A 55,749-nucleotide genomic window follows, 5' to 3' on the forward strand; every position below is an offset into this window, starting at 1 on the left:
CAGGAAGGCAAGCACAGCCAGCGTGACCACGCTGATGAACAGGATAACCGAGAAGTTGGCCAGCGGCGCATCCGCCATGTAAAGCAACGTCCACAGGCCGGTACCGACGAAGGCAGCGCCGATCAGCAGCGTCCAGCGGCGGATCCGGGCAATCGCTGCGGTGGCCACAAGCACGATGGCGAGGTAGCCGAACAGCGCCCAGATGTTCGGCGCCGTCGACGAGATCAGCGCCGGCGTCACCATCGCGCCGACAAGGCCGAGACCCGCGAGAGCCTGGCCATGAGCGAGGGCTGCGGCAATCGTCGCCACGCCGATGATGCCGAGCAGCACGAAGGCCGGCCCGGCGCCGATGAAGCCATAGATGGCATGCGCTGCGTAGATCGTACCGAACAGGGCGAATGCACCCGTGGCCGTCAGCACAGCGGGGATGTAGGCATTTGCACCGCCCTCGATCGGCACGCGATAGCCCGTGCGGCGAATGAACTCGCCGCCGCCGACAAGGGCCAGGCCGAGGAGTGCTGCCATCGACAGCCGCGCGCCGGGTCCGAACAGGCCGGATTCAATGGAATAGCGGATCAGGAAGACGGCGCCAAAGGCCAGCGCCAAGCCGCCGACCCACACCGCCCAGCGGGTGCCAAGCGCTGTTTCGATGTCGGCTTTTTGCCGCGCCGGCGGTGCAGCAGGTGCAGCCTCGCCAGAAGCAGGCTTCCCGCCCCACGGGCCGGCCACCTCGGCTTCCGCAGCAACAGCGGCTGCAATCGGCAGTTCTTCCGTCTTCCCGGGCGTTGCCTCCGCTGCGGCCATCTCGGTCGCAGGCATGGCCGCGGGCGTTTCCGCGGCTGCCTCGGTTGGCAATGCCTCCGGCGCAACCGGTTCGCTGATGCTATCTGAAATCACCGCCTCGGCGGCTTTGGCGACAGGTTTGGCCGCCGGCGCCGCGCCCGACAGCACCAGGCCGCGCAGCGCCGCCAGTTCCCGCTCGAGCAGGTTGAGACGCGTCTGCTGCTTCGAGACGAAGACGAACAGTGCGACGACAGCGATGACGCCGAGAAAACTTTCGAACATGGCCACTCCCCCTCAGACTTGGCCGCTCAGCGCGCCGCCAGATTGGCGACGGGAAAGATCGAGCATGTTTCGGTTCCGAAGGCGAGCAGCTTGCCGTTGGCGTCTTTGAGGCTGGCCTCGGAGACGGCGAGCGTCCGCCCCTTGTGGATTACCTTGCTCTCGCAGATCACCTCGCCGGTCTTCGGCGTGATCGGCCGCGTCAGGTTCACCTTGAATTCGACCGTCGTATAGGCCTCGCCCTTGGCGAGCGTACTGTGCACGGCGCAGCCGAGCGCGGAATCGAGAATGGTCGCTGCCCAGCCGCCATGCACCGTGCCGAGCGGGTTGAGATGGCGCTCACTCGGCAGTCCGCGGAAGACGACACGCCCCTCCTCCACCTCGGTCAGAACGATGTTCATCAAACCGGCAATCGGCGGCGCCGGATAGAGCCCGTCGGCGACGCGCTGCAGCAGTTCCTGGCCCGAATAGAGATGCACGTCGTCGTGCGGGATCGTGCCCAGGCCGAGTTTCGCGACATGGCCCGGAAACAGCTCGAACTCGCTCATGCGGCGGTATCTCCATGCGAAATTGCGCGGGCGGCGTAATATTTGCGCAGCGCCGCAATCAACCCGCCGCGCGCCTCCGGCGGCTCAATGCCGCGCGGCTCATAGACGTGACGGGAAAAGAAGAAGCTCGACAGCCGGAAGGCATCCTCGATGGCTGCAAGGTCTGCGCCCTGCCGCGCGCCCTGCTGCAGGAAGACAGGCAGCAGGAACAGCTTGTCGCGCCAAGGCTCGCCCGCAATGCGCGACACCGCCCGGCCGGACTTGGGCGACACATAGGCCAGCTCCTCGCGGCTGCCGGTGGCGGCACACTCGCTGAGATCGAGGCCGAAGCCCAGTTCCTCCAACACCAGCAGTTCGAAGCGCACCACCAGTTCGCCGACGCAGTCGGCATCGCCGAGATTGTCGATGACGATGCCCAGCGTCTCGTAGAGGCCGCCATGCGGATCACGCTCGGGCAACAGCCTGAGATGGGCTGCGAGAGTCTGAAGCGCGTAGACGGCGACGGCGCTGTCGATCAGGCGGGCTGCGTTAAGCTCGATCGGCTCGGCCTGGAAGGTGCCGAGATGCTCGTCGAGCCGCGCGCGCCAGGTCAACTCGACGCGATTGCCGGGCTGCAGCAGCGGTTGCTGCTTGCGCGAGCGGCCGCCGCGCACCAGCCCGAGATGGCGGCCATGGGTCCGCGTCATCACCTCGAGCACGGCAGAGGTTTCACCATGCTTGCGGGTGCCGAGGATGATTCCTTCGTCGCGCCATTCCATGGCCGGACCATCAGCCGATTACGCGGCGAAATCAAGGACATTGGCGGCATCGCCGGGCAAGCCGAGGCGCCTTCACCTGTCCTTCAGAGGCGGGATCACGGCGAGCAGCAGCAGCGCCACCAGCACCAGCGCCGCAGCCACGATGGCGAGCGGCAACAGGCCGAGCGTGATGAAGGGCGCGACCATGGCCGTGCCCACCGCCGTGGTGCCGAGGATGGCCACGACGACCAGAGCAGCACCTCGGGCATCGTCGCCCTGCGAGGCCACCACCGCGCGGTGGAAGCCGGGCGGCCCACGAAAACCGAGGCCGAAATTGAACGGCACGAACAGGGCGGTCACGACAAGTGTGTTGGCTCCGCCGATCAGCGCGTATGCCAGCATCGCCACGCCGCCGAGGGCAGACAGAGCGGTTCCGAACCAGATCATACGCTCGGCGCCGAAGCGGCCGGTCAGCCGCCCGGTCCAGTTGGCGGCAACGATGAAGGTCGCGATGCCGGTCATCTGCATGATGATGAAATCCTTGAGCCCGGCGCCGAGTGCCGCCACGAACACGGTCGGCGCTGCAAAGACGATCACCAGCAGTGCGCCGAGCGTGAAGGCATGGCTTACCGCGTAGCGCAGGAAGGTCGCGTCGCGCAGCAGATGGGCGTAACCGCCCGCGCCCTTGCCCGTGGTCAGCGCCGGCAAATGGCGGCTCAATGCCGCAACCGCACCTGCCAGCAGCAGCGCCAGCGCGGCGATCACGTCGAACGAGACGGTCCAGCCGGCAAGCGACAGAAGCCACACGCCCACGACGGGTGCGAGTGCCGGCGTCAGCGACTCGATCGAACCGAGCAGGCCAAGCTTGCCCACTGCACGCTCATCGCCGAACAGTGCGCGGATCATGCCGGGGGCAAATACCGCCGCCGCCGAACCCGCCGCGCCCTGCAGGAAGCGCAGACCGATCAGCATGTCGAGCGACGTGCTCATGCCGGCGACTGCCGAGATCAGTCCGTAGGCGACGAGCGAAGCGACCAGCAGCCGACGCTGGTCGAAATGCGCACCCAATGTGCCGAAAGTGAGCAGTCCGGCTGCCGATCCGGTGACGAATGCTGCCAAAACGAATTGCGCCTGGGCGTAGCTGCCGCCCAGCACCTCGGGCAGGCTGGGTACGGCCGGCAGCACGAGGTCGGTGCCGGCGATGCCGAGCACGGTGCTTGTCACGATGAGAGCGAAGGCTATGCCTGCATGGCCGCCATGCTTGCCGGTGGTCATTGTCCTGCCAGTCTGTCGATTGAGGGCTTTTTTCGGGACGGCGTCAGTGCCCCATGGCAGGCCACGGGTCAAGCAAAGCCGGTTGGTCCAGTTTTGTCTCGCCCCCTGCTGGGGCCGGTTACGGGCACTCGCTGTCGCGGACGAAGCGCGCCTTGACCCAGCCCTTGGTGGTGCGGTCGCCGTCATAATGGGTGACCGGGCACCAGCGGCTTGCCCATGGCTGGGTCGTCGGCCGGCAGGCGGCGTCGAGATGGATGATGCCGTGGCGCTGCGGCACCAGCACGTCGACGATGCGGGCATTGGCTGAAGGTCCGGCGCGCATGTTGAGCGCGTCGTTCCTGGCGACGTTGACGACCACCAGGCAGCCAGGTCCCGAGGTCGCCATGGCGGGCGTTGCAACACCGAGCGTAAGCAGTGCGACCAGAAGTGCTCTCGGCATGTTCGTCCTCGCTTGCTGTCCCGGCATCAGAGCTTAGCCCGACGTGCCCCATGCGCCAAGGCGGCCGCCACCCAAGAGCGGCGGCCGCATCGCGTCAGGCGTAGCGTGGGCGCAGCATCCGCGTACCGGCCCAGTCGAGCGCCAGCATCACCAGCAGCGACAGGCCGACGAGCGGAAAGGCGATGCCGCCTGTAGCGAGGATGGCGATCAGCCCGCGAAACACCCTTGGGTCCTCGGGCAGCGGCGGCACGCCGAGTGAACCGACCGGACGTCGCTTCCACCACATCACCCCGGCTGACACGGCAAGCAGCACGATGCCGAGGCAGGCGGCCAGCAGCACCAGCTGGTTGGCCAGCCCGAACTCCTGGCCCATATGCACCGATATGCCCCACTCCATCCATTTGCCGCCCAGGCCGTAGTCGGCGAAACCCATGTCGATCAGCGGCTCGCCGCTGTACTGGTCGAGATGGATCACTCGTTGCTGGCTTGCGTCATCAGGATAAACCGAGCCGGTGTAGACGCCCGTCGGCTTGCTCGGGATTGCAACCGCATAACCGCGATGCAGACCCACCCGATCAAAAGTCTCGACCGCCTTGTTCAGCCCGATCGGCGTGCCCGCGGCTTCGGACGATTCCGGCAGCTTCGCCTGCTCCAGCGACCACGACGTTTTCGAGACATGGTCGAGATGCTCGCCCGACATCGGCACGTCGACGCGCACGCCAGAGGGATAGCCGAAATTGCTGCCATTGGCCCATTCGTTGACCTTCTCGCCCCAGACGCCCGACCAGGGCATGCCGGTGATGGCCAGGAAGACGATGAAAAAGCCGACGAACAGGCCGGTCACCGCATGCAGGTCGCGCCAGAACATGCGGTTTTTCGGCTTGCCGCGCACGCTGACGACGCCGCCCTTCTTGCCGCGCGGCCACCACAGATAGATGCCGGTGCCGACCAACAGGATCGACCAGCCGCCGGCAAGCTCGATCAGAAGCCGCGCGCCGTCGCCGAAATATTTCAGGCTGTGCAGGTAACGGATCGTCCACATGATGGTGCCGCGGTCGGGCAAGGCGCCCAGCACAGAGCCGCTGTAAGGATTTACAAAGACGGCCAGCTTGCCGAAATCAGGCGTCGTCAAGGTGATCTCGGCTGAGCTCTCGGGCGTTGCCGGGTCGAGGTACTTCACCGCCGCGCCGGGATAATTGGCCAAGGCCGCATCCACCATGGCTTCCGGCGACACCTTGCTCTGCTCGATTGCGACGCGCTTGAGGTCGGAATAGACAAAATTGTCGATCTCGTCCTTGAACAGATAGAGCGCGCCTGACACGGCGAGTGTGATCATGAAGGGCAGCACCATCAGCCCGGCATAGAAATGCCAGCGCCAGACGGCTCGGTAGAGGTTGGACGCGGAGCGCACGACGGCATTCTCCCGTCCGAGGGTCGTATCGGACATTGTTGTCTCCATATCAGTGGAAGCGCGAGCCGGATGGCCTGCAGATTTCGACGTCAGACGGAGAAAAGCGGAGGCGCCCTCGCCTCGGCGATGAGACCGCGTTGGCCTTGAGGTGCAGGCTGCCGTTGCTCGGCAACGACTGTGCCATCAGCCTCGGGCCGCTCAAGAATGAAGGCAAGCTGCTCGCCCGGCAGGCCGGGCGTAGCCGCGACGGCAAGCTGGCAAAGCGTGCCGCAGGGGCATTCGGCAGGGCTGCGGGCGGGCTGATCGCCGCCAGCCGGGCCCATGCCCTCCATGGTGCAGATGACGCCGAGCGGATCGGCGGCGGAGGCTGCCATGGCGCCTGATGCAAAGCCCGAGAGCAGCGCCTGGAACAACAGCATGAAGGCGATGATGCCGGCGATGGCGCCAGCCGACAGCCTGTCCCGCAATAGGAGCCGCATCCCCTTCATGCCAGCGGAATGGCACGATTCCGAGCCAACGTCACTGCGGCAGAATCGATGGCGAACCAACTCTAGCTCTCACGCTCGACGCTTCGCCCGCTGCATTCGCTCCTGTAAGCGCGCTTCAGTCACTGCTTGAAGCGGGCCGCCTCCTCCGATCCGCGCGTGGCATCGCCCGCGCTGTAGGAATGCGCCCCCGCGCCGGCGAGCTTGCCACCGTCGACGATCAGATATTCCTCGCGGATCGGCCGGCCGGCAAACCAGCACTCGAGGATTTCGCGGGTGCCGGCGGCATAGCGTGCCTGGGCCGACAGCGACGATCCCGAAATATGCGGCGTCATGCCGTGATGCGGCATCGTCCGCCACGGATGGTCCCTGGGCGCGGGCTGCGGAAACCAGACGTCGCCGGCATACCCTGCCAGCTGGCCGCTCTCGAGTGCTGCCGCGACAGCGTCGCGGTTGCAGATCTTGCCGCGCGCCGTGTTCACCAGATAGGCGCCGCGCTTCATCCTGGCGATCAACGCCGCATCGAACAGGTTCTCGGTTTCGGGGTGCAGCGGCGCGTTGATGGTGACGACATCGCAGACCGGCACCATGTCGGCCGCCGTCTTGTGGAAGGTCAAGCCGAGTTCCTTTTCGACGGCCTCGGGCAGCCGGTGGCGGTCGGTGTAGTGCAGCCTGACGTCGAATGGCTTGAGTCGCCGCAGCACGGCACTGCCGATCCGGCCGGCACCCACCGTCCCCACCTGCATGCCCTCGACATCATAGGACCGGGCAACGCAGTCGGCGATGTTCCAGCCCCCGTCAACAACCCACTGATAGGACGGGATGTAATTGCGCACGAGGCCCAGGATCATCATCACCACGTGCTCGGATACGCTGATCGAGTTGCAGTAGGTGACCTCGGCCACCGTGATGCCGTGCTCCATCGCCGCCTGCAGGTCGACATGGTCGGAGCCGATGCCAGCGGTGATGGCGAGCTTCAGGCTGGAAGCCTTGGCGATCCGCTGCGCGGTCAGGTAGGCCGGCCAGAACGGCTGCGAAATGACGATCTCGGCGTCGACGAGCTCGCGCTCGAACACGCTGTCGAGGCCGTCCTTGTCGGAGGTTACGACCAATCTGTGCCCAGCGCCTTCGACAAAGCTTCGCAGGCCGAGTTCGCCCGACACGCTGCCGAGCAGCACGCCCGGCTCGAAGTCGATGGCATCAGGTGTGGGCAATGTCTGGCCACCGGGATAGCGCTCAAGTTTCGGCAGGCCGTCCCGCGCATAGTGCTTGGGGTAGCCATCCACCGGATCGTCGTAAAGGACGCAAACGACCTTGGCCATTTCGTATCTCCCTTCGTCTGGCTGACGAGGAAGACGCTTTCAAAGGTAACGCTGCCCGAAACCTTGGCGCGGACGGCGGGGTCAACTGGCCTTCGGGATTTTTGGTGGCCAGCCGGCCTGCCGCCTGGCGCTTCCTCGTTCGAGATGTTGCGCGTTTCACGAGGTAAGATGGCGGAGCGGGCCGCGGTTTCAAGACCGCGAGCCCGGCCCGGGCGTTACTTGTCGCCGGGCTTTCTCTTGCCGCTCAGCAGCGCATAGACAGCCATGGAATTGCCATGGCCGAGGCTGAACTCGTCACGCAGCCATTCGACGATCTGTCCGGCCTTGACCGTGGGCTTGAGCTTGCCGCCGTCGGAAAAGCCCTTGGCGTCGGCGAGTGCCAGCAGTTCCTCCGGTCCCTTGCCGGTCTTGGTCTTGATGGTGTCGAGATAGGCCTGGAAAGACATTCTTTTTCTCCTCGTTGAAGCTTGAATTGATCAGGCGCGCCGGCGGTTGGCCAGCACCCCGCCGGCGATGATCGCCGCCAGTCCCACGATCGACAGGATGGTCAGCACGTCGTTGAACAGGAAGGCCGCCAGCACTACGCCGAAGCCCGTGCCCCAGTAGCCGAGCTGGCTGAAGAACACCGGCCCGCCGATTTCCTGCAGACGGAAATTGAGCAGGTAAGACGAGGCCGAGGTGGCGACCATGCAGCCGATCCAGAACAGGATGTCGCGGTCAAGGAAGACCCAGCTCGACGGCGCTTCGAAAAACGGCGCCACCAGCGCAACCATCAGGCTGGAACTCAGCAGGATACCGCAAGAGAAGGCGAGCGCCGACGAACCCTTGGGCCAATAGGCCGAGCGGATGATGTTGCCGGCGGCGGCGCAGGCCGGGATGATGATGCCGAGCAGCACCCAGACGGTCTGCGAAAAGTCGATCTCGGCCATCTGCTGCTGCACCAGTGCAGCCATGCCCGCCAAACCTATGAGGATGCCGGCGAAACGCCTTAGATACATGCGCTCGATGCCGAGCCCGGCGGCGAAGCTCATCGTCAGCAGAGGCGACAGTGAATAGACGGTCGAGGTGTAGGCCGGCCCGACGCGGTCGACGATGTAGTAGCCGAGCACGGTCGGGATGGTGAAGCTGATGATGCCGAGCACCAGATAGAGCACAAGGTGGCTGCACTGGTGCGGGATGCCCTGCCCTGAAGCCGCCAACAGCGGCAGAAGGATCAGGCCGGCGCCGACATTGGCGACCAGCGCCAGCTGGAACGGCTGCATGCCGGCATTCAGCGCCGCCTTCGAAATCATGATGCGGGTGGCGAAGACGAGGCCGCACAACGCCAAAAGAACCAGCGGCGAGCGCGCCGCATATGCCACCGGCAGCCGAAGAACTTCCTGTTGCGTCATGGTCAACCTCCAGATATCTTACGATTAAGATAAATGATGGAATTATCTTAGTGTCAAGACATCTCGACGAAAATATCGGGGAGCTGGCTGGCGACGGCCTGCTGGACGGCATCGACGCGCGCCGGGCGCAGTGGGCAAGGGAGCTGCCCCATCTCGACACGCGCGGCATGGCGATCCTCGGCCGTGCCCGCTGGATCACGCTTGCCGCCCGGCCCAAGATCGAAGCGGTCTTCGCCTCCTACGGGCTCGACACCGGCGAGGCGGACGTCGTGTTCACACTGCTGCGCTCGGGCCCGCCCTATCGGCTGCGCCCGACCGAGCTCTACAAATCCATGATGATCTCGTCGGGAGGCGCCACCAACCGCATCGTCAAGCTGCTCAAGGCAGGCCTCGTCAGGCAGGTCAGTTCGGAGGGCGACGGCCGCAGCCTGCCCGTAGAACTAACGGAAGAAGGCCTCGCCCGCGCCCGCGAGGCCTTCGAGGCCGACATGGCGGTCGAGACGCTGATGCTGGAGGGCCTGACCTGGGACGAGCAGGCGCAATTGGCGGGGCTTCTGCGCAAGCTGGCACTATCGCTCGGCAGTTCGCCGTCGATGGAATGAAGCGCTAAGCCAGCCTCAGCCTGCCTCCACCTCGCGCGGCCAGTGGCGGTGCAGCGGATCGATGACGAAGCTATGGGCATGGCCGTGGCCATGGCGATGCCCGCCTTCGACCCAATGCGGATCGTCGTCGGCCAGATCGTGGTGATGATGGCCCAGGACGTCGGGATCGGCGACAGGCCAGACGACCAGCGCCGCAACAGTGGAAGCTGCCGCAACCGTGGCCATGACGGCAAAGGCGGCTGTCAGGCCGACGGTCGCACCCAGCCAACCGGCCAGGGGATATGTGATCAGCCAGCAGGCATGGGACAGCGCGAACTGCGCAGCAAACAAGGCGGGCCGATCCTCCGCCCGCGACGAGCGCCGGATCAGGCGGCCACCCGGCGTCTGGGCCAGCGAATAGCCGAGCCCGAGCGCGAACCACAGCGGCAGCAGCCCGTCATAGCCGCGGACCAGCGTGCCACACAGCAGCCCTGCCGCGACCAGTGCGATGCCCGCCAGCATGATCGTGCGGTCGGAAATGCGGTCGAGAAACCTCGGCAGCATCAGTGCCGCCACCATCGAGCCGCCGCCATAGGCCGCGAGCGCCATGGCGGTCGCCTGCTGGTCGAGGCCGAACTCGCCCTGGACAATGACGACGGTGTTGACGATCACCATCGCACCCGAGGCGGCCACCGCCATGCCGACGGCCAGAAGCCCCCGCAGACGCGGTGTCGCCAGATAGATGCGCAGCCCGCGCGTCGTCCGCTCGTAGATGCCGCCCTGCCCTGATGCCAGCCTGCTCGGCAACTTCACTGAAACAACAAGTGCCGCGGATGCGAGGAAGCCCACCACCGTGCCGGCAAACAGGCTATGGAAGCTCACCACCGTCAGCAGTGCCGCCGCCAGGATCGGGCTGACAAGGCTTTCGAGATCATAGGCGAGCCGCGTCAGCGACAGCGCGCGCGTATAGTCCTTCTCGTCGGGCAGCACGTCGGGAATGGTCGCCTGGAACGCCGGCGTGAAGCCGGCAGACGCCGATTGCAGCACGAAGATCAGCACATAGACCTGCCACACCTCCGATACGAACGGCAAAATCAGCACCACGCCCGCCCGAACGAGGTCGAGGCAGACCAGCATCAAGCGCCGCGGCAGCCTCTCGGCAAGTGCGGCGGCAACCGGCGCGATAACGACGAAGGCGGTCATCTTGATCGCAAGCGCCGTGCCAAGCACGACGCCAGCATCGGGCCCGGCCAGATCGTAGGCCAAAAGCCCCAGCGCCACCGTGGCGAGGCCAGTGCCGACCAGCGCGATCAACTGGGCGGCGAAAAGATGGCGATAGGTGCGGTTGGACAGGATCTGCAGCATTACAGGCGGCTTTCGGCGTCTGGCAAGGCAACTCGGCGGAAGCCGGGGCCATGCTCAGAGGTACTTGGTGATTTCCTTGAACTCGTCGATCGACTGCCGCTGCTCGCGCGGCAGCGGTCCGACCGCCTCCTCGAGGCAATGGTCGAGATGATCCTGGATCAGCGTGCGCTTGGCCTGGCCGACCGCCTTTTCGACGGCATGCAACTGCTGGGCGACATCCAGACAAGGCCGCCCGGCCTCGATCATGGCGATGACGCCGCGCAGATGCCCCTCGGCCCGCTTCAGCCGCTTGAGCGTCTCAGGATGGGTAGCGTGGGTATGCGTGTGATCGGACATGCATGATTGCTATCCCCCTGGAGGGGATAGAGTCAAACAGTTTTGTTGCTTCGGCAACCTCGGTCTCGGCCGGTTCGGCAACGAAAACAGCCGGCTACGCTGAATCTGGGCATCTGGCCATGCGCCCAGGCAAGCTGGCGCTATCGCTCGCCGGCTGCAAGGCGCCAGAGTGTCCGCCGGGAATCACCATGCTGGCAGCGATGCAGAGGGGAATTGCATGAACCGCGACGATCTTGCCGCAATGCTGGGCCGACAACCGGCTGCCATGGCTCTCTACGCTACCGGCAAGGGGCTCAAGCAACCCTGGGGCATTTCGTCAGGTATGGCCGACGGCGTTGCCGGCAGGCCGCTTACGGTGGACACGCCGCTGCGGGTGGCGAGCAACACCAAGACCTTCGTCGCCGCCACGGTCCTGCGCCTGTGGGAACAAGGCCTCGTCGACCTCGACGGCCCCATCGCTCCATTGCTCACGCCCCTATTGAACGAGCTTCTCTCGGGCGCGGGATACCGAACGGGCAAGATTTCGGTCCGCCAGCTTCTGAACCACAGCGCCGGGCTGAACGACCATGCCGACGACCCTCGCTATTTCGAGACCGTCCTTCGCGAGCCGGCGCGTTTCTGGACGCGCGAGGAGCAAGTCCGCCTCGCGGTCCAATATTCGCCACCCTTGAGCGAGGCCGGCCGCCGCTTCCGCTATTCCGATACCGGCTACATCCTGCTGGGCGACATCATCGAGCGTATCTCGGGCGAGACGCTGGCAGCCACGGTTCGGCGCCAGATGTCATTCGACTGGCTCGGCCTCACTTCGACCTGGTGGGAGATCGCGGAACCCCAGCCGGAAGAAATCGAGCCCCGAGCGCACCAGTTTCTCGGTGAGATCGACGCAACCGACGTCAGCGCGTCGATGGACCCTATGGCGGTGGCGGGCTGGTCATGTCGGCGCGTGACCTTGCCACAGTCTTCGCCGCCCTGTTCGAAGGCCGGGTTTTCGACAGTCCGGCAACGCTTCGCCAGATGCTCTCGACCGGCCCCCACGAAGGGACCGAGACCTACCGCCTCGGCATCGCCGTCAGCCGCGTCGGCGAGGCCGATTGCCATTCGCATCTCGGCTTCTGGGGAACGGCGGCCTACTATTCGCCAGCCTCGGGCATCGCCATTTCAGGTTTCACCACCAACCGTGAAGCGCGCGGCGCCATGGTGTCCATCATGGAGCAGGTACTTGCCGAGACGCCAACCTTTGCCGCCATCGCCTGAGCCTTTGCCACCTACAGCCTCATGAACGAACCACACCCCACCTCATTCGCCGACCAACTCGCCCTTGGGCAGCGCTCGTTCAAAGGCCTGCAACTGGCAGGCAACGATCTTGCGCGGCTCGATCTCAACGGCTGCGAGCTCGCCGACTGCAATCTGACCGGCGCCGACCTGTCGGCGGCAACACTCACGGACACCCGTTGGCTCAACTGCCGCATGGCCGGCGCGCGGCTCACAGCCATCGATGCGGTCGACGCCCAGTTTCACGGCTGCGACCTCGCCAATACCGACTGGACCCGTTCGCGGCTGAACGCTGCACGCTTCAGCCAGAGCAAGCTCACTGGCGCAACCTTCGCCGACTGCTCGATGAACGGCATCGAATTTCAGGCGTGCCTGCTTGTCAGCATCTTCCTCTCAGGCGTTTCGTTTCGCCGGAAGACGCTCGAAAACATCGATTTCGGCGATGCCGATCTCAGGGACTGCGATTTCCGCGAGGCGGTCTTCGACGGCTGCAGCCTGCGTGGCACGGCCCTGCGGCTCTGCAACTTCCAGAAGGCGGACCTGCGCGGCTGTGATCTCGGCCCGCTGAAGCTCAACGAGGCTGCCTTCCTGAAGGGGGCGGTGATCTCGAAAGGCCAGGCCACCGATCTTCTGCGCAATCTCGGGCTGCAGGTACTGTAGAAAGCGCCTCGGCCAAACCGCAACAGCGACGGGGCCTCACCAACCGCGAAAGCGCGGCCAATGCGCCAGCCCGCCATCCGCCGTCAGCACCTCGAAGCCGTCAAACTGGGCGGCCGTCGCGCAGGCGTGGTTGGGCAGGATGCGCAGCATCGTTCCAACAGGGATATCCGGCACCGCGCCCGACGCTCCGGGCCTGAGGGTCACGATGCCATGCTCCTGGTTGGTGCCGGTGACGATCAGCCCGCCGAGCGCCCTGCCCTCGATATCGCAGACCACGCCATACCCCTGGTCGACCTGCTGGCTCGCCGTGCCGCGATCGCGCGACAGCGCCATCCAGCCGGCATCGATCATGATCCAGCCGCGTTCCCTCTGATGGCCGATCACGGTTGTCAGCACCGACACGGCGATATCCTCGAGCCGACAAACGCCGATGCCGGCCTGGACGAGGTCGAACAGCACATAAACACCTGCCCTCACCTCCGTCACGCCGCTCAGGTCGCGGGCGAAATGTGCTGTCGGCGTCGAGCCGACGCTGCGCACCGGGCAAGGCAGGCCGACGTCCTTAAGGGCGCGCGCGGCGGCCAGCACCGCATCGCGCTCGCGCTCGGCAAAGTCGACCAGCTCGGCCTCGCTGTGCGCGCCATAGCTTTCACCGGCATGGGTGATCACGCCGCGCAGTTCCGCGCCACCCCGGGCAAGCACCCGGCCGATCTCCACCAGCGCCGGGTCATCGGGGTTCAACCCGGAGCGGTGGCCGTCGCAGTCGATCTCGATCAGCACCGGGATCGCGTGGTCGGCGGCGCGCGAAGCCTCGGCAACGGCGTGCGCCTGCGCAAGCGAATCGAGGATCACGATCGCCTCGCAGCCCCTGGCATGCAGCGCCAGAACGCGCGGCAGCTTCTGCGGTGTTATCCCGACGCAATAGAGAATGTCCTTGATGCCCGCGTCGAAGAACACTTCCGCTTCCCGCAGCGTCGAGACGGTGGCAGCCTTCGCCTTGCGCATCACGCGCCGGGCGGCGTCGACCGACTTCACTGTCTTGAGATGCGGGCGTCCGGCGACGCCGAGCCGCGCCAGCTTGTCGTCAAGGCGGGCGATGTTGCGGAGCATGATCGTCTCGTCGAGAACGAGGCTCGGCGTCTGGAGGCTCGCCAGCCTGCCGGCTGCGTTCATTGCCGCCCCCATCGCCGTATCGTTTCGCCCGTACTCTCCAGCGTCGCCTCGAATTCGGGCGACACAAGCACCGCATGCATGTGCAACTGGCCCGTGCCGACGTTGCGGAAGCCATGCCTTTGGCGCGCAGGCACGACAAAAGACTGCCCCGCTGCCATGCGGAGCGACGTGCCGTCCAGCCACAGTTCTGCGTCGCCAACAATGACCATCAGCACCTCCTCGACAGAATGATGATGCGTCGGCGCGCCGGCTCCCGGCGCCACCCATTGTTCGAAGATGCAGAGTTGATCGGCCCCGGCCTGCGCCGACACCAGCATCCGCGTGCTGACGCCTTCGCGCCATTGCTCGATGGCATGGTCGGAATGAACGACAGCCTTCAAGAGAGCGTCCCCTTGTGTCCGTAGTTCAGGCTATGCGTGGGACAGGATATTCCTCGCCGCCCCTTCCGGCAACACGGACAATACCGGGACCGCGCCAAGTCCTTGTCTCGGGTTGTCGCCATCCATTTCTTCGTGCGAATAAGCGGCGGCAGAACAAGGCGAAGCATCGATGATCAAACATGCCAGAATAGAGGACGCATCCAGCCTGGCTGCCATCGGCATCGAAGTCTGGCTCAACACCTATATTCGCAATGGCGTGAACGCGTTCTTCGCCGACTATGCCCTCAGCCATTTCACGACCACCAATTTCGAAGCCATCTTGTCGAAGACCGACAACTTCATCCTGGTGTCGGAGAACGGCATCGGAATAGACGGGTTCGTTCACATGGCGCTGGGATCGCCGGCGCCGGTCAAAGGCTGCTCCGACCTGGAAATCGTCAAGCTCTATGTCCAGCCCCGCCACCAGGGGTCGGGCGCCGGCGGCCGGCTTCTCGCGGCGGCGCTGCAGTGGTGCACGTCCACTGACCGGCCGGATGTTTGGCTCGCGGTCAACGCCGAAAACACCACGGCAACCGACTTCTACCTGAGAAAAGGCTTCGCTAACGTCGGCGACACCGAGTTCCAGATCGGCGACCAATCCTATCCGAACCACGTCCTGCGATACGCATTGGCGTAGCCGCCGACAAGAGGTGGCTGTGAAGCCTCTTCAGTGCGGGAAGTCGAGTCCCATTTCGCGGTAGCGCTCGGGGTCGTTGCCCCAGTTCTCGCGCACCTTGACGAACAGGAACAGGTGCACCTTCTGTTCGAGGATGCCACCGATCTCCATGCGCGCCGCCTGGCCGATGGCGCGGATGGTCTCACCCTTGTGGCCGAGAACGATCTTCTTCTGGCTGTCGCGCTCGACATAGATGACCTGCTCGATGCGCACCGAGCCGTCGGGCTTTTCTTCCCATTTCTCGGTCTCGACATGCGACGAGTAGGGCAGCTCCTGATGCAGCCTGAGATACAGCTTCTCGCGGGTGATTTCGGCTGCCAGTTGGCGCATCGGCAGATCGGAAATCTGGTCCTCGGGGTAGTACCAGGGGCCCAGCGGCAGGCGCCTGGCCAGGAAGTCGAGCAGGTCCTTGCAACCGGAGCCGGTCAGCGCCGAGACCATGAAGGTGCGCTCGAAATCGACCTGCTCATTGGCAGCCGAAGTCAAAGCCAGAAGCGCTTCAGGCTTCACCCTGTCGACCTTGTTGAGGATCAGCATCTTGGGCTGGCGCACGTCCTTGAGACGCTCAAGGATGGCAGCCGCGTCACCGCGGATGCCACGCTCGGCGTCGATCAACACCAGGATCACGTCGGCATCCTTGGCACCGCCCCAAGCGGTGGTGACCATCGCCGTGTCGAGCCGGCGCTTGGGCTTGAAGATGCCGGGTGTGTCGACGAAGACGATCTGGGCGCTATCGTGGGTGGCGATGCCGCGTACGATAGCCCGTGTGGTCTGCACCTTGTGGGTGACAATCGACACCTTCGCGCCGACCAGCTGGTTGACCAGGGTCGACTTGCCGGCATTGGGTGCGCCGAGAAGGGCAACGAAGCCCGAACGCGTGGCGCCGGTTTCGGGTGTGGTGGTTTCGGGGGCATCGGTCACGATGCGGTCTCCTCGTTTTTCCAGACGCCCTCGCGCACGAGCAACGCGGAGGCCGCATTCTGCTCGGCTTCGCGCTTGGAGCGGCCGGTGCCCGTGGCGGGCGTAAGATTTCCAACCCTGACGCTCACCGAAAAGACGGGATCATGGTCGGGGCCGGTGCGGCTGTCGATCTTGTAAGCGGGAACGGCACCGGCTGCCTGGTGCGCCCATTCTTGAAGCTCGGTCTTGGGGTCGCGGCGCGCGGCGTCCACGGCCTTAGCCCTCGGCTCCCAGTATTTGTGGATGAAACGCTTGGCCGCATCCAGCCCGCCGTCGAGATAGATGACGGCGATCAGCGATTCCAGCGCATCGGCGCGCAGGTTGACGCGCTTGCGCTCGGCAAGGTTGCGCACTTCCGAGCCGGCGCGGATGAGTTCGGCAAGGCCGATCTCGTCGGCGATCTGGGCCAGCGCCTCGGCGTTGACCAGCGCGTTCAGCCGGACCGAAAGCTCGCCCTCGGGCGCGTCGGGAAAATCGGCCAGCAGCATGTCGGCAACGGCAAGCCCCAGCACCCGGTCGCCCAGGAATTCGAAGCGCTCGTAGTCGACGCCGGCATGCACACTGCGCGCACTGCCATGCGTCAGCGCCCGCTGCAGGCGCTGGTGGTCGCGGAAGACATGGCCGGTGCGAAGTTGCAGCGCATCGGCGAGTTCTGTGGCGGTGAGCCGCTTTGCAGCCATGTCCTATCTGACGAAGTTGAACAGGCGCGAGCCGCGCATTTCCGACGGCCACTTCCAGATTTCCAGCGGGCTAGCGCCCCCGGCGATCGAGAAGAAAATGATGTTGGCGCGGCCGACAAGGTTCTCGGCCGGCACATAGCCGACGTTGAAGCGGCTGTCGGTCGAGTTGTCGCGATTGTCGCCCATCATGAAGTAATGGCCTTCGGGCACGACGAATTCGCGGGTGTTGTCGCCGATCGAATTCGGCGTCAGGTCCAGCGTGTCGTAGGAAACGCCGTTCGGCAGGGTCTCGCGATAGACGTCGACCGGGCGGTTTTCCTCGGTGATGTCGGGATTGTCGATCTGGCCGACCTTCACCTTGGGCACGGCGACATCATTGATGTAGAGCACGCCGTCCTTCATCTGGATGCGATCACCAGGCAGGCCGACGACGCGCTTGATGTAGTCGAGCGAAGGGTTCGGCGGGAACTTGAAGACGACGACATCGCCACGCTCGGGATCGGAGCCGAAGATGCGGCCCGAGAACAGGTTGGGCGCCAGCGGCAGCGAGAAACGCGAATAGCCGTATGCCCATTTGGTGACGAACAGATAGTCGCCCTCGAGCAGCGTCGGGCGCATGGAGCCCGACGGAATCGAAAACGGCTGGAACAGGAAGGTGCGGATCACCAGGGCCAGCAGCAGCGCCTGGACGATAACGCTTACGGTTTCGCCAAGCCCACCGGACTTTTTCTGTTTTTCAGCCACGCTCATGTCGTCCTCGATTGCAGGTCGCGATGGTATAAGGGCTCGTTCGCCCCGGGGCAATGTCTCCAGGGCCGCCAAAACCTCAAGATAGTGGCCGTTGTTCGACCGGCATCGCCTCGATGATCACAAAGGCTTGTGCGAGCGGGAAATCGTCGGTGATGGTCAGATGGACGACGGCGTAGTGGCCTGCCGGCGTGATCTTTGCCAGGCGCGCCGCGGCTCCACCGGTCAGTTCCATGGTCGGCTGCCCCCCCGGTCGGTTGACCACGCCCATCTCGGTCCAGAACACGCCTTCGGCAATACCGCAGCCCAGCGCTTTGGCGCAGGCCTCCTTGGCGGCGAAGCGCTTGGCATAGGAGGCGACACGCCCTCGCCTGCCCTCGGCGCGTTCCTGTTCGGCTTCGGTGAAGATGCGCTTGATGAAGCGCTCACCATGACGCTCGATCGATTCCTCGATCCGCCTGATGTCGATGAGGTCGCTGCCGATGCCGATGATCATCTTTTCCCCTCCGGCGCACAACGCCGCAGCTGCCGATCTCCCTCCTTGCGGGGAAGACTGCCGGCAGGCCAGAGGGGGGCGAGCGGGCTCAACAGAATGCCCTCTCAGATGTTACGGCTGCCCGGCTTGATGGCCGGGATCGCCGCCAGTTCCGGCGGCAGCTGGTCGGCCGGATAGGCCGGCACCTCATATTCGGCAAGCGCAATCAGCGGTACGCCGACATCGGTCTTGCCGGCCGAGCGGTCGATGATGCAGGCGGCAGCCACCACTTCGGCGCCGAGCTCGGTCAGACAAGCAATGGTCTCGCGGATCGACAGCCCGGTGGTCACGATGTCCTCGACGATGACGACGCGGACGCCCTTCTCGATCTCGAAGCGGCGCAGGCGGAAGGTGCCCTGCTCGCGCTCGACCCAGATCGCCGGCACATGCAAGTGCCTCGACGTCTCATAGGCCGGGATCAACCCGCCGATCGCAGGCCCGACGACATAGTCGATGTCGCCCTTGACCTCGGCGGTGATCTTCTCGGCCAGCGCCTTGCACAGCGCCTCGGTCTTGTCGGCGTGCATGAAGACACGCGCCTTCTGCAGGAACACCGGGCTGCGCAGGCCCGAGGTCAGGATGAAATGGCCTTCCAGCACGGCACCCGCCGAGCGGAAGATGTCCAGAACGTCGCTTGTCTGCATTTTGTCTTTCCTGTCTTCGTCCAGCACGGACGCCGTCACCCGTTGACGCGACGGGCGTCACTGACGCTGGCATTTTCCTTGAGCTGCGAAATCAGCCGGTTCAAGTGCTTGAGATCCCAGACCTCGAGATCGAGCAGCATTTCGGTGAAGTCGGGGGCCGTGCGCACCATCGACAGCGAGTGGATGTTGGCATCGTTAGCCGCCACCACCTGCGTGATGTCGGCGAGCGAGCCCGGCGCGTTGATCGCCGTCACCGAAATGCGCGCCGGGAAGCGCTCCTTGGAACCCTCGTCGAGATCCCAGCGGACGTCGATCCAACGTTCCGGCTGGTCGTCGAAGGCCATCAGCGACGGCGACTGGATCGGATAGATGGTTATGCCCGAGCCCGGCTGCATGATGCCGACGATGCGGTCGCCAGGCACCGCACCTTCTGGCGCGAACTTGACCGGCAGGTCGCCGCTGACGCCACGGATCGGTACGGCCGGTCCCCAGCGCTTGGGCTCCTTGCGCTGCGGCGTCGAGGAGCGCCCCGGAATCTGGAACAGCATACCCGCGGCATTGCGGATCTTCGACCAGCCTTCTTCGCGCGGCTTGGAGGCTGCGGGCGTCGCCCGCTCTTCCTTGTAGTCGGGGAAGACGGCCCGCACGACGTCGTTGGACGACAGCTCGCCGCGGCCGACTGACGCCAGCACGTCCTCGATATCCTTGCGGGCGAGACGGTGAAGCACCGGCTTCAGCCCGTCCTTGGTGAACTTCTTGCCGGCGCGCTCGAAGGCGCGCTCGAGAATGCGGGTGCCGAGCCCCGAATATTGCTTGCGGATGGCGTTCTTGGTCGCCCGCCTGATTGCCGAGCGCGCCTTCCCGGTGACGACGATCTGCTCCCAGGCGGCAGGCGGCACCTGTGCCTTGGAGCGGATGATCTCGACCTCGTCGCCGTTCTTGAGCTCGGTCATCAGCGGCATGACGCGGCCGTTGACCTTGGCGCCAACGCAGGTGTCGCCGACGTCGGTGTGGACGGCATAAGCGAAGTCGATCGGGGTGGCGCCGCGCGGCAGCGCGATCAGCATGCCCTTGGGCGTGAAGCAGAACACCTGGTCCTGGAACAGCTCAAGCTTTGTGTTCTCCAGGAACTCTTCCGGATTGTCGCCGTCGGCCAGCTGTTCGATCGTGCGCCGGAGCCAGCCATAGGCGTTGGTGTCCTTGGAGATGGTGTGACCGGCGCCATTGGCCTTGGCGACTCCATCCTTGTAGATCGAATGCGCGGCGACGCCGTATTCGGCGATCTTGTTCATCTCGCGGGTGCGAATCTGCAGCTCGATGCGCTGGCGCGAGGGGCCGACGATGGTGGTGTGGATCGAGCGGTAGTCGTTCTGCTTAGGCGTCGAGATGTAGTCCTTGAAGCGGCCGGGAACCATCGACCAGGTGGTGTGGATGGCGCCGAGCGCGCGATAGCAGTCTTCCAGATTGTCGAGGATGACACGGAAGCCGAAGATGTCGGACAGCTGCTCGAAGGACAGCGCCTTGGTCTCCATCTTGCGGAACACCGACCACGGCTTCTTCTGCCGGCTCGTGACCACGGCCTTGATGGCATATTTGTCAAACAGCGCCGACAGTGCCTTCTCGATGTCCTCGAGCACGCCCTTGTTGCGCTCGGACAGATCCTTCAGCCGCTCCGTCACCGTCCGGTAGGCTTCCGGGTTGATGTAGCGGAAGGCGAGCTCCTCGAGTTCCTCGCGCATGCCCTGCATGCCCATGCGGCCGGCAAGCGGCGCATAGATGTCCATCGTCTCTTCGGCGATGCGCAGGCGCTTGCTTTCGGGCACATGGTGCAAGGTGCGCATGTTGTGCAGGCGGTCAGCGAGCTTGACCAGGAGCACGCGCACATCTTCCGAGATCGCCAGCAGGAGCTTGCGCAGATTCTCCGCCTGCTCGGCCTTCTTGGAGACGAGATCGAGCTTCTTGAGCTTGGTCAGTCCCTCGACCAGCCTGCCGATGTCGGGCCCGAACAGTTCATCGATCTCGGCGCGCGTCGCGCTCGTGTCCTCGATCGTGTCATGCAGCAGGGCGACCGCAATCGTCGCCTCGTCGAGATGCATGTCGGTGAGAATCGCCGCCACTTCCAGCGGATGCGAGAAGTAGGGATCGCCAGAGGCGCGGCGTTGATGGCCATGCTTCTGCATGGCGTAGACATAGGCTTTGTTGAGCAGCGCCTCGTTGACGTCAGGCTTGTAGCGCTGGACGCGCTCGACAAGCTCATACTGACGCATCATGGGCAGCTTCCTGGAACTCGAAATGAATCATGCGCCGCAAGGACTTGCGACGCATGTCATAGATAAACACTGATGTGGCGGCGCGGAAGTGCCGATCAGCCGGTTTGGCGCGCGTTTTGACGCGACGCGAGACCTTTTTGAGAATTCGCCCTGCCACGCCAGATGGCCGGCAGGGTCGGACTCACGATTGGCCTTAGAAATCGTCGCTCTTTTCGGGAGCCACGAGGCTCTCGATGCCGGCGAGCAGATCTTCTTCCGACATGCGGTCGAAGTTGATGTTCTCTTCCGGCTCGTCCGCGTCGATTGCCGAAGCGGTGGCCTGGTCCGCCGGCTCGGGAGCTTCCGGCTCCGGCTCGTCGACCTCGACATGCTTCTGCAGCGAATGGATCAGGTCTTCCTTGAGATCGTCGGGCGACAGCATCTCGTCGGCGATTTCGCGCAGCGCCACGACCGGGTTCTTGTCGTTGTCGCGCGGCAGGGTGATCTGCGCGCCCTGCGAGATCTGGCGGGCACGGTGGCCGGCAAGCAACACCAGCTCGAAGCGGTTGTCGACCTTGTCAATGCAGTCTTCAACAGTTACGCGGGCCATGAAGTGCCCCTTTCATGCATGGATTTGATGGAAAGCTGACGCGTGCATTAACCCGAATGGCCGGACAGTTCAAGCACGAAGCCCATTCACGCTCTGCGTAGCCAGTTCACCCGCATGGGTCCAACCACAGTTTTTTTACCGCCCCACGACCTTACCCCTCTTGGAATGACTCACTGTGGGCGATATCTGCCGGATTGGGGCAAGGAATTCTCCGGGGACGTAAACGCTCGAAACTGGCGTATTTGGCGATACCTATTTCAACAAGGATATTTTCCTATGTTTGATTCCCGCGAAAAAATCGCACTCTTCATCGACGGAGCCAATCTCTACGCTACCTCGCGCTCACTTGGGTTCGATATCGACTATCGGAAACTGCTCGCAAGCTTTCAGAAGCGTGGTTATCTGCTTCGTGCCTACTATTACACGGCACTCGTCGAGGACCAGGAATACTCGTCGATCCGTCCGCTGATCGACTGGCTCGACTACAACGGGTTCAAGGTCGTCACCAAGCCGGCGAAGGAATTCACCGACGCGACCGGTCGGCGCAAGATCAAGGGCAACATGGACATCGAGCTGACGGTCGATGCGCTGGAGCTTGCCGATGTCGTCGACCACTATGTCATCTTCTCCGGTGACGGCGATTTCCGCACGCTCGTCGAGGCGTTGCAGCGCCGCGGCCGCAAGGTCAGCGTGATCTCCACCATGTCGTCGCAGCCGCCGATGATCTCGGACGACCTGCGCCGCCAGGCCGACCACTTCATAGACCTGATGACACTCAAGGGCGAGATCGGCCGCGAGCCGTCGGAACGACCGGTCCGCAAGGCCGAGGCTGCCGACCAGACCGCCGAAGACATCTGAGCGATGCTGTTTTCGGCCTCAGCCCTACCAGTCGATCCCGACCGGAACTGCCCATTGTGCCCGCGCCTGCACGACTTCATCGCCGGCTGGCGCGAGCGTGAGCCGGGCTGGTACAACGCGCCGGTGCGCTCCTTCCTGCCCCCGGAAGGAGAGCAAGCGGTCACGTTTCTGATCGTCGGGCTTGCACCCGGGGTGCGCGGAGCAAACCGTACCGGCCGGCCGTTCACCGGCGACTACGCCGGCGACCTGCTCTATGCAACGCTGAAGAAATTCGGAATGGCGCGCGGCGAATTCCTGGCCCGTCCCGATGACAGCCTCGAGTTGATCGGCACCGCGATCACCAATGCCGTGCGCTGCGTGCCGCCGGACAACAAACCGGTCGGCGCCGAGATCAACACCTGCCGCGCCTTCCTTACGCCAACGATCCACCGATTTCCCAAGCTCAAGGCCATTCTGACGCTCGGCTCGATAGGCCACCAGTCGACCGTTCGCGCCCTTGGCGCACGGGTCGCCGCGGTTCCCTTCAAGCATGGCGGCCGTCACGACATCGGCGGCATCACGGTGTTTTCGAGCTATCACTGCTCGCGCTACAACACCAATACGGGCGTCCTGACGGAAGAGATGTTCGTCAATGTTTTCCGCGACGTAGCCGAGTTCCTACAAAAATAGAAACACGCCTGGAACCGCAAAAATGCCCGGTTGCGCGCAAGGCAACAACCGGGCAAGGGGCATTCGCGACGGAGACGGCTGGCTATCGCGTCAGCCGCATAACCGGTCAGCTGAGCTGACCGTAGCTCCGACCGACGCGGCAGTAGCGCCAGCCGGTATCCGGGCCGAAACAGGCCGGGCGATTTCAACCGCGGGCCGACTTGCCGCTGGGGTAACCTCGGCCATCCGAGGTCGAAGACGGCTTGCCCGGCTTGCTGGGACCCGCCACGATCCGGATGGTCTCGCCCTGCTTACCTGGGGCGGCATCATTCGCGCCGAACATGGCTTTGCCGGGAGGCGAGCCCTTGCTCCCAGGAGCTGAAACAGCGCCGGTCCTGCCCGGGCCGGCGGCCATTTCCATGGTTGCGCCCTCGACCTGCTCATAGCTGATCGTCGTCGAAGCCACTTCCTTGGCCACAGAAACCGCAGCATGGGCCGCAGGCGTCAGCATCAGCGCCGCCGCGGCTATCATGATCGTCCTCATCTGTCTCGTCTCCTTCACCGGCCGTCCAGCCGCATTGCGGCGCACGATCGCACCGCTCCTCGCTTGGTGCTGGACCACGCCTGCGCCATGACGCGATCTGCCCTCAAGTATGGATGCAATCCCGCGACTTGGGCATACGGCAGATGGCGTATTTCGACCGCGAAACAGACCGATGTCGCATTTTCGCCGATGAGGGGTGTTGGAGGAAATGAGACGGTACAGAAGGAAATGCAGAAAGAGCGCGCACCCCAAAGGCCGCGCTCTGTCCAGCACCCGTCATCCGTCCCTTTCGGGGCACCTTCTCCCACAAGGGAGAAGGGATATTCGCTACCCGCGCTCTTTCAGCAGCCGCCCCTTTTCGCGGTTCCAGTCGCGCTGCTTTTCGGTCTCGCGCTTGTCGTGAAGCTTCTTGCCACGGCCGATGGCGAGCAGCATCTTGGCCATGCCGCGATCGTTGAAATAGATCTTCAGCGGCACAAGCGTCATGCCCTCGCGCTCGATGCTCTGGGCGAGCTTGGCCATCTCGCGCTTGTTGACCAGCAGCTTGCGGCGGCGCCGCGTCTCATGGTTGAAGCGGTTGGCCTGCAGATATTCCGGCACGTAGGAATTGATCAGCCACAGTTCCCCGCCCTCGAACGAGGCGTAGGAATCCTGGATGTTGGCCTGTCCCAGACGCAGCGACTTGACCTCAGTGCCGCTCAAGACCATGCCGGCCTCGAGCGTGTCGAGCACCTCATAATTGAAGCGCGCCTTGCGGTTTTCCGCGGCGATCTTGTTGTTGGGGTCGGATTTCTTGCCCTGGCTCATGACGTCGCTATGTGTTTGGTGCGTCCTGCGGCTTACCCGTCTGGCCCGCATCCCCGGATGAGGAGCCACCGGCATCCGAACCCCTGCGCAAACAGCGCCTTGGCTTCAGCTGCAGTGGCTGATTTCCCTCATCGCGAGGTGCGAATTCGAAGGGCTGGCGTCGAAGGAGACACAATCCCAAGAGCGCTTACATGGCTGCGAAGTGACAATTCCGCAAGCCTTTGGGCACTCAGTTGATGAGGCCGGCGTGCTTCATCGCAGCGTCGATCTTCTCTGCTGTCGCAGCTTCGACGGTGACCAGCGGCGAACGCAGCACATTCTCGATGCGGCCGAGACGCGACAGCGCGTATTTGGCGCCCGAAGCACCCGGCTCCATGAAGATCGCCTTGTGCAGCGGCATCAGGCGATCCTGCAGCTCAAGAGCCTTGGCATTGTCGCCGGACAGGCTGGCGATCTGGAATTCGGCGCACAGGCGTGGCGCAACGTTCGAGGTCACCGAAATGGCGCCAACGCCGCCATGGGCGTTGAAGCCGAGCGCCGAAGCGTCCTCGCCCGACAGCTGAATGAAATCGGTGCCGCAGGTGATGCGCTGCTCGGAGACGCGCTCGACCTTGCCGGTCGCATCCTTGACGCCGGCGATGTTCTTGAAGTCATGGGCCAGCCGGCCCATCGTCTCCGGCGTCATGTCGATGATCGAGCGCGGCGGGATGTTGTAGATGATGACAGGCAGGGTCGTTGCCTGGGCGACAGCGGCGAAATGCGCATAGAGGCCACGCTGCGTCGGCTTGTTGTAATAGGGCGTGACGACCAGCACGGCATCCGCGCCGACGGTTTCGGCAAACTTGACCAGCCCGACGGCCTCTTCGGTGTTGTTCGAACCGGCACCGGCAATAACCGGCACGCGGCCACGCGCAACCTCGACGCACATCTTCACGACGTGGCGGTGTTCGTCATGGGAGAGTGTCGGCGACTCGCCGGTTGTGCCTACGGGGACGAGACCCGTGGTGCCCTCAGATATCTGCCATTCGACGAGTTCGCGAAAGGCTTTCTCGTCGAGACGGCCATTCTTGTCGAATGGTGTCACGAGCGCGGTAAGTGAGCCTCTCAGCATGTCGTCCAACTCCAGGGAACCCTACGGTTTCGCGGTCTTTTTGATGTCGCCGGCTTTCTAGCCGAAAGCAGGGCCGCGCACCATAGTCTCGACATCAATTTGCGGCAAGTATGGCAACGGGCAAACAGGGGCATTGGGCAAGTGGGTTGTAATGAGCGCGCTAACCTTTCGTTTACCGCCTCTTCACAACCCGGGGCTAGCCTCCAGCTACCAACCCGACGCATCGGCCCGAAAGTCGGATTCGCCTTTCGGAACAGACGGTGCGCCAATTCAAAGTGCCGGAGCATGGCTGCGCCTTCATCGGGCGCGCGGCGTGCTCCAGGATAGTCATTGTAAGAGACAGGGAATGGCAAAGTTCATTCCGGCCCTCGGGCCGCAGCGTGTTGCGATTTTCAGCGCCGTCCTTGCGCTTTCGACCGGCATTGCCTCGGCTGCCGGACTCGACCAGGGCACGACGTCGGCCATCCCCTTTGCCTCGATCGGCAAGGGCGACGCCATGCGCGCTGCCTTTGCTTCGTCCGACCAGTTGAAAAGCGGCCTCGATGCGCTGTCGGGCGGCGACATCGACAGGGCACGCGCCGTGCGCGACGCCCTGCCCGCGACCGCGCTCGACCGCCACATCCTGATGTGGGCGATTGCGCTCAATGGCGGTGACAAGGTACCGAGCGCCGACATCGCGGCCGCAGCACAGGCCCTGCCCGGCTGGCCGGGTCTGGCCACGCTTCGGCGCAACAGCGAACGCGCCATGGCGCGCGAGAACCCCGGTCCGCGTATCGTCGTCCAGGCCTTCGCCGGCAGCGAACCGCAGACGATCGAAGGCGCCATATTGCTCGCTCGTGCCCAGATGGAGCTTGGCGACGCCAAGGCCGCACGTGCCACTCTCAGCCCCTACTGGCGCAACGAGAAGCTCGAGCCTCAGCAGGAAGCAGCTGTCATCAAGGAGTTCGGCACGCTGATTTCGCAGGCCGACCATCGTTTCCGCATGGAAAAGATGTTTTATGCCGACCGGGTGAATTCGGCGCTGCGCGTTGCCGATCTTGCCGGCGCAAAGGCGCTGGCCGAGGCTTGGGCGGCCGTCATCAAGGGCGACAAGAAGTCCGCGGCGCTGCTCGAAGCGGTGCCTGCCAACCAGCGCTCGGCCGGCTATTTCTTTGCCCAGTCGCGCAACATGCGCAAGAACGAGAAGTTCGCCGACGCCGCTGCCTTCATGTTGAAAGCACCAAGGGACAAGGCAGCACTCGTCGACCCCGACGCCTGGTGGGCCGAGCGTCGCGTCCTGTCGCGCGAACTCGTCGACAAGGGCGACGTCAAGACAGCCTACCGAATCGTCGCTGCGCACTCGGCCGAAAGCCCGACGAACGCCGCCGACGCCGAATTCCACGCCGGCTGGTACGCACTGCGCGGTCTCAATGACGCCAAGACGGCAGCACCCCACTTCGCCCGTATCGCGGAAGTCGCCGGCGGACCGATCTCACTGTCGCGTGCCTATTATTGGCTCGGCCGCGCCGCCGAGGCGGGCGGACCTGGCGACGCCAAGGACTATTATGCCCGCGCCGCCACCTATGGCACGACCTTCTATGGCCAGCTAGCGGCTGAACGAATCGGCCGCAAGGCGCTCAACGTGGTCTATCCGACGCCAAGTGCAGCCGACCGCCAGGCATTCTCGCAGCGCGAGGCGGTCAGCGCCATCAGCCGGCTCGAGGGTGCTGGCTATGCCCGCTACGCCGAGATGCTCTACCGCGACCTTTCCAACCAGCTGACCAGCCCCGGCGAACTGGCCCTTCTCGCCGTCATGGCCGAAAAACAGGACAATCATTATCTCGCGCTGCGCGTCGGCAAGATCGCGGCCCAGCGCGGCATCGATGTCGGCGCGCTGTCGCATCCGGTCGGCGTGATCCCCTCTTCGGCGAACATTTCCGGTTCGGGCAAGGCGCTTGCCTACGCCATCGCCCGGCAGGAGAGCGAATTCAACGTCGCGGCAGTCTCCAATGCCGGCGCACGTGGCCTGCTGCAGCTCATGCCGGGCACGGCCAAGGACGTGGCAAAGAAGGCAGGCCTGGCCTATTCGGCCGACAAGCTGACTTCGGATGCCGGCTACAACGCCACTTTGGGCGCAGCCTTCCTCGGCGAACAGCTCGGCCGCTTCAACGGCTCCTATGTGCTGACCTTCGCCGGCTACAACGCCGGCCCCCGCCGCGCCGACCAGTGGATCGCACGTTACGGCGACCCGCGAGGCAAGGATCTGGACACCGTCATAGACTGGATCGAGCGCATTCCGTTCTCGGAGACGCGCAGCTACGTCCAGCGCGTGATGGAGAACTATCAGGTCTACAAGATGCGCCTCACCGGCGGCTACGACATCGCCGGCGACTTGGTGAACGGCCGCTGACGCCCCCTGCCCTGCCTAACCTCGCCTGGTTTGACCTCGCCCGGGTTTGACCTCGTTCGGCCGCTTCGGTAGCTAATTCGCTGACGAAGCGAGGTCAGCAGGGACGCGCATGGACAACGGTTTCTCCGACTTTTTCTATCAGTCGCATGACGGCCTGAGGCTGCATGCGCGAATCTACGGCGAGCGCAACGCGCATCTGCCCGTCGTCTGCCTGCCCGGCCTCACCCGAAACAGCAGGGATTTCCACGAACTCGCGCGCTTCCTCGCAAGCGATTCGAAAACTCGACGTCGAATCATATGCTTCGACTATCGCGGCCGCGGGCAGTCGGCCTACGACCCGAACTGGCAGAACTACAATGTTGGCATGGAAGCAGCCGACATTCTGGCAGGTCTCGCAGAGCTGGGGATCGAACAGGCCGCCTTCGTCGGGACGTCGCGCGGCGGGCTGATCATGCATGTGCTGGCCGCCATGCGTCCCGGCCTGATCGAGGCCGCTGTTCTGAACGACATCGGCCCGGTGATCGAAGCCGAAGGCCTCGCCCACATTCGCTCATACCTGCAGAACGCCCGGCAGCCCGAGACCTTCACCGAGGCGGTCGAAATGCAGAAGCAGGTTCACGGCTCAGCGTTCCCGGCATTGACAGAAGCCGACTGGCAGCGCTTCGTCCGCGCGATCTACCGCGACAAAGGCGGCAAGCCTGTAGCGGACTACGATCCGGCCCTGATCAAGACCGTGCTGGCGATGGATCTGTCGAAGCCCCTGCCGGACCTGTGGCCGCAGTTCGAGGCTCTGGCCACCGTTCCAATGTTCGCGATCCGCGGCGCCAATTCGCGGCTGCTGTCGGCGGAGACACTCGATGAGATGAGAAGCCGCAATCCGCAGATGGAGGCGGTTACAATCGAGGACCAAGGCCATGCGCCGTTGCTGGAAACAGGTGAGTTGCCGGCCACAATCGCCACGTTTTTCGACGTGTGGATGCAGTCGGAGACTGAATCCTTCGCCTGAGCGGAGTGTGTATGGCGGCACGGACTACCCGACGTAGCACTGGATAACAAAAAACCCGGCGGTTGCCCGCCGGGTTCTCTCTAAGTCAGCTTGTGAACTGATTAGAACGAAGCGTCGAGGCGCAGGAAGCCCGAGAACACACCGTCGGTGTAGTTCTCACCGTCATTGTAGTTCACGGCGAGCTTGGCGTTCAGGTTGTCGACGATCTTGTAGTCGACAACTGCACCAATGGTCCAGTCGTTCTGGCTGTTGACGAAGTCGTCGGCGAAGTACTGACCACCGGCACCGATCGCCAGCTTCTCATTGACCTGGTACTTGGCGTAGCCGCCAACCGACCACTCGTAGCCGATACCGTAGAAGCTGTCGCCGGAATTGTAGATCGCCATTGCCTGAAGCGTAAGAGCGTCAGTTGCCTTGAACGAGGCGATTGCCTTCAGAGCGTACTCTTCTGCAGTCGCGTCGTAAGCTGCGAACAGGTCAACACCACCCCAGCCCTGAGCGATCGACACCTTGCCGGCGACGTTCGGGGTGTAGTCGTAGTTGGTGTCAGCTTCTTCGAGAGCCGCGCTGACGGCAATGCCGTTGCCTGCGTCGAACGTGTAGCGAACCGAGTTGATGAAATCGCCACCAGCGGAATCAAACTCGCCCGACAGGTCGCCGTCGAACAGCGTGTCGTTGCGACCAACCATCAGACCGCCGAGTTCGAAGTAGGCGTAGCGAAGCTTCACGGCTGTGGAGTCATAAGACGTCTGGTTCGCGAACTCGACTTCAATGTAGCGCTTGAAGGTGCCGTACTCGGTCTCCGAACGCGCGTCGAGCTTCAGACGAGCGGTGGTCTTCTTCTTCCAGCCGTCATCGTTGTCGGTCCAGTTGATCTGGTAACGAACGAGGCCGCCGATCTTGAGGCAGGTCTCGGTGCCCGGGATGTAATAGAAGCCGGCGCCGTAAACGTCGCAGATGCGGACGTATTCCATGGGCTCCGGCTCAGCGACGACGACAGCGTCGGCAGCGCGAGCGCCGGAGACTGCGAGCAGAGCCGCAGCGGAGCCGAGAAGAAGGCTCTTGATGTTCATTTTCTGACCTCCAGTCAGAATCGCGGCTGGAGGCGGAAAAACAGCGTGCAGAATCGTAGTTGGCGCCGATGAGGCGTGCGATAGCGCTTTGAAATGATTTGGTTTTCTGGAGATTGTCGGCCTCGATGGCCTGGGGATGGCGGAGAGGATGGGATTCGAACCCACGAGAAGCTTTTGACCTCTACTCCCTTAGCAGGGGAGCGCCTTCGACCACTCGGCCACCTCTCCGTCGAGGCGCTGGATAAAGAAAAGGCGCGGCACAATCAATAAGGCTTTGTGCCTTTAGACGTAAAAAGAACCGAATGGAGATTCGACCAGGCGAATCTCAGCCCCCCGGGAATGTCTCGGAGAAACCCAATCCGGTCGATTCCTCTGTCAGCGGAACGTCGAGCTCGACGATTCCATATACGATTCAACCCCTCCCAGGCGCCCAAACCTTAATGACTTCTTTATAGGGGGCATCAAATCGTGTCATTTGTGCAACATCGGTTGCGGATAGATTGCATCAGGGTGCCTGTTGGCGCTGTTCGTTGTTGAACCGCCCCGGCTCATCGGTAAATGTCGGCATCGAAGAAGGAACGCGGTGCGTATCTTTTTCAAACGGGGATGGGGCAGGGAACGCTGTCCTTCAGCAAAAAATACCCAGACCCTCTTTTGAAACTTTTGACTGGAGGTCAGAAAATGAACATCAAGAGCCTTCTTCTCGGCTCCGCTGCGGCTCTGCTCGCAGTCTCCGGCGCTCGCGCTGCCGACGCTGTCGTCGTCGCTGAGCCGGAGCCCATGGAATACGTCCGCATCTGCGACGTTTACGGCGCCGGCTTCTATTACATCCCGGGCACCGAGACCTGCCTCAAGATCGGCGGCCTCGTTCGTTACGAAATCGACTGGACCGACGAAGACAACGGCTGGAACAAGACGTCGCTGGCCCGCCTGAAGTTCGACGCTCGGTCGGAAACCGAATACGGCACGTTCCGCCGTTACATCGAGTTCCAGGCTGGCATCGGCGGCGGCGGCTGGGAAGGCGACGTTTGGACCGGTCTCAAGTCTGAAGGCAGCACTGCCCTTCGTCACGCCTACTTCGAACTCGGCGGCCTGCTCGTCGGTCACACCGACACGCTGTTCGACGGCGACCTGTCGGGCGAATTCGACAAGGGCGGCGGCGACCGCGTCAACCAGATCCGCTACACCTTCGACGCCGGCAACGGCATCTCGGTCTCGGCCTCGCTGGAAGAAGAGTCGGACAACTTCGATTACGTTCCGCTCGTCGTCGGCAAGGTGTCGATCGCTCAGGGCTGGGGCTCGGTCAACCTGTTTGCCGCTTATGACGATGCTTACGGCGAAGGCGCATTCAAGGCCATCGCCAACGTCAAGGCAACGGACGCTCTGACGCTCGAAATGATCGCGACGTATGAGACCGGCCCGTCCTACTGGAGCCTGAATACCGAGTATGACGGCTACACCTGGTCGGTCGGTGGCTACCTGAAGTACCAGGTCAATGAGAAGCTGGCTGTTGGCGCTGGCGGTCAGTACTTCGCTGATCGTCACATTGGCGGCGTGCTTCCCGGCTTCCTCGATACCGACAACAACGACTGGGCGATCGGCGCTGTCGTCGACTATCAGGTCGTTCAGGGTCTCGATGCCAAGCTCGCTCTCAACTACAACGACGGCGACAGCTTCACGGACGGCTCGTTCAGCGGCTTCCTCCGCCTCGACGCCTCGTTCTAATCGACTGACGTCGTAAGCAATAAAGGCAGCCCGGGTTTCGAAAGATACCCGGGCTGTTTTTCTACCGGCGGCAAACGCTGGGATGCCAGACAGCCAAGAAGGAGAAGAGACAGCGTTGTAAGGAAGTGGGTCAGGCGCAAGGGACGACATTGCCGTCCGCCCGACGACCATACCGAAACTGTAAACGTCATCTTGTCGAGCGACACCGGCTAAGATAGCTTTTTGCGACTCTTTGCCACCGGTTGCAGGCGTATTGTGAAAAAAGCAACTTCAAAGGATCAGGTTTTGAGCGGCCACCATTCAGCCGCCCTGTTGGCAAATTGCAAAGTTACTTATAATTTTAATAACTTAAAAGAAGTAAAGTCACACAGGGTTTTAGATCTTTTTGCGTCGTACAAAGATATTTTGTGGGATGACGGGAAGCACAAATACAACGTCAGCTCCTTCCTGGGCGAGATCGACGAGATTCTTCTAGGCGAACGCTTCAGTGCATTTTCCCAGGAGACACTCGACGGCCTTATAGGCTCCCTGCGCCAACGCGGTAACAGCAACGCGACCATCAATAGGAAGATGGCCGCTTTGAGCAAACTACTGCGTAAGGCCTACAAAATGGGAGATATCCATAGCCTGCCCGAGTTCCGCCGCCAGAAAGAGCGTGCAGGACGAATCCGCTTTCTCGAGTTCGAGGAAGAGGACAGGCTGTTTGCCGCCATCCGCGCCAAGAGCGAGGATTGCTACCGCCTCTCCGTCTTTCTTGTAGATACCGGATGCCGTCTCGGCGAGGCTCTTGGGCTGATCTGGAACGACCTGCAGGAAACGCGCGTCAGCTTCTGGATCACCAAATCAGGTCGCAGCCGTACGATTCCGCTGACGGCGCGCGCCAAGGAGGCGGCGAAGTGGCTGGCCGAACGCGGGCCGCGCCCGAAAGGGCCCTTCGCCATGCTGACGCAACCGCAGTACCGAGCCATCTGGAACGAGGCTAAGGCGGAAGTCGGTCTCGGTACCGACGACCAGGTCGTGCCGCACATCCTGCGTCACACATGCGCTTCGCGACTGGTCCAGGGCGGCATCGACATCCGCCGCGTGCAGATGTGGCTCGGACACCAGACACTGACCATGACTATGCGCTATGCGCACCTGGCGACAAACGATCTCGACCGTTGCGTGGTGGTGCTGGAGAGACACTGAGCGCAAACACCCGCGTGTCCGCGTCGACTGTCGCAAGCCGCCTCTAAGGAAATCCGCTTTCTGAGCCAGCTTTACGCGACGCCAAATCCGCGGTTGAGCCCGTGATCCGCCGGCTTCACGTTAAGGCGGAAGCGGAACAGCGGGCATTGATGAACGAGCGACCGGGTCCTGCGCGCCGGTCGGCGCATGCACCATTCGAACTCCCATATTGCGTGCCATTCGGCAAAGACCCTGCACTTCAGATCGATACCATCGACTGGCAATGCGTAGGCCAAGCGGAATGGACTCGCTGGCGGCGACCGCATCAACCAGGTCCGCTACACCTTCGACGCCGGCAACGGCATCGCGCTGAGCGCAGGCCTCGAAGTTGCCGAGAACAACCAGTCCTACACCCCGAACATCACCGGCAAGGCATCGGTTGTCCAGGGCTGGGGTGGCGTCGACCTCTTCGCCGCTTACGACTCGATCGCGGAAGAGTATGCTCTGAAGGCAATCGCTCGCTTCAAGGCGACGGATGCCATCACGCTGAAGGCAATCGCCAGCTACGATTCGGCCGACAGCTTCTACGGCATCGGCTACGAGTGGTCGGTCGGCGGCGACGTCGTGTACCAGGTCAACGAGAAGCTGGCGCTGACCGTTGGCGGCCAGTACCTCGGCGATCGCTACGACACCGCTCTGGTCACGGGCTTCGCCGGCGGCAACGACTGGGTCGTCGGCGCGGTTGTCGACTACAACATCGTCCAGAACCTCGACGCCAAGCTGGCCGTCAACTACACCGACGGCGACAGCTACAAGGCAACCGACGGCTCGTTCGCCGGCTTCCTGCGCCTCGACGCATCGTTCTAATCGAACGACACGTTTAGCCAAAAGACGGCCCGGGTTTCGTCGAGACCCGGGCCGTTCTTATTGCCTCAGTATGCGCCCAAGCGCTCAAGGAGGCAGCAAGGTCGGAAGGACCGGATCGCTCCCGTAGATTTCTTCCGCCAGCCAGCCATCAATCGGCCTTGCGCGCAGCACATGTTCGGGCCTCAAAAGCCGGAAGCAATTGTCACCCATCGTACAAAGCGCATGCAAATACCGCATTTTTTGTCGTATAGGCTCAAGCACAATCAACCTTGCCGCGCTTGAACGAGATGCGGCTCTCTGCCAGCCATAGAGTTCGACACCGATGCCCGTACGGCCGCTCCTCACTCCCGTCATCCGCGCCCTGCCCGTCACCGTGCCTTTTGTCGGGCCTGAAGCACAGGAGCGCGAGCGCGGCAGGCCGTTCCGAGCGCGCATGGGCGCCAATGAAAGCGGCTTCGGCCCCTCGCCGCGCGTCATCGCCCGCATGGAACAAGCGGCGGCCGAGATGTGGAAATATTGCGACCCCGACAATTACGACCTGAAGGTTGCGCTGGCCCGCCATCTCGGCATCGGCGCTGAAAATGTTGTCGTCGGTGAAGGCATCGACGGTCTGCTCAATCTCGTCGTGCGCATGTACGCCACCGAAGGCACGCCAGTCGTCACCTCGCTGGGCGCCTACCCCACCTTCAATTTCCACGTTGCCAGCGTGGGAGGGCGGCTGGTGCCGGTGCCGTTCCGCGACGACAAGGAAGACCTGCAGGGCCTTCTGGACGCGGCAAGGCGCGAAAACGCACCGGTTGTCTATCTTTCCAACCCCGACAACCCAATGGGCAGCTGGTGGGAGGCGAACGAGATCCTGCGTTTCGTCGAACAGCTGCCGGAAACGACGACGCTGATCCTCGACGAGGCCTATGGCGAGACGGCACTGGCCTCGGCGCTGCCGCCGGTCGACATTTCCCGGCCCAACGTCGTGCGCATGCGCACCTTCTCCAAGGCTTACGGCCTCGCCGGCATTCGCTGCGGTTACGCTTTCGGCGATGCCGAGGTGATTTCCGACTTCGAGAAAGTACGCAATCACTATGGCGTCAGCCGCATGGCGCAGATCGCAGGCGAGGAAGCACTCGCCGACCAGGCCTATCTGGCCGAGGTCGTCACCAAGGTGGACGCCGGGCGCAGGCGCATAGCCAAGATCGCCACGGACAACGGGCTGAAGCCGCTGCCCTCGGGTACCAATTTCGTGACCGTCGACTGCGGCGCGGATTCGAGCTTTGCGCTCGCCATCATGCGCAACCTACTTGCCCGCGACGTGTTCATTCGCAAGCCGATGGCGCCGGTGCTCGATCGATGCATCCGCGTCAGCGTGGGCCTGGATCACGAGATCGACATCTTCGCCGAGGAACTCCCGAAGGCGATTGCCGCTGCACGCGGCGCCTGACGACAGACGTCCTCAACCAGGGATACATGTCCGGCTTCACGCGGCGTCAGGCCGCGCGAAGATACATGCGCACATCCTAATTTATTCATTCGAGCGCCGCATCATCAACACACTTCCTGCCTAGGCCGGATGTCGGGCGGACGGGGACACTGGGGGTTCAACAGCAATCAGAACCAACGGGGAGACCCTATGCCTCAGCACAGCGCCAACGAGCAGTATTTGCTCGAGCTCATCAACGCGGAACGCGCCAAGGTAGGCGCCCAGCCTCTGGCATTCGACAACGACCTCAGCGAAGCGGCCGAAGGCCACGACCAGTGGATGCTGGCGACCGACACCTTCTCGCACACCGGCTCCGGCGGCTCGTCGCCGACGACGCGCATGAAGGCGGCGGGCTATACGCTCTCCGGCTCGTGGGCGACGGGCGAGAACATCGCCTGGGCGACAACGCGCGCACCGACAGGTTATGTCGACGAAGTGAAGCTGCTTCACACCAACCTGATGAATTCGTCCGGCCATCGGGCGAACATCCTCAACCCCAACTTCCGCGAGGTCGGCCTCGGCTTCGAGGTCGGAGACTACCAGGGCCGGCAGAGTGCCTTCGTGACCGAGGATTTCGGCAAGACCGGCTCCGACCTGTTCCTGACCGGCGTGGCCTATGGCGACAAGGACGGCGACCGCTTCTACGATCCGGGCGAAGGACTGGGTGCCATCACCATCACCGCCAAGAACGCCGCGGGCCAGACCTTCAAGACCACGACATCGGCGGCCGGCGGTTATGACCTCGTGCTGAAGCCGGGCACCTACACGGTGACGTTCGCCGGCGCAAACGTCGCCACGACGACGAAGACTGTGACCATCGGCACCAAGAACGTGAAGCTTGACCTGTTCAATCCGGCGGCGAAGTCGGGAACACTGGCCGCCACCGCTTCCGCGGACAATCCCGCAGGCGACATCGCCACTGCGCCTTCGACGCAGCCCGTCACGACCGACAAGACCGTTGCGGGCAACGCCGACGCCGGCAATACGCCTGTCAGCAAGCCTGGAAATGCCTGGCTGACCGACTTCTTCAAGAACATGGATGGTTTCGGCAACGACCACCACGCAAGCCGCGCGGCGAGCAAGTTTGCAACCACGACGGACAGTCCGGCCAAACACACGGTTGCCCTTCACGGCGACCAGTTCGCCTTCGGCGCCAAGGTGGCAAATCATGTGAACGCCGAGCATGCCGGCGATCTCATCGACGGCGGCCATGTCCACCAGGCCGTCGACCAGGCAATTGCCGCGCTGCAGGCGCACATGCCTGCCGATGTAATGACCGACGCCGGCGACGCAGCGCAGGCCACTGTCGCCAAGATTTTGGCGCAGATGGCCGCCCATCAGGGCCATCACCACGGCGACGTTGTTGCCTGACGCAAGCTGACTACGGCGGCCGGCGGGCGAACACTCCCCCGCCGGTCGCGCCCCAAGGCAATTGAGAGGGATCCCCCTGACCCAATCGTTCTCGACGGCGTCCCGTTCCGGACGTTCGGAACTCGGCTCGGCACTGGCCTCGTTCCGCGGCACCTTCATCGCTGTCGCCGGCTTCAGCGGCCTCATCAACGTGCTGATGCTGTCCGGCTCGCTGTTCATGCTGCAGGTCTACGACCGGGTGCTGCCGAGCCGCAGCGTGCCGACGCTGGTGGCACTGATCGTCATGGTGGCCGTGCTCTATGCCTTCCAGGGCGTGCTCGAAACTGTGCGCGCCCGGGTGCTGACGCGCGTTGGCGCCGGCATCGATGAGTTGATTTCGGGCCGCGTGTTCGACTGCATCGTGCGCCTGCCGCTACGCATTCGCGACCGCGGCGAAGGCCTGCAGGCGCTGCGCGATCTCGATCAGGTTAGCGGCTTTCTGTCCGGTGGCGGGCCGGCCTCACTCTTCGACCTGCCGTGGATCCCGCTCTATGTCCTGATCTGTTTTCTGTTCCATCCGTGGATCGGCGTGGCGGCGCTTGCAGGCGCCATCCTCCTGATCCTGTTGACTGTTCTGGCCGACCGGCTGGTGCGGGCACCAACAAAATCGATGTCCGACCTGAGTGCCCGGCGCGGCGCGATAGCCCAGGCAAGCGTGCGCAACGCAGAGGTGCTGACCGCCATGGGCATGGGCGTGAACCTTGCCAGGCGCTGGACGAGCGCGAACGGCGATTTCCGCGCCGCGCAGGAACGCGCCAGCGACATCACCGGCGGTTTCGGCGCGGTGTCGCGCATCCTGCGAATGATGCTGCAGTCGATGGTGTTGGCGCTGGGCGCCTATCTCGTCATCTACCAGCAGGCGACGCCTGGAATCATCATCGCCAGCTCGATCCTGACCTCGCGGGCGCTGGCGCCGATCGAGGCAGCCATCGCCCACTGGAAAAGCTTCCTCGCCGCGCGCCAGGGCTGGCAGCGGCTTGACGGCCTGTTTGCCGCCATGCCCAGGGCAACAGACGCAATGGCGCTTCCCGCGCCGAAGGCGGTGCTGGCGGTCGAAAGCATCGGCGTCGCCTCCCCCGGCGACCGACGGATTCTCATCCAGGACGTCGAATTCTCACTCACGGCGGGCTCCGGCATGGGAGTGATCGGACCGAGCGGTTCCGGAAAATCGTCGCTGGCACGCGCCCTGGTCGGCGTCTGGCCGCTGATGCGCGGCAAGGTCCGGCTCGACGGCGCCGCACTCGAGCAGTGGCCGGCAGGTTCGCTCGGCCGCCATGTCGGCTACCTGCCACAGGACGTCGAGTTGTTTGCCGGAACCGTGGGGCAGAACATCTCGCGCTTCGACGACGATTCGTCGCCCGAGGCGGTCATCGCGGCGGCCGAGGCGGCCGGTGCACATGAGATGATCCTGAGGCTGCCTGACGGCTACCAGACCGAGATCGGCGATGCAGGTGCTGCCCTGTCGGCCGGCCAAAGGCAAAGGGTGGCGCTGGCGCGCGCGCTCTACCGCGACCCGTTCCTGGTGGTCCTGGACGAGCCGAACTCCAACCTCGACGCATCAGGCGAACAGGCACTGACGCAGGCGATCGAAAAGATCAGGGCGCGCGGCGGCATCGTCATCGTGGTGGCGCACCGGCCGAGCGCGCTGGCCGCACTCGACCATTTGCTGGTGCTCGGTGGCGGTCGGCAGCAGGCGTTCGGCCTCAAGAGCGACGTTGCCCGCCAAGCAATGCAGCCAGCACCGTTGCATGCCGTGGCAAACGAACGCGCAGCGGGGGCATCATGAGCCTCTTAACCAGCACATCCGCCCAGCAGGGCTTGGCGAGGACACGCCAGTTGGTCGCTTCCGCCCAAACGAGCGCCCTTGCCCTGCTCGACCGCGGCGCCACGCCAGTTGACGGGGCGAGCCCGCAGCAGCAGAGATTGCGGGCGGCTATCCGGCGCAACGTCAGGCTCGGTGGATTCGCAGCCGTCGTGCTTGTTGGCGGGCTTGGCCTGTGGGCGGCAACGAGTTCGCTGTCCGGCGCCGTCGTCGCCGGCGGACATCTTGTGGTCGATTCCAGCGTCAAGGCAGTGCAGCATCCGCAGGGTGGCGTGGTCGGCGCGCTCAATGTGCACAATGGCAGCATGGTTTCGGAAGGTGACGTGCTTGTCAGGCTCGACGACACGGTGGCCAAGGCCAATCTGGCGGTCTTCGACAACGGCCTCGCAGAACTTGCAGCGCGACGGGCACGACTGATCGCCGAACGCGACGGAGCGGCCGAGGTCGCCTACCCCGCCGAACTGCGCGACCACGCCTCGGACCCGCAAGTCGCTCAGCTGATCGAAGGCGAGAACAAGCTGTTTACGCTCAGGCAACAGGCTCGCAACGGCCAAGTCTCGCAGTTGCGCGAACGGATTGCCCAATACCGGCAGGAGATTGCCGGCATCGAGGCCCAGCAGCAGAGCAAGCAGAAGGAAATAGCGCTTGTCGATGCCGAACTGGAGGGCGTCGAGGCGTTGTGGAAGAAGAAGCTGGTGCCGCTGTCGCGCCTGTCCGAACGGCAGCGGGCGCAGGCGCAGCTGACCGGCGAGGACGGCGCATTGACCGCCACCGCGGCACAGACACGCGGCCGCATCAGCGAGACCGAGCTGGCCATCATTCAGATCGACCAGGACATGCGCAGCCAGGTTGCCGGCGAGTTGCGCGAGATCGACGCCAAGGCGGGCGAGATGCGCGAGCGCCAGATCGCCGCCGAGCAGTCATTGAAGCAGACCGACATCCGTTCGCCCCAGGCGGGCCGCGTGCACCAGCTCGCGGTTCACACAGTTGGCGGGGTGATCGCGCCCGGCGAAGCCATCATGCAGATCGTGCCGACAGCGGATGCGCTGGTGGTGGAGGCGCGCGTGGCGCCGCAGGACATCGACCAGGTGCATGTCGGGCAGCCGGCGACACTCCGGCTCTCTGCCTTCAACCAGCAGACCACGCCGGAGGTCGAAGGCGAGGTGAACAGGATATCGCCCGACCTGATCGAGGACCAGAAGGCGGGCCTATCCTACTATGCCGTGCGCATCGCACTGTCGGCACCGAGCCTGCAGCAGGCAGGTTCTCTTGAACTCAAGCCAGGGATGCCGGCCGAGGTGTTCCTCAAGACCACCGACAGGACTGTGCTCTCCTACCTGTTCAAGCCGCTGACCGACCAGGCAAGCCGCGCCTTCCGCAGCGACTGAGGCGGCAAAGCCAGTCTCGACTCTTCCGGTCATCTCTTGAATTAATTTAACGTTCGTTTTATTACTCTTGTCATCGGGAGGATGCCCTATGGCGCGCACGGCAGGTTCGGACGGCGAAAGGACCGAAGCGGCGATCCGCGACGCCTCTGTGGCCCTTATTGCCCGCCACGGCTTCGAGGCCGTGACCATGCGCCAGCTGGCCGCCGAAGTGGGCGTACAGGCGGCGGCGCTCTACCGCTATTTTCCGACCAAGGAAGACCTGTTGTTCACGCTGATGCGCGAGCACATGGAGGCGCTGTTGGCCGAATGGGCGAACTCCCACCCCGACAATGACGATCCGGTGGCGCGGCTGACGGCGTTCGTCACCAACCACATCCGCTTTCATGTCGAGCGCCGGCACGCGACGCACGTGTCCAATATGGAGCTGCGCAGCCTTTCGCGTGACAATCTGACGACGATCCTGAAGCTGCGCACGGCCTATGAGAAGGAGCTCAGGACCATCCTGCGCGATGGCGCGGAGCTGCGGCTGCTCGAAGTTGACGACACCGGGCTGACGGCTATGGCGATCATCCAGATGATCACGGGCGTGATCGTGTGGTTCCGCCCCGACGAGCGGCTTTCGGTCAATGAAGTGACCGCGACCTACCTCGCAATGACGATGCGCCTGACTGGCGCCAAGACCAATACGGAGGAACGCCATGTACGACAGGACGCTGAACTTCGGGCTCGGTGAGGACGTCGACAGCCTGCGCGAAATGGTCCGGCGCTTTGCCCAGGAGCGCCTTGCGCCGATGGCTGCCGACATCGACCGGTCCAACGAGTTTCCTGCCGAACTCTGGCAGGAACTGGGCGCGCTCGGCCTGCTCGGCATCACCGCCGAAAGCGAATATGGCGGCTCCGACATGGGCTATGTCGCCCATGTCGTGGCGGTCGAGGAAATCTCCCGCGCCTCGGCCTCGGTCGGTCTGTCCTACGGCGCGCATTCGAACCTCTGCGTCAACCAGATCAAGCGTTGGGGCACGGCGGAGCAGAAGGCGAAGTACCTGCCAAAACTATGCTCGGGCGAGAATGTCGGCGCGCTCGCCATGTCGGAAAGCGGCTCGGGTTCGGATGTCGTGTCGATGCGGCTCCGCGCCGAGAAGCACAATGACGCCTATGTGCTGAACGGCTCGAAGATGTGGATCACCAACGGGCCGGACGCCGACACGCTGGTGGTCTATGCGAAGACCGACCCCGACCGGAAGTCGCGCGGCATCACTGCCTTTATTGTCGAAAAGACGATGAAGGGCTTTTCGGTCGCCCAGAAGCTCGACAAGCTCGGCATGCGCGGCTCCAACACCGGCGAGCTGGTGTTCGACAATGTCGAGGTGCCGTTCGAAAACGTGCTGCACCAGGAAGGCAGCGGCGTCGAAGTGCTGATGTCGGGCCTGGACTATGAGCGCGTGGTGCTGGCCGGCGGGCCGATCGGCATCATGGCGGCGTGTTTGGACGTTGCCGTACCTTATGTGCATGACCGCAAGCAGTTCGGCCAGCCGATCGGAGAATTCCAGCTGGTGCAGGGCAAGCTCGCCGACATGTATTCGACGATGAATGCGGCGCGCGCCTATGTCTACGCCGTCGCCGCCGCCTGCGACCGCGGCCAGACGACACGCAAGGACGCCGCCGGATGCGTGCTGTTTGCCGCCGAAAAGGCAACGCTGATGGCGCTGGATGCAATTCAGTTGCTCGGCGGCAATGGCTACATCAACGACTATCCGACAGGCCGGCTGCTGCGCGACGCCAAGCTCTACGAGATCGGCGCCGGCACAAGCGAGATCAGGCGCTGGCTGATCGGTCGCGAGATCATGGGGGAGTGACCCTGCGCGACAATGCCGCGCAGGGCTGATTTTCAATGCTCGACAAGCGTCACCCCCCTCGCCTGCGCCCAGCGCCCAAGAATCTGCAGTTCGTCCTGCCTGGCCGTCCGGTTGCCGAAGCCGCGGACCTGGACGGCGCGGTTGCGCGGGTCGAGCTCGATCGTCAGCATGCGATCCGCCCGACCGACGCCCTTCCGCCGCAACGACCAGATGGAGGCATGGCCGGCGATGCATTTTGCGGCATAGGTCCAGACGCAGTGATGCATGGCTCGGCTTTCGGCGACGAGGTCGTCCGCCTTGGTGATCTGCACCACCGCGAACTCCTCGCCACGGGTGCTGGCCTTTCTGTCGCTTGGACGCCAGGACCAGTTGGCAAGCGGCGAGCCGGCCCAGCCGCCTTCGTCCTGACCATTGCTGCCTCGCCGGATCTCGGCCTGCCGTTGGGCAGCCCTGATGCGGGCGACCATCGCGATGTCACGGTGCCAGTCCCGCATCTGGCGCTCCAGCGAGGCCAGCGTGCGCCCGCGCAGGCTGTATTGCCGGTCGCGCTCGAGACGCGCCGCGAGATAGTCGCAGAGGTCGTCGATCTCTTCGACCGGCAGCGGATTGACGACAAAGAAGCGCGCCGCCTCCCGCCAAAAGGCAAGCTCGCCTCTCGGCGTGCGCGAGATCTTCGATCGGGCAATGCGCTGGGCGACGCCGAGATCGTCGGCATAGGTGCGTGCGATCGCCAGCCAGAAGGTCTCGCAGAAGTCGAGCACCGCCGGCGGGTTGAGGAAGCAATGGACCTCCTTGCGCGTCAGCCACTCGCCGGCGCCGGCCTTGTACAGCGACTGTCCGCCGGCCGCGGCGACATACCAGCGCTTGCGCAGCCTGATCTCGTTGGCGTCGAGGCCGCCGCCGTCGAGCCAGATGTGCTCGAGATGTGCCGCCACGGGGTAGACCGCGAAAAGATGGCGCGCGGCAGCCAGCCGCAGCCGTCCGGGGTCACGCGTCTTGAGCTGCGGATGCCAGGCGTCGCGGTGGCGGATGGCGTTGCCAAAGCCGGCGAACGCCTCGTCCAGCGCCCGCTTGAAATCGGGCGGCTGGCGAAGCGGTCGGACGACCTGCCTGAGCGTCGCTTCATAAGCAGCAATTCGTTCGCGCTCGGCTTCGTGCCGGCGCCTTATTCTGGAACGTGCCATAGCCGTTCAACCTCATCGAGAACCTGTCAGCCGGGCGCAAAGCGACAACCGGCACGGAATGTGTCGATTTCGATCGCGCTGACATGACAGACCTCCTTGGGTTGAATGGGCGGGCTACATAGTCGCAGGGATTGCAGGACGCAAGTCATGTTGACGCATGGGAATGTCGAGAGCGATACAGTGTGGCAGGGATGCATCAGGGGCCTGGCCCGATCGCGCCCGATGGTTTTACGACGGACTCAATCTCGACTCGATGCCGTTCGACCATGAGCTTGCGGGCAAGTAGCGCGCCTACACCCAGCGCCTGTCACCGGGCGGCCGCGCCTGCCCGGCGCTGGTGATATTGAAGGAAAGACGAGGAAAAATGCCGACACTTCATTCCCAGCTGTCCCCCTCCTCCGAAAGCTTCAAGGTCAATGCGGCGCGGCTGCGCGGGCTGGTGGCCGACATCAAGGAGAAGGCCCGACATGTCGAGCTCGGCGGCACGGAAGATGCCCGCAAGCGACATACTTCGCGCGGCAAGCTCCTGCCACGTGAAAGGCTGGCACAGTTGCTGGATGCTGGCTCGCCTTTCCTCGAGGTCGGCCAGTTCGCGGCGTGGGGACTCTATGGCGGCGACATCGCGTCGGCGGGCGTGATCGCCGGCATCGGCCGGGTCGAGGGCACAGAGGTGATGATCGTCGTCAACGACGCCACGGTGAAAGGCGGCACCTATTATCCGATGACGGTGAAGAAGCATCTTAGGGCGCAGGAGATCGCGCTGCAGAACAATCTGCCCTGCATCTACCTTGTCGATTCCGGCGGAGCCAACCTGCCCAACCAGGATGAGGTTTTCCCCGACCGCGACCATTTCGGCCGCATCTTCTTCAACCAGGCCAACATGTCGGCGGCGGGCATTCCGCAGATCGCCTGCGTGATGGGCTCGTGCACCGCGGGCGGTGCCTATGTGCCGGCGATGTCGGACGAGACTGTCATGGTGCGAAACCAGGCGACCATCTTTCTTGCAGGTCCGCCCTTGGTGAAGGCGGCAACGGGCGAGGATGTGAGTGCCGAAGAGCTTGGCGGGGCGGACCTGCACACACGGGTATCAGGTGTCGCCGACCACTATGCCGTCGACGATGAGCACGCCCTGGCGATCGTCAGGCGTATCGTCAAAAACCTGAATCGGAAGAAAGACATCGGGCTCGTCTTGCAGAAATCGATTCCGCCGGTTCATGCGCCGGAAGAGGTCTATGGCGTCATCCCCGCCGACCTAAGACAGCCCTATGACGTGCGCGAGGTGATTGCGCGCACGGTCGACGGCTCGGAGTTCGACGAGTTCAAGCAGAACTACGGCACGACCCTGGTGACGGGCTTTGCCCATATCCACGGTATGCCTGTCGGCATCATCGCCAACAACGGCGTGCTGTTTTCGGAGAGCGCGCTGAAGGGCGCGCATTTCATCGAACTGTGCTGCCAGCGCAAGATCCCGCTGGTGTTCCTGCAGAACATCACCGGCTTCATGGTCGGCGCAAAATACGAGGCCGGCGGCATCGCCAAGGACGGCGCCAAGCTGGTGACGGCAGTGGCGACCGCGCAGGTGCCGAAGGTGACCATCATCATCGGCGGCTCGTTCGGCGCCGGCAATTACGGCATGTGTGGCCGCGCCTACTCGCCCCGTTTCCTGTGGATGTGGCCGAACGCCCGCATCTCCGTCATGGGCGGCGAGCAGGCGGCGACCGTGCTTGCCATGGTCAAGCGCGAGGGCATTGAACGCAAGGGCGGCACCTGGTCGAAAGAGGAAGAGGCCGAGTTCCGCGCCCCGATCCTTGAGAAATACGAGCGCGAGGGACACCCGCTCTATTCGTCGGCGCGGCTGTGGGACGACGGAATCATCGACCCGGCGAGGACGCGCGAGGTGCTGGCGCTCAGCCTGTCTGCGGCGCTCAACGCGCCGGTCGGCGACACCAAATTCGGCGTGTTTAGGATGTGACGGAAGTGCCGCACCCACGTGGAGCGGCACTTCGGGGAAGGATGCAGGAGCTTTGAGCGACCGCCCGCAACATTACGGTTCAGCCAGCCGCCTGCGGCAGATAGTGCAGGATGACGCCACCCGTCTTGAGCGGCGTGGTCTTGCCGAGCTTCATGGCGAGCCCGCGGCCGGGCTTGAACAGCGGGTTGCCGGCGCCGAGCACGACGGGGGCGAGGCAAAGCCGGTATTCGTCGACGAGGCCATGGGAGAGCAAGCTGTCGAGCAGGTCGGCGCTGCCGAAGACATAGACGTCCTTGCCGGGCTCGCGCTTGAGCCGCTCGATCGCTTCGGGCACGGCACCGTCGAGCAGGCGGCTGTTGTTCCAGGCCGCCTCCTTCAGCGTGCGCGAGGCGACGATCTTTTCGAGGCCGTTCATCATGTCGGCGATGGCGCCGGTTTCCTTGGACCAGTAGCTCGCCATGCCTTCATAGGTCTTGCGGCCGAACAGCAGCGCGCCGATATCGGCGCCCTGTTCCAGCGAGAAGGCCTCGAGCTCTTCACCCCAGACGCTAGTGTGGAAGGCGAGGTCCCAGGGGCTGGTCCCCTCGAAGTAGCCATCGAGGGTCATCAGGTTCCAGGCGATAATCTTGCACATGCTGGCTCCCTTATGCTTTCAAATTGCAACCGGTTGCTGGATCGCATAACCGATCCATTTTTGCAATCAGTTTTGCTTTTCACTGCCGACATCGGGTGTCAGCGTGAAGTTCGTGCACCCCATTGTGGCGCCCGGGAGGCACGGGCCGCATGACACAGCGCGTCTCGATCATCGTCGCCGACATCACCACGCTCGACGTCGACGCCATCGTCAACGCAGCCAACTCGTCGCTGTTGGGCGGCGGAGGCGTCGACGGCGCGATCCACCGGGCCGCAGGCCCCGATCTGGAGTTTGAATGCCGGATGCTGAATGGCTGCAAGGTCGGCGAAGCCAAGATGACCAAGGGCTACCGGCTCCCCGCCAAGTTCATCATCCATACGGTTGGCCCCGTGTGGAACGGTGGCAAGAGCAGTGAGCACGCGCTCCTGGCCTCTTGCTACGCCACCTCACTTCAACTCGCAGCGAAGCACGCGCTTGATACGATCGCTTTTCCGTCCATCTCGACCGGCGTCTATCGTTTTCCGGCGGAGGCGGCTGCAAAGATCGCCGTTGGCACGGTTGCCGCATTCCTGAAAGAATCGGCCAAGCCGTCGCATGTCACCTTGTGCTGCTTCTCGCCGGACGCCGCCGCTCTTCATCGCGCAGCACTTGCCGCTCTTGGGAGCGAGCATGACTAGCGCGCTCCTTTTGTTGCTTCACTTCATTTCGGGGGAATGATGTTCTCGAAAATCCTCATCGCCAACCGGGGCGAGATCGCCTGCCGTGTCATCCGAACCGCCCGCAAGCTGGGCGTGAAGACGGTGGCCGTCTGTTCGGATGCGGATGCGCGCGCACTGCACGTGGCGATGGCCGACGAGGCCGTGCATATCGGCCCCTCTCCCGTGGCAGAAAGCTATCTCCGCGGCGACGTCATCATCGCGGCTGCCAAGGCGACGGGCGCGGAAGCCATCCATCCGGGTTATGGCTTCCTGTCGGAAAACCCAGATTTTGTCGACCAGGTGACGGCGGCAGGGCTGGTCTTCATCGGCCCGTCGGCGGCCTCGATCCGCGCCATGGGGCTGAAGGATGCGGCCAAGCGGCTGATGGAAAAGGCCGGCGTACCTGTTGTGCCCGGCTATCACGGCGAAGCGCAGGAGATCGTCATCCTTGCCAGCAAGGCGCGCGAGATCGGCTATCCCGTGCTGATCAAGGCGCGTGCCGGCGGCGGCGGAAAGGGCATGCGCCGCGTCGACCATCCCGACGATTTCGCCGACGCGCTGTCGGGGGCACGGCGCGAGGCCAAGGCAGCCTTCGGCGACGACCGGGTGCTGGTCGAGAAATATGTCGACAAGCCGCGCCATATCGAGGTGCAGGTGTTCGGCGACAATTTTGGCAACGCCGTGCACCTGTTCGAGCGCGACTGCTCGGCCCAGCGCCGCCACCAGAAGGTGATCGAGGAGGCCCCTGCTCCCGGCATGACGGCCGAGCTGCGCGCGGCGATGACCAACGCCGCCGTGAAAGCCGCCAAGGCAATCAACTATTCGGGCGCGGGTACAATCGAATTCATCATCGATGCCTCGGATGGGCTGAAGCCCGACCGGTTCTGGTTCATGGAGATGAACACGCGCCTACAGGTCGAGCATCCGGTGACCGAGATGGTGACCGGCGTCGATCTCGTTGAATGGCAGCTGCGCGTCGCTTCCGGCGAAGTGCTGCCTGCAACGCAGGATGACATCACGCTCTCCGGCCACGCCTTCGAGGCGCGGCTGTATGCCGAGGATCCGGCCAAGGGGTTCCTGCCGGCGATCGGCACGCTGCACCATCTCAGCTTCCCGACGGAGGCGGCGCCCGGAACCGCATTGCGGGTTGAAACCGGCGTGCGCCAAGGCGATGCCATCCCGCCCTACTACGACCCGATGATCGCCAAGCTGGTGACGCATGGACCTGACCGCGCAACGGCGCTGGCAGCACTTGCTCAAGCGGTGCAGCGGACGGAGGTAGCGGGCTGCGTGACCAACGCCACGTTCCTCGCGGCACTCGCCACCGATGCGGACTTTGCCTCCGGCGATGTCGACACCGGCCTGATTGGCCGCAAGCAGGAGGCGCTGACGACGACTGCGGTGCCGAGCGGCCGGGCGGTTGCGCTGGCAGCACTTGCAGCAAGCGGGGCGAAGGCGCTGGAAGCGGAAAACAACCCTTGGGCCAGCCTGCCGGGCTATGCCCATTTCAACCCGATGTCGCGGCGCGTTTCGCTTGCCTATGGCAGCACCGACATCGTCGCCCACGTCGCGGCACGGCCGGACGGCCGTTTCGAGGTGACATCAGAGGGCAGCGACGGGTTTGTGCTCAAGGCCGGTGTCAACGACACTGCTGGTGCCACCGTGGCTGTGTGGCCGGGGCATGTCACCGTGTTCGAGAACGGCCGCTCCTTTGACTTCGCCATCAGCGATCCCTTCGCCCGCGCCGCCGAAATCGGCGAAGGCACGTCGAGCATGCGCGCGCCGATGCCCGGGTTGGTCAAGCTGGTGCGTGCTGCCAAGGGCGACAAGGTGAGCAAGGGCCAGCCGCTATTGGTGCTGGAGGCGATGAAGATGGAGCACACCATCGCCGCTACCCATGACGGCGTGATCCAGGAGATCGCCACCGAGGGCGCGCAGGTGACCGACGGCACGGTGCTGGTGCGCTTCGAGGACTAGCCGACAACCATTGCGTCTTGCGCATGACAGACCGGCCCGGAATTCGGTACCGATTTTCGGGCCTGTGCCTTATTGCTGCGACGCAGCAGACATCATCAGGCAAGCGCAGTGACCAATATCGACAAAAGTGACGCCCTTCCGCACCGCCAATACGAGGACGTGCTGGCCCTGCTCACCGGCACCATGCTGGTGGCGCTGGGGTTGGTGCTCTACACCCATGCGGGGCTGATAACCGGCAGTTCGGCAGGGCTTGCGCTGCTGATCCAGTATGTGACGGGCTACGGCTTCGGCACGGTGTTCTTCGTCATCAACCTGCCCTTCTACTATCTCGCGGTGAAGCGCATGGGATGGCCGTTCACGCTGCGCACCTTTGCCGCTGTGGCGCTGATTTCGGTTCTGTCGCGGCTGACGCCCGACTGGATCAGCATCGCCGAAATCAACCCTCTCTATGCCGCGGTTGCTGGCGGCGGCCTGATGGGCATGGGGCTGCTGGTTCTGTTTCGTCACCGCGCCGGGCTCGGTGGCTTCAATATCCTGGCGCTCTATTTGCAGGACAATTTCGGCATCCGCGCCGGCTACTTCCAGCTCGGCGTCGATCTCGTCATCCTGGTGGTCTCGCTGTTTTATCTCGACTGGACAAATGTCGCGCTGTCGGTGGCGGGCGCTGCGGTGCTGAACCTGATCATCGCCATCAATCACCGTCCGGGCCGCTATGTCGGCATGAGCTGACGCTAGAGCGCTTCCGCTTTTCTTCAAATCGCGGAATCCCTCTATCTCTTTGTTTTTGCGCAATTCCGGACGGAAAACCGCTGCGCACTTTTCGTGGAGTTGCTCTAGACAAGCAAAAGGCCGCGCGTGGCGCGGCCTTCGATCACAGGCGCTGAAGTGGCTCAGGCCGTCGGCTGCTTGGTCCTCCTGAGGTAGGGCAGCACGCGCTCGAACGAACCGAAACGCTTGATGGCGTCCTCGTCCGACACGGCGGCGGTGACGATGACGTCGTCGCCCTGTTTCCACTGTACCGGCGTCGCCACCTGGTACTTGGCGGTGAGCTGGATCGAGTCCAGGGCGCGCAGGATCTCATCGAAGTTGCGGCCGGTGGACATTGGGTAGGTCAGCGTCAGCTTGATCTTCTTATCGGGGCCGATGACGAAGACCGATCGCACGGTGGCGTTGTCGGCAGGGGTGCGGCCCTCGGAGCTGTCGCCGGCGCTGGCCGGCAGCATGTCGTAGAGCTTGGCGACGGCAAGCGTCGGGTCGCCGATCATCGGATAGTCGACCTTGTTGCCCGACAGCTTCTCGATATCGGCCTTCCATTTGTGATGGTTCTCGACCGGATCGACCGAGATGCCGATCATCTTGGCGTTGCGCTTGGCGAAGTCGGCCTTGAGCCCGGCCATGTAGCCGAGTTCGGTGGTGCAAACCGGCGTGAAATCCTTCGGATGGGAGAACAGGACCGCGTAGCCGTCGCCGATCCAGTCGTGGAAGCTGATCGGCCCGTCAGTGGTGTCGGCCTTAAAATCCGGGGCGGTGTCGTTGATACGAAGACTCATGTTCGGATACTCCCTTGATGGCAAACACGCCCCCGCACCAGCCGAACGGCCGCAACCCTGCCTAGAAGCGCGTTTCCGGCATTGTGCTCCAGCCCACCCAAAACGACAATGGCCGGGACGAGCCCGGCCATTGCAACAAATCCAGCTTTTGCAGAAAAAGCTTACTGCGCGATCGGCGCGTACTTGCCGTCGTGCCACTGGTTGATGTCGTAGCTGGCGTTCTTGAGATCGCCCTTTTCGTCAAAGACGACATCGCCGACAACAGTATGGATCGGCTCGCCGTTCTTGAGGACTTCGGCGACCTTCATCGGGTCGTCGGTGCCGGCGCGCTCGATGCCCTGGGCGAAGGCCTGGACGACGGCGTAGGAGAAGAGCGTGAAGCCTTCCGGCACGAAGCCGCCGGCCTTGATCTTCTCGACCGCTTCCTTGGCCTCAGGCTTGGCCTGCGGGTCGGACGGGAACACGAACATCGTGCCCTCGCCGGCAGGACCGGCGATCTGCCAGAATTCGGGCGACGCGATCGAGTCGGGCATGATCAGCTGATATTTGAAGTTCTGCTCGGCCGACTGGCGCAGCATCAGGCCAGCTTCGGGGTGGTAGCCGCCGAAATAGACGACGTCGGCCTTGAGTTCCTTGAGCTTGGTGACGAGCGCCGAATAGTCCTTTTCGCCGGCGTTCAGGCCTTCATAGAGGATTTCCTTGAGGCCGTTTTCGTTCATCGTCTTGCGGACGGCATCGGCCACGCCCTGGCCGTAGGCGCTCTTGTCATGAAGGATGACGACGTTCTTGCCGGCATACTTCTTGGCGATCCACGGGCCGATGAAGGCGCCCTGGGCGTCGTCACGGGTGTAGAGGCGCATGATCGTCGGCCAACCCTTGGCGGCGGCATCATCGGTCATGACCGGATTGGACGAGGCCGGGCTCATCATCAGCGCGCCGCTCTCGGCGTAGACAGCCGAGGCCGGAATGCTCGAGCCCGAGCAGGCGTGGCCATCGACGAACTTGATGCCGTTGGCAACGATGCGGTTGGCGACCGAAACGGCCTGCTTGGGATCGCAGACGTCGTCTTCGATCGACAGCTTGATCTGGCGGCCAAGAACGCCGCCCTTCTCATTGATGGCCTTAGCGGCAGCCTCGGCACCCTGCTTGAACTGGTCGCCGATATTGGCGAGCTGGCCGGTCATCGGACCGACGACGGCAAAGGTGATGTCCTCGGCGAAGGCCACACCGGCGCTCAGCGACAGCGCGAGCAACGCGCCAACAGTACGTTTCAGATGCATATTCCCTCCCTGTGGACGCGCCTGACGTCAGGAATCGCGCCGCTAGCCCAGATATCCAATGCTTTTCGCCTGCGCCAGTGCCCCTCTTGGAGCATGGGCAGCAAGCCATTGTGCCTGTATCGACACACATGTACGGAGACAATCACGTAACTGGCGGAATGGCAACGTCTGGCGTCAGCCACCCTGCGGCCTGAGGACGTTGGGCGAAGTCAGCCAGTTCTGGTAGCTGCGGTCGGCCTCGATGACCTTGTTCCACTGATCCCGCTCGGCCACGGTCCTGGTGGCAGCCCACTCGATCCCGGTGCCTTTCAGGCCGTTCATCTGGGACGCCTCCACCAGATAGGTGTCCGGCAGCATCTTCGGCAGGGTCTCCTGGGCGATGCCGATGTTGCTGAGCTCGACAGCCTTCCAGCCGCCTGTGGTCTTGACCAGCCCGCCCTCCGCCTTGACGCTGGCCACGACCTGCTGGGAGTTGCCTTCGATCGGCACCAGCAGGCCGAAATCGGTGAAGTTGGTGCGGGCCTCGGTCGGGCTGTAGCCGGCGAAGGTCGTCGCCCCGTCGACCATGGCCTTGAGCTGCTCGACGCCTTCGAAGGTTGCCGGGATCTCGCCCGTCGCCGTCAGGTCGATAACCTTGCCGTCGGTATCCTGCAGCGTCTTGGCGATCGCCATCAGCTTGCTGACGAGGAATGTGTCGCGCTGGTCCTGCGCCAGGGCCGCCGCCCTGATGAAGATGTCGAATTTTCGGGACGGGGAAGACATCTGGGGAGCAGGCGCGGCGGCGGGCTTCGGACCGGCGTCCGTCGATGGCAGAAGCGAGCCGAGCTCGTCGAAACAGTTGGTGCCGTCGTTGGCGAGCGACTGCTGCGTCAACGACCAGTCTGGACCGCCGAGCCTGACGGCCGAATACATGAGCCACGCCTGCCAGGACGGCGTGTTGTTGGCCAGCATCGCGTAATAGAAATTGCGGTGCGTGTCGTGTGCGGTGCGCGTTTGGGTGCAGCAATAATAGTCATGGACGATCGACGCCGGGAAATACGGACCGTCATAGTTGTCGCCGACGATCAGCTCGAACAGCCAGGGAATGGTCGCGCCATCGGTGTAGCTTCCCGCCGGCACGGTCCAGCGAAGTCCGTTCGGGTCATCGAAGTTGACAGCCTTGGTGGTCCTGAACGGCTTTGGCGAGGCATCCGTCCGGTTTTCCAGCCCGATCGGAAGATCGATGAACTTGCCATAGTAGTCCTGGGCCCAGGACATATCGGCTGCAAGCAAGAGTATGAGCGTAGTCGAACTGCGAAGCAAAGTCCTGCGCATGCCACCCCCCATTTTTGCTGATTTTGCAAAGCAAACGATAGCATGTTTCAGCAACAACGAAAAAGCCGCGCCGATCTTGTCTCGATCGGTCGCGGCTTTTTTCGTGGAGAGTTCCCGCGAGCATCTTCGGCCCGTCGGAAGTTCGCCTGCCCTGTCTAACTGCTCTGTCCAATTGGTGGGGACATGCTGGAGATCATGTCCCTGGCGCGCCTTGCCCGTCCTTCAAGCCGTCGCGCTTCTGTTGTTGGGGGCTGCCATCCCGGCGTCCCCGTTCTTCCCCCGAAGAAATCTTGTCTTGCTGGTGCATGATCCGTTCCGAAAATCCAAGCGATTTTCGGGGCATGCACTAGTGCATCGTCATCCATTCGCGCGCTTCGCGCAGCGCCTTGACGATGTCGGTCTTGGACATCGTGACCGACAGCTCCGAGCGCAGTTCAGCAGCGCGGGCCGAGCCCTTGATGGCGGCGATGTTGAACCACTTGTGGGCGGCAACCACGTCGATGTCGCAGTCGCGGCCGGTGGCATACATCATGCCCAATTCCAGCAGAATATCAGCCTGAGCGGTGGTGCCCATCGCGCCAAAGCCGGCTTCAAAGATTTCGAAACGTGCCATTTTCTTGTCCCCTGTCCGTCTCCTGGAGCGGGCCTGCCTGGGTCACCAGGAGCCGCCCTTCGATGCTTCCGAAGATGCCGGGGAGCCTTGAATCTGCCGTTAAATGGCTTGCTTAACCCGAAGAAAACAAAGTCAAAACAAAGGGTAAAGCTTGGATTTCGTTAAGGATAGGAAGCCTTGGGCTGCCTGGGATTTGAAGAAAATGCGATGAAAATTCGCCTGTCTGCGGCTAAGTCTTTGATAACCACGCCCGACATCCGCTGATGGTGGGAGATGAACTTTCGGCGGCGAAAGGGACTTTTTCGGGCCAGAAAAAAGCCGGCAACTTCCCCAGCGACACCGCTTTTGTTTTGGCGAAGGCTGCATTACGCTTACGTTTGCGTAAACGTCACGCGGGGGAGACGCCTGTGACACCAACCGGGAGGACTTCAATGTTTCGCAAGATGAGCATGGCCGTTGCGGCTACCCTGATGCTGGCGGGCGCGGCCTATGCCGATCCGATCGAAGGCAACTGGAAGACGGAAGCCGGCTCGACGGCCGCGATCGCAACGTGCGGCAGCGGCTTCTGCATCACGCTGAAAGACGGCAAGCACGCCGGCAAGCAGATCGGCACCTTCAACGCGGACGGCGGCAATGCCTATTCGGGCAAGATCACCGACCCCGCCAATGACAAGACCTATACCGGCAAGGCCTCGGTGGCCGGCTCGAACCTGAAGATGAAGGGCTGCGTGCTCGGCGGCCTCATCTGCAAGAGCCAGAACTGGACGAAGCTGTAAGATCGAATAGGGAGTAGTGAGTAGCGAATAGAGGGGAAGACCGAGGGCTTCGACGCCACGTGTTCCCTGTTCGCCACCCACTACTCCCTATTCGCTGTTTTCACGCCCTCGCTCGCTGACCGAACAGCACCTTCTGGGCTTCCTTGTCGTCGGCGAGATTGCGGCGGTGGTCTTCACCCACGGCGATGCCGCGGACAACGGCCGGACGGGCCAGCAGCGTTTCAAACCAGCGCTTGAGGTGCGGGAAGTCCTCGATGTCCTGGCCCTGGTTCTTGTACGGCTTCACCCAGCCAAGCGCTGCCATGTCGGCAATCGAATAATCGCCAGCCAGGAATTCGCGATCGGCGAGGCGCTTGTTCATCACACCGTAGAGGCGGTTGACCTCGTTGGTGTAGCGGTCGACGGCATAGCCGATCTTTTCGGGCGCATATTGCCGGAAGTGATGGGCCTGGCCGGCCATAGGGCCGAGGCCACCGACCTGCCAGAACAGCCACTGGTCGACCTCGACACGCGTGCGCTCGTCGGCCGGATAGAATTTGCCGAACTTGCGGCCGAGATATTGCAGGATCGCCCCTGACTCGAAGATGGAGATGGGCGCTGCCTTGCCGTCGACGGCCGGACCTTCCGGATCGACGATCGCCGGCATACGGTTGTTGGGCGCGATCTTCAGGAATGACGGCTCGAACTGCTCGCCCTTGCCGATGTTGACGTATTTGATCGTGTAGGGAACGCCAAGTTCCTCCAGCATGATCGAAATCTTCCAGCCGTTGGGCGTCGGCCAATAATAGAGGTCGATCGGCAAAGTCTGCGTGGTCATTCCGAACTCTCCGTGTTGTGCACTGCACAGGAGATATGTGCGGGTGGCCGGAACGCAACCCTGAGCCCCTGTTAAAGACCGTCAATAAATTTGAACCGAGGATGAACGGAGGTCTCAGAACCCGTTCAGCAGGGCTTTGGCATATTCCGCTCCATCGAAGGGGATACACCAATGCTTGCTCGTCGCTTCACCATCGTATGCCTGCTCAGCGCCCTGTTTGGCATCGCCTTCGCAACCCTCGTCGCCGAGGTGAGCCGTCCGGCCCATTCCTGGGAAATCGGCAGCGTGGTGCCCTGCGTGTTCGAAGAAAACATGAACTGCAAGCCGCCCTTGAGACACTAACCGACAAAAGAGACCGATCCGCTCCAGCACGAAAAGAAGAAACGCCGATGACCCGCCCCGCTTCCCACATCGCAAACATGGTTCGTATCGCCTTGCGGGCGGCGCTCATCCTGCTCGTTCTGGCTGCCCCCGTTCTCGCCGTGCCGCAGCTGCGCGGCGACGCCGGCAATACCATCGAAGCGCCAGCCGCACGCAAGAACGGCGTCGGTTTCGTGCTGTTGGTCAGCCTGCAGCGGGCCTGACGCGACGATTTGGCGAGGCTGTAATACGAACCTCTCCCAACCGTCACAATTGATCTCTATAATGGGTCATGGAAAAGCGAATCTATCCTGAACCCATCGAATCCATCACCACGCCGGAGCCTTATTCCCGGCAGAGCTTCACCGACGCCCATGAGGCAGTGAAGGCGCTCCAGCAGCTCTACGACCGCAACACGGCCTTCCTGCGCGACGCATTTGCATCGCTCGCGCACGGCACGCCGCCGCAGCGTTTCCGGGCCTGCTATCCTGAGGTCGGCGTCGTCACCTCGTCCTATTCGCAGGTCGATTCCCGCCAGGCTTACGGCCACATGCCGACGCCCGGCCTGTTCACCACCACGATCACCCGGCCCGACCTGTTCGAGAGCTACCTGGTCGAGCAGCTGAAGCTGATCATGCGCAATCACGGCGTCTCGGTCACCGTGTCGGAATCCTCGACGCCAATCCCGCTGCATTTCGCCTTCCTCGAGGGCACCCATGTCGACGCGGCCGTCGCCGAGCGCATCCAGCGCCCGATCCGCGACCTGTTCGATGTGCCCGACCTCGATGGTACCGACGACCACATCGCCAACGGCACCTTCGAGATTCTGCCGGGCGAGCCGCGACCGCTGGC

At 63.5% G+C, this 55,749-nt stretch carries 56 protein-coding genes, 1 tRNA gene and 2 pseudogenes (2 of these 59 cut by a window edge); 26 read left to right on the forward strand and 33 right to left on the reverse strand.

Features of this window, described 5'->3' with window-relative positions:
• From NDO48_RS10985 to NDO48_RS11030, 10 genes are all read right to left on the reverse strand, one after another.
• Positions 1-1,065: the beginning of a DUF2339 domain-containing protein gene (locus NDO48_RS10985; protein ID WP_267321482.1), read on the reverse strand. Its footprint begins 1,707 nt before the window's first position; only the first 1,065 of its 2,772 coding nucleotides appear in the window; the start codon lies at positions 1,063-1,065; the stop codon falls past the left edge of the window.
• Between the two features lie 26 nt (positions 1,066-1,091).
• On the reverse strand, positions 1,092-1,610 hold the full coding sequence (locus NDO48_RS10990; protein WP_018427052.1) for a PaaI family thioesterase: 519 nt from the start codon (positions 1,608-1,610) through the stop codon (positions 1,092-1,094).
• The gene (recO, locus tag NDO48_RS10995; RefSeq protein WP_018427051.1) at positions 1,607-2,368 is read right to left on the reverse strand and encodes a DNA repair protein RecO; all 762 of its coding nucleotides are present in this window, start codon (positions 2,366-2,368) and stop codon (positions 1,607-1,609) included. The genes NDO48_RS10990 and recO overlap by 4 nt, the downstream gene beginning before the upstream one ends.
• 72 nt (positions 2,369-2,440) lie before the next feature.
• Positions 2,441-3,622 carry an MFS transporter gene (locus NDO48_RS11000; RefSeq protein WP_267321483.1) on the reverse strand — a complete coding sequence of 394 codons (1,182 nt, stop codon included), beginning with the start codon at positions 3,620-3,622 and terminating at the stop codon, positions 2,441-2,443.
• Between the two features lie 118 nt (positions 3,623-3,740).
• The gene (locus tag NDO48_RS11005) at positions 3,741-4,061 is read right to left on the reverse strand and encodes an SH3 domain-containing protein (protein ID WP_018427049.1); all 321 of its coding nucleotides are present in this window, start codon (positions 4,059-4,061) and stop codon (positions 3,741-3,743) included.
• Between the two features lie 94 nt (positions 4,062-4,155).
• Positions 4,156-5,508 (reverse strand): PepSY-associated TM helix domain-containing protein, encoded by a 1,353-nt coding sequence (locus NDO48_RS11010; RefSeq protein ID WP_040456588.1) that lies wholly within the window; start codon positions 5,506-5,508, stop codon positions 4,156-4,158.
• Positions 5,509-5,561: 53 nt separating this feature from the next.
• Positions 5,562-5,951 (reverse strand): DUF2946 family protein, encoded by a 390-nt coding sequence (locus tag NDO48_RS11015; RefSeq protein ID WP_081623548.1) that lies wholly within the window; start codon positions 5,949-5,951, stop codon positions 5,562-5,564.
• 128 nt (positions 5,952-6,079) lie between these two features.
• Complete coding sequence (locus NDO48_RS11020; RefSeq protein WP_018427046.1) at positions 6,080-7,279, reverse strand: NAD-dependent formate dehydrogenase; 1,200 nt, start codon at positions 7,277-7,279, stop codon at positions 6,080-6,082.
• A 215-nt stretch (positions 7,280-7,494) separates the two neighbouring features.
• Complete coding sequence (locus NDO48_RS11025; RefSeq protein WP_018427045.1) at positions 7,495-7,725, reverse strand: DUF4287 domain-containing protein; 231 nt, start codon at positions 7,723-7,725, stop codon at positions 7,495-7,497.
• 30 nt (positions 7,726-7,755) lie between these two features.
• The gene (locus tag NDO48_RS11030; protein ID WP_018427044.1) at positions 7,756-8,670 is read right to left on the reverse strand and encodes a DMT family transporter; all 915 of its coding nucleotides are present in this window, start codon (positions 8,668-8,670) and stop codon (positions 7,756-7,758) included.
• A gap of 50 nt (positions 8,671-8,720) precedes the next feature.
• Between NDO48_RS11030 and NDO48_RS11035 the strand changes: the two genes are divergently transcribed.
• The gene (locus tag NDO48_RS11035) at positions 8,721-9,272 is read left to right on the forward strand and encodes a MarR family winged helix-turn-helix transcriptional regulator (protein WP_018427043.1); all 552 of its coding nucleotides are present in this window, start codon (positions 8,721-8,723) and stop codon (positions 9,270-9,272) included.
• Positions 9,273-9,287: 15 nt separating this feature from the next.
• Here NDO48_RS11035 and NDO48_RS11040 read toward each other — a convergent pair whose 3' ends face one another.
• Entirely contained in the window at positions 9,288-10,616 is a 1,329-nt protein-coding gene (locus NDO48_RS11040) for an MFS transporter (protein ID WP_018427042.1), read from the reverse strand.
• Between the two features lie 54 nt (positions 10,617-10,670).
• Positions 10,671-10,952, reverse strand: coding sequence for a metal-sensing transcriptional repressor (locus NDO48_RS11045; protein ID WP_018427041.1), 282 nt, complete (start codon positions 10,950-10,952; stop codon positions 10,671-10,673).
• Positions 10,953-11,193: 241 nt separating this feature from the next.
• Here NDO48_RS11045 and NDO48_RS30555 point away from each other — a divergent pair.
• From NDO48_RS30555 to NDO48_RS11055, 3 genes and pseudogenes are all read left to right on the forward strand, one after another.
• A pseudogene (locus NDO48_RS30555) lies at positions 11,194-11,784 on the forward strand (serine hydrolase domain-containing protein); the annotation flags it as partial.
• A gap of 59 nt (positions 11,785-11,843) precedes the next feature.
• Positions 11,844-12,206 (forward strand): annotated as a pseudogene (locus NDO48_RS11050) (serine hydrolase); the annotation flags it as partial.
• A gap of 21 nt (positions 12,207-12,227) precedes the next feature.
• Positions 12,228-12,884, forward strand: coding sequence for a pentapeptide repeat-containing protein (locus NDO48_RS11055; RefSeq protein WP_018427038.1), 657 nt, complete (start codon positions 12,228-12,230; stop codon positions 12,882-12,884).
• A 36-nt stretch (positions 12,885-12,920) separates the two neighbouring features.
• Here the strand turns inward: NDO48_RS11055 and NDO48_RS11060 are convergent, their stop codons facing one another.
• The gene (locus tag NDO48_RS11060) at positions 12,921-14,057 is read right to left on the reverse strand and encodes a DSD1 family PLP-dependent enzyme (protein WP_018427037.1); all 1,137 of its coding nucleotides are present in this window, start codon (positions 14,055-14,057) and stop codon (positions 12,921-12,923) included.
• Positions 14,054-14,437: a cupin domain-containing protein gene (locus NDO48_RS11065; protein WP_018427036.1), complete on the reverse strand. Its 384-nt coding sequence runs from the start codon at positions 14,435-14,437 to the stop codon at positions 14,054-14,056. The genes NDO48_RS11060 and NDO48_RS11065 overlap by 4 nt, the downstream gene beginning before the upstream one ends.
• Before the next feature lie 169 nt (positions 14,438-14,606).
• Between NDO48_RS11065 and NDO48_RS11070 the strand changes: the two genes are divergently transcribed.
• Positions 14,607-15,113, forward strand: coding sequence for a GNAT family N-acetyltransferase (locus NDO48_RS11070; RefSeq protein ID WP_018427035.1), 507 nt, complete (start codon positions 14,607-14,609; stop codon positions 15,111-15,113).
• A gap of 30 nt (positions 15,114-15,143) precedes the next feature.
• Here NDO48_RS11070 and era read toward each other — a convergent pair whose 3' ends face one another.
• The 7 genes from era to rpoZ all read right to left on the reverse strand — a co-directional run bounded on the left by era (position 15,144) and on the right by rpoZ (position 21,577).
• On the reverse strand, positions 15,144-16,073 hold the full coding sequence (gene era / locus NDO48_RS11075) for a GTPase Era (protein ID WP_018427034.1): 930 nt from the start codon (positions 16,071-16,073) through the stop codon (positions 15,144-15,146).
• A complete protein-coding gene (gene rnc, locus NDO48_RS11080) occupies positions 16,070-16,792 on the reverse strand; it encodes a ribonuclease III (RefSeq protein WP_018427033.1) in 723 nt (240 codons plus the stop codon). Before rnc ends, era begins: the two co-directional genes overlap by 4 nt.
• A gap of 3 nt (positions 16,793-16,795) precedes the next feature.
• On the reverse strand, positions 16,796-17,542 hold the full coding sequence (gene lepB / locus NDO48_RS11085) for a signal peptidase I (RefSeq protein WP_018427032.1): 747 nt from the start codon (positions 17,540-17,542) through the stop codon (positions 16,796-16,798).
• A 76-nt stretch (positions 17,543-17,618) separates the two neighbouring features.
• A complete protein-coding gene (acpS, locus tag NDO48_RS11090; protein ID WP_018427031.1) occupies positions 17,619-18,035 on the reverse strand; it encodes a holo-ACP synthase in 417 nt (138 codons plus the stop codon).
• Positions 18,036-18,139: 104 nt separating this feature from the next.
• Entirely contained in the window at positions 18,140-18,718 is a 579-nt protein-coding gene (pyrE, locus tag NDO48_RS11095; protein WP_026226998.1) for an orotate phosphoribosyltransferase, read from the reverse strand.
• A gap of 35 nt (positions 18,719-18,753) precedes the next feature.
• Positions 18,754-20,988 carry a RelA/SpoT family protein gene (locus tag NDO48_RS11100; protein ID WP_018427029.1) on the reverse strand — a complete coding sequence of 745 codons (2,235 nt, stop codon included), beginning with the start codon at positions 20,986-20,988 and terminating at the stop codon, positions 18,754-18,756.
• Between the two features lie 193 nt (positions 20,989-21,181).
• Positions 21,182-21,577: a DNA-directed RNA polymerase subunit omega gene (rpoZ, locus tag NDO48_RS11105; protein WP_018427028.1), complete on the reverse strand. Its 396-nt coding sequence runs from the start codon at positions 21,575-21,577 to the stop codon at positions 21,182-21,184.
• A 276-nt stretch (positions 21,578-21,853) separates the two neighbouring features.
• On the opposite strand from rpoZ, the gene NDO48_RS11110 reads away from it, so the two are divergent.
• Positions 21,854-22,435, forward strand: coding sequence for an NYN domain-containing protein (locus NDO48_RS11110; RefSeq protein WP_018427027.1), 582 nt, complete (start codon positions 21,854-21,856; stop codon positions 22,433-22,435).
• A gap of 3 nt (positions 22,436-22,438) precedes the next feature.
• Positions 22,439-23,104 carry a uracil-DNA glycosylase gene (locus tag NDO48_RS11115; RefSeq protein WP_267321484.1) on the forward strand — a complete coding sequence of 222 codons (666 nt, stop codon included), beginning with the start codon at positions 22,439-22,441 and terminating at the stop codon, positions 23,102-23,104.
• A 184-nt stretch (positions 23,105-23,288) separates the two neighbouring features.
• Here NDO48_RS11115 and NDO48_RS11120 read toward each other — a convergent pair whose 3' ends face one another.
• The 3 genes from NDO48_RS11120 to dapA form a co-directional block, all read right to left on the reverse strand.
• On the reverse strand, positions 23,289-23,627 hold the full coding sequence (locus NDO48_RS11120; RefSeq protein WP_018427025.1) for a hypothetical protein: 339 nt from the start codon (positions 23,625-23,627) through the stop codon (positions 23,289-23,291).
• A gap of 327 nt (positions 23,628-23,954) precedes the next feature.
• The gene (gene smpB / locus NDO48_RS11125; RefSeq protein ID WP_018427024.1) at positions 23,955-24,434 is read right to left on the reverse strand and encodes an SsrA-binding protein SmpB; all 480 of its coding nucleotides are present in this window, start codon (positions 24,432-24,434) and stop codon (positions 23,955-23,957) included.
• A gap of 229 nt (positions 24,435-24,663) precedes the next feature.
• A complete protein-coding gene (gene dapA, locus NDO48_RS11130; RefSeq protein WP_267321485.1) occupies positions 24,664-25,545 on the reverse strand; it encodes a 4-hydroxy-tetrahydrodipicolinate synthase in 882 nt (293 codons plus the stop codon).
• A gap of 346 nt (positions 25,546-25,891) precedes the next feature.
• On the opposite strand from dapA, the gene NDO48_RS11135 reads away from it, so the two are divergent.
• Positions 25,892-27,934 (forward strand): lytic transglycosylase domain-containing protein, encoded by a 2,043-nt coding sequence (locus tag NDO48_RS11135; protein ID WP_018427022.1) that lies wholly within the window; start codon positions 25,892-25,894, stop codon positions 27,932-27,934.
• A gap of 109 nt (positions 27,935-28,043) precedes the next feature.
• Positions 28,044-28,940, forward strand: a complete 897-nt coding sequence (locus tag NDO48_RS11140) for an alpha/beta fold hydrolase (protein ID WP_018427021.1) — start codon at positions 28,044-28,046, stop codon at positions 28,938-28,940.
• Positions 28,941-29,041: 101 nt separating this feature from the next.
• On the opposite strand, the gene NDO48_RS11145 is transcribed toward NDO48_RS11140, so the two are convergent.
• Positions 29,042-30,013, reverse strand: a complete 972-nt coding sequence (locus NDO48_RS11145) for a porin (protein WP_018427020.1) — start codon at positions 30,011-30,013, stop codon at positions 29,042-29,044.
• Between the two features lie 137 nt (positions 30,014-30,150).
• Positions 30,151-30,241 (reverse strand) — tRNA-Ser (locus NDO48_RS11150).
• A gap of 453 nt (positions 30,242-30,694) precedes the next feature.
• Here NDO48_RS11150 and NDO48_RS11155 point away from each other — a divergent pair.
• The 9 genes from NDO48_RS11155 to NDO48_RS11195 all read left to right on the forward strand — a co-directional run bounded on the left by NDO48_RS11155 (position 30,695) and on the right by NDO48_RS11195 (position 41,722).
• Positions 30,695-31,738: a porin gene (locus NDO48_RS11155; RefSeq protein WP_018427019.1), complete on the forward strand. Its 1,044-nt coding sequence runs from the start codon at positions 30,695-30,697 to the stop codon at positions 31,736-31,738.
• Between the two features lie 312 nt (positions 31,739-32,050).
• Positions 32,051-32,926: a tyrosine-type recombinase/integrase gene (locus NDO48_RS11160; RefSeq protein WP_416377196.1), complete on the forward strand. Its 876-nt coding sequence runs from the start codon at positions 32,051-32,053 to the stop codon at positions 32,924-32,926.
• A 303-nt stretch (positions 32,927-33,229) separates the two neighbouring features.
• Positions 33,230-33,772, forward strand: coding sequence for a porin (locus tag NDO48_RS11165; RefSeq protein WP_081623447.1), 543 nt, complete (start codon positions 33,230-33,232; stop codon positions 33,770-33,772).
• Between the two features lie 322 nt (positions 33,773-34,094).
• Complete coding sequence (locus NDO48_RS11170; protein ID WP_018427016.1) at positions 34,095-35,207, forward strand: pyridoxal phosphate-dependent aminotransferase; 1,113 nt, start codon at positions 34,095-34,097, stop codon at positions 35,205-35,207.
• A 189-nt stretch (positions 35,208-35,396) separates the two neighbouring features.
• Positions 35,397-36,617: a CAP domain-containing protein gene (locus tag NDO48_RS11175; RefSeq protein ID WP_018427015.1), complete on the forward strand. Its 1,221-nt coding sequence runs from the start codon at positions 35,397-35,399 to the stop codon at positions 36,615-36,617.
• A 61-nt stretch (positions 36,618-36,678) separates the two neighbouring features.
• Positions 36,679-38,442: a type I secretion system permease/ATPase gene (locus NDO48_RS11180; RefSeq protein ID WP_018427014.1), complete on the forward strand. Its 1,764-nt coding sequence runs from the start codon at positions 36,679-36,681 to the stop codon at positions 38,440-38,442.
• On the forward strand, positions 38,439-39,866 hold the full coding sequence (locus NDO48_RS11185; protein ID WP_081623446.1) for an HlyD family type I secretion periplasmic adaptor subunit: 1,428 nt from the start codon (positions 38,439-38,441) through the stop codon (positions 39,864-39,866). Before NDO48_RS11180 ends, NDO48_RS11185 begins: the two co-directional genes overlap by 4 nt.
• 88 nt (positions 39,867-39,954) lie before the next feature.
• The gene (locus NDO48_RS11190; protein ID WP_018427012.1) at positions 39,955-40,599 is read left to right on the forward strand and encodes a TetR/AcrR family transcriptional regulator; all 645 of its coding nucleotides are present in this window, start codon (positions 39,955-39,957) and stop codon (positions 40,597-40,599) included.
• Positions 40,565-41,722 carry an isovaleryl-CoA dehydrogenase gene (locus NDO48_RS11195; RefSeq protein WP_018427011.1) on the forward strand — a complete coding sequence of 386 codons (1,158 nt, stop codon included), beginning with the start codon at positions 40,565-40,567 and terminating at the stop codon, positions 41,720-41,722. Before NDO48_RS11190 ends, NDO48_RS11195 begins: the two co-directional genes overlap by 35 nt.
• A 32-nt stretch (positions 41,723-41,754) precedes the next feature.
• On the opposite strand, the gene NDO48_RS11200 is transcribed toward NDO48_RS11195, so the two are convergent.
• The gene (locus tag NDO48_RS11200; protein ID WP_018427010.1) at positions 41,755-42,906 is read right to left on the reverse strand and encodes a PcfJ domain-containing protein; all 1,152 of its coding nucleotides are present in this window, start codon (positions 42,904-42,906) and stop codon (positions 41,755-41,757) included.
• A 364-nt stretch (positions 42,907-43,270) separates the two neighbouring features.
• On the opposite strand from NDO48_RS11200, the gene NDO48_RS11205 reads away from it, so the two are divergent.
• A complete protein-coding gene (locus NDO48_RS11205) occupies positions 43,271-44,878 on the forward strand; it encodes a carboxyl transferase domain-containing protein (protein ID WP_018427009.1) in 1,608 nt (535 codons plus the stop codon).
• 79 nt (positions 44,879-44,957) lie between these two features.
• On the opposite strand, the gene NDO48_RS11210 is transcribed toward NDO48_RS11205, so the two are convergent.
• Positions 44,958-45,512, reverse strand: a complete 555-nt coding sequence (locus NDO48_RS11210; RefSeq protein ID WP_018427008.1) for a dihydrofolate reductase family protein — start codon at positions 45,510-45,512, stop codon at positions 44,958-44,960.
• 149 nt (positions 45,513-45,661) lie between these two features.
• Here NDO48_RS11210 and NDO48_RS11215 point away from each other — a divergent pair, with 149 nt between their 5' ends.
• From NDO48_RS11215 to NDO48_RS11225, 3 genes are all read left to right on the forward strand, one after another.
• On the forward strand, positions 45,662-46,189 hold the full coding sequence (locus NDO48_RS11215) for an O-acetyl-ADP-ribose deacetylase (RefSeq protein ID WP_018427007.1): 528 nt from the start codon (positions 45,662-45,664) through the stop codon (positions 46,187-46,189).
• A gap of 39 nt (positions 46,190-46,228) precedes the next feature.
• Positions 46,229-48,187: an acetyl-CoA carboxylase biotin carboxylase subunit gene (locus tag NDO48_RS11220; protein WP_026226994.1), complete on the forward strand. Its 1,959-nt coding sequence runs from the start codon at positions 46,229-46,231 to the stop codon at positions 48,185-48,187.
• 108 nt (positions 48,188-48,295) lie between these two features.
• Positions 48,296-48,916, forward strand: a complete 621-nt coding sequence (locus tag NDO48_RS11225) for a YitT family protein (RefSeq protein WP_018427005.1) — start codon at positions 48,296-48,298, stop codon at positions 48,914-48,916.
• 161 nt (positions 48,917-49,077) lie between these two features.
• Here NDO48_RS11225 and NDO48_RS11230 read toward each other — a convergent pair whose 3' ends face one another.
• The 4 genes from NDO48_RS11230 to NDO48_RS11245 form a co-directional block, all read right to left on the reverse strand.
• A complete protein-coding gene (locus tag NDO48_RS11230; protein ID WP_267321486.1) occupies positions 49,078-49,737 on the reverse strand; it encodes a peroxiredoxin in 660 nt (219 codons plus the stop codon).
• 161 nt (positions 49,738-49,898) lie between these two features.
• Entirely contained in the window at positions 49,899-51,017 is a 1,119-nt protein-coding gene (locus NDO48_RS11235) for an ABC transporter substrate-binding protein (protein WP_018427003.1), read from the reverse strand.
• Positions 51,018-51,191: 174 nt separating this feature from the next.
• Positions 51,192-52,274, reverse strand: coding sequence for a DUF1353 domain-containing protein (locus NDO48_RS11240; protein ID WP_157632694.1), 1,083 nt, complete (start codon positions 52,272-52,274; stop codon positions 51,192-51,194).
• Positions 52,275-52,677: 403 nt separating this feature from the next.
• The gene (locus tag NDO48_RS11245; protein WP_018427001.1) at positions 52,678-52,944 is read right to left on the reverse strand and encodes a sel1 repeat family protein; all 267 of its coding nucleotides are present in this window, start codon (positions 52,942-52,944) and stop codon (positions 52,678-52,680) included.
• Between the two features lie 431 nt (positions 52,945-53,375).
• Here NDO48_RS11245 and NDO48_RS11250 point away from each other — a divergent pair, with 431 nt between their 5' ends.
• Positions 53,376-53,720, forward strand: a complete 345-nt coding sequence (locus tag NDO48_RS11250) for a DUF2147 domain-containing protein (RefSeq protein WP_018427000.1) — start codon at positions 53,376-53,378, stop codon at positions 53,718-53,720.
• 100 nt (positions 53,721-53,820) lie between these two features.
• On the opposite strand, the gene NDO48_RS11255 is transcribed toward NDO48_RS11250, so the two are convergent.
• Positions 53,821-54,537 (reverse strand): glutathione S-transferase family protein, encoded by a 717-nt coding sequence (locus NDO48_RS11255; protein ID WP_018426999.1) that lies wholly within the window; start codon positions 54,535-54,537, stop codon positions 53,821-53,823.
• Between the two features lie 171 nt (positions 54,538-54,708).
• Between NDO48_RS11255 and NDO48_RS11260 the strand changes: the two genes are divergently transcribed.
• The 3 genes from NDO48_RS11260 to NDO48_RS11270 all read left to right on the forward strand — a co-directional run.
• The gene (locus NDO48_RS11260; protein ID WP_018426998.1) at positions 54,709-54,879 is read left to right on the forward strand and encodes a hypothetical protein; all 171 of its coding nucleotides are present in this window, start codon (positions 54,709-54,711) and stop codon (positions 54,877-54,879) included.
• 47 nt (positions 54,880-54,926) lie between these two features.
• The gene (locus NDO48_RS11265) at positions 54,927-55,121 is read left to right on the forward strand and encodes a hypothetical protein (RefSeq protein ID WP_026226993.1); all 195 of its coding nucleotides are present in this window, start codon (positions 54,927-54,929) and stop codon (positions 55,119-55,121) included.
• Between the two features lie 68 nt (positions 55,122-55,189).
• Positions 55,190-55,749: the 5' portion of an AMP nucleosidase gene (locus NDO48_RS11270; protein WP_018426996.1), read on the forward strand. It continues 940 nt past the right edge of the window; 560 of the gene's 1,500 nt are visible here — the first part of the coding sequence; it begins with the start codon at positions 55,190-55,192; its stop codon lies off the right edge, out of view.

The sequence above is a fragment of the Aminobacter sp. MET-1 genome (assembly GCF_026521175.1).
Taxonomy (GTDB): Bacteria; Pseudomonadota; Alphaproteobacteria; order Rhizobiales; family Rhizobiaceae; genus Aminobacter.

What these genes read in the sequence shown, in the direction of transcription:
- NDO48_RS10990 (WP_018427052.1), bottom strand. Translation starts at nt 1,610, where the DNA reads ATGAGCGAGTTCGAGCTGTTTCCGGGCCATGTCGCGAAACTCGGCCTG.
- recO (WP_018427051.1), bottom strand. Translation starts at nt 2,368, where the DNA reads ATGGAATGGCGCGACGAAGGAATCATCCTCGGCACCCGCAAGCATGGT.
- NDO48_RS11000 (WP_267321483.1), bottom strand. Translation starts at nt 3,622, where the DNA reads ATGACCACCGGCAAGCATGGCGGCCATGCAGGCATAGCCTTCGCTCTC.
- NDO48_RS11005 (WP_018427049.1), bottom strand. Translation starts at nt 4,061, where the DNA reads ATGCCGAGAGCACTTCTGGTCGCACTGCTTACGCTCGGTGTTGCAACG.
- NDO48_RS11010 (WP_040456588.1), bottom strand. Translation starts at nt 5,508, where the DNA reads ATGTCCGATACGACCCTCGGACGGGAGAATGCCGTCGTGCGCTCCGCG.
- NDO48_RS11015 (WP_081623548.1), bottom strand. Translation starts at nt 5,951, where the DNA reads ATGCGGCTCCTATTGCGGGACAGGCTGTCGGCTGGCGCCATCGCCGGC.
- NDO48_RS11020 (WP_018427046.1), bottom strand. Translation starts at nt 7,279, where the DNA reads ATGGCCAAGGTCGTTTGCGTCCTTTACGACGATCCGGTGGATGGCTAC.
- NDO48_RS11025 (WP_018427045.1), bottom strand. Translation starts at nt 7,725, where the DNA reads ATGTCTTTCCAGGCCTATCTCGACACCATCAAGACCAAGACCGGCAAG.
- NDO48_RS11030 (WP_018427044.1), bottom strand. Translation starts at nt 8,670, where the DNA reads ATGACGCAACAGGAAGTTCTTCGGCTGCCGGTGGCATATGCGGCGCGC.
- NDO48_RS11040 (WP_018427042.1), bottom strand. Translation starts at nt 10,616, where the DNA reads ATGCTGCAGATCCTGTCCAACCGCACCTATCGCCATCTTTTCGCCGCC.
- NDO48_RS11045 (WP_018427041.1), bottom strand. Translation starts at nt 10,952, where the DNA reads ATGTCCGATCACACGCATACCCACGCTACCCATCCTGAGACGCTCAAG.
- NDO48_RS11055 (WP_018427038.1), top strand. Translation starts at nt 12,228, where the DNA reads ATGAACGAACCACACCCCACCTCATTCGCCGACCAACTCGCCCTTGGG.
- NDO48_RS11060 (WP_018427037.1), bottom strand. Translation starts at nt 14,057, where the DNA reads ATGAACGCAGCCGGCAGGCTGGCGAGCCTCCAGACGCCGAGCCTCGTT.
- NDO48_RS11070 (WP_018427035.1), top strand. Translation starts at nt 14,607, where the DNA reads ATGATCAAACATGCCAGAATAGAGGACGCATCCAGCCTGGCTGCCATC.
- rnc (WP_018427033.1), bottom strand. Translation starts at nt 16,792, where the DNA reads ATGGCTGCAAAGCGGCTCACCGCCACAGAACTCGCCGATGCGCTGCAA.
- lepB (WP_018427032.1), bottom strand. Translation starts at nt 17,542, where the DNA reads ATGAGCGTGGCTGAAAAACAGAAAAAGTCCGGTGGGCTTGGCGAAACC.
- acpS (WP_018427031.1), bottom strand. Translation starts at nt 18,035, where the DNA reads ATGATCATCGGCATCGGCAGCGACCTCATCGACATCAGGCGGATCGAG.
- pyrE (WP_026226998.1), bottom strand. Translation starts at nt 18,718, where the DNA reads ATGCAGACAAGCGACGTTCTGGACATCTTCCGCTCGGCGGGTGCCGTG.
- NDO48_RS11100 (WP_018427029.1), bottom strand. Translation starts at nt 20,988, where the DNA reads ATGATGCGTCAGTATGAGCTTGTCGAGCGCGTCCAGCGCTACAAGCCT.
- rpoZ (WP_018427028.1), bottom strand. Translation starts at nt 21,577, where the DNA reads ATGGCCCGCGTAACTGTTGAAGACTGCATTGACAAGGTCGACAACCGC.
- NDO48_RS11110 (WP_018427027.1), top strand. Translation starts at nt 21,854, where the DNA reads ATGTTTGATTCCCGCGAAAAAATCGCACTCTTCATCGACGGAGCCAAT.
- NDO48_RS11115 (WP_267321484.1), top strand. Translation starts at nt 22,439, where the DNA reads ATGCTGTTTTCGGCCTCAGCCCTACCAGTCGATCCCGACCGGAACTGC.
- NDO48_RS11120 (WP_018427025.1), bottom strand. Translation starts at nt 23,627, where the DNA reads ATGAGGACGATCATGATAGCCGCGGCGGCGCTGATGCTGACGCCTGCG.
- smpB (WP_018427024.1), bottom strand. Translation starts at nt 24,434, where the DNA reads ATGAGCCAGGGCAAGAAATCCGACCCCAACAACAAGATCGCCGCGGAA.
- dapA (WP_267321485.1), bottom strand. Translation starts at nt 25,545, where the DNA reads ATGCTGAGAGGCTCACTTACCGCGCTCGTGACACCATTCGACAAGAAT.
- NDO48_RS11135 (WP_018427022.1), top strand. Translation starts at nt 25,892, where the DNA reads ATGGCAAAGTTCATTCCGGCCCTCGGGCCGCAGCGTGTTGCGATTTTC.
- NDO48_RS11140 (WP_018427021.1), top strand. Translation starts at nt 28,044, where the DNA reads ATGGACAACGGTTTCTCCGACTTTTTCTATCAGTCGCATGACGGCCTG.
- NDO48_RS11145 (WP_018427020.1), bottom strand. Translation starts at nt 30,013, where the DNA reads ATGAACATCAAGAGCCTTCTTCTCGGCTCCGCTGCGGCTCTGCTCGCA.
- NDO48_RS11155 (WP_018427019.1), top strand. Translation starts at nt 30,695, where the DNA reads ATGAACATCAAGAGCCTTCTTCTCGGCTCCGCTGCGGCTCTGCTCGCA.
- NDO48_RS11170 (WP_018427016.1), top strand. Translation starts at nt 34,095, where the DNA reads ATGCCCGTACGGCCGCTCCTCACTCCCGTCATCCGCGCCCTGCCCGTC.
- NDO48_RS11175 (WP_018427015.1), top strand. Translation starts at nt 35,397, where the DNA reads ATGCCTCAGCACAGCGCCAACGAGCAGTATTTGCTCGAGCTCATCAAC.
- NDO48_RS11185 (WP_081623446.1), top strand. Translation starts at nt 38,439, where the DNA reads ATGAGCCTCTTAACCAGCACATCCGCCCAGCAGGGCTTGGCGAGGACA.
- NDO48_RS11190 (WP_018427012.1), top strand. Translation starts at nt 39,955, where the DNA reads ATGGCGCGCACGGCAGGTTCGGACGGCGAAAGGACCGAAGCGGCGATC.
- NDO48_RS11195 (WP_018427011.1), top strand. Translation starts at nt 40,565, where the DNA reads ATGTACGACAGGACGCTGAACTTCGGGCTCGGTGAGGACGTCGACAGC.
- NDO48_RS11200 (WP_018427010.1), bottom strand. Translation starts at nt 42,906, where the DNA reads ATGGCACGTTCCAGAATAAGGCGCCGGCACGAAGCCGAGCGCGAACGA.
- NDO48_RS11205 (WP_018427009.1), top strand. Translation starts at nt 43,271, where the DNA reads ATGCCGACACTTCATTCCCAGCTGTCCCCCTCCTCCGAAAGCTTCAAG.
- NDO48_RS11210 (WP_018427008.1), bottom strand. Translation starts at nt 45,512, where the DNA reads ATGTGCAAGATTATCGCCTGGAACCTGATGACCCTCGATGGCTACTTC.
- NDO48_RS11215 (WP_018427007.1), top strand. Translation starts at nt 45,662, where the DNA reads ATGACACAGCGCGTCTCGATCATCGTCGCCGACATCACCACGCTCGAC.
- NDO48_RS11220 (WP_026226994.1), top strand. Translation starts at nt 46,229, where the DNA reads ATGTTCTCGAAAATCCTCATCGCCAACCGGGGCGAGATCGCCTGCCGT.
- NDO48_RS11230 (WP_267321486.1), bottom strand. Translation starts at nt 49,737, where the DNA reads ATGAGTCTTCGTATCAACGACACCGCCCCGGATTTTAAGGCCGACACC.
- NDO48_RS11235 (WP_018427003.1), bottom strand. Translation starts at nt 51,017, where the DNA reads ATGCATCTGAAACGTACTGTTGGCGCGTTGCTCGCGCTGTCGCTGAGC.
- NDO48_RS11240 (WP_157632694.1), bottom strand. Translation starts at nt 52,274, where the DNA reads ATGTCCTGGGCCCAGGACTACTATGGCAAGTTCATCGATCTTCCGATC.
- NDO48_RS11245 (WP_018427001.1), bottom strand. Translation starts at nt 52,944, where the DNA reads ATGGCACGTTTCGAAATCTTTGAAGCCGGCTTTGGCGCGATGGGCACC.
- NDO48_RS11250 (WP_018427000.1), top strand. Translation starts at nt 53,376, where the DNA reads ATGTTTCGCAAGATGAGCATGGCCGTTGCGGCTACCCTGATGCTGGCG.
- NDO48_RS11255 (WP_018426999.1), bottom strand. Translation starts at nt 54,537, where the DNA reads ATGACCACGCAGACTTTGCCGATCGACCTCTATTATTGGCCGACGCCC.
- NDO48_RS11260 (WP_018426998.1), top strand. Translation starts at nt 54,709, where the DNA reads ATGCTTGCTCGTCGCTTCACCATCGTATGCCTGCTCAGCGCCCTGTTT.
- NDO48_RS11265 (WP_026226993.1), top strand. Translation starts at nt 54,927, where the DNA reads ATGACCCGCCCCGCTTCCCACATCGCAAACATGGTTCGTATCGCCTTG.